Source organism: Anaerophaga thermohalophila str. Valhall, from assembly GCF_000250735.1.
Taxonomy (GTDB): Bacteria; Bacteroidota; Bacteroidia; order Bacteroidales; family Marinilabiliaceae; genus Anaerophaga; species Anaerophaga thermohalophila_A.
On record NZ_AHZV01000100.1, the window covers coordinates 1 to 51,953 of the forward strand.

Sequence of the window (51,953 nt, forward strand, 5' to 3'; positions counted from 1 at the left end):
GCACGGGCCGGAAAAATTTTCTGAAAACGTCCTGCAGGGTTGCACGGTCTCGAAAAATGTTCTGATAAACGTCCTGCATCGTTGTCTGGAATTGAAATGTTATTGCATATTTAGTTAGTAGAATGATTAATTACGAAAAAAGGAAACAATATTTCAGACATATAATAGCAATGTAATCTTATTACTTTCAGAAGAACGATAATAAAAGAACTTGTTTATTATGATTTTTGTCAGTAATTTGCATGGGAATTTATCAAAACCCGATTAAAACCTAATAAATTATGTTTACCAAGTTATCCATCTACGATTTACACAACAGTGAATTTATTCAGTACATCTATTATTTATTAGAAGTTTTAAAGGCCAAAAAACCTGAACAACTTAAGGTAAAAGAGATTTATGACACAATCTCTTCGAAGTACCAGCTTATGTCTTCCATCTTTAAACCAGAACGGGGCAGCGATATAACGCCTCAGATAGAGGAAGCTGACAAGCGCCGCGATACTGCTATCAACGGTATCATCTCTTTACTTGATGCTTATGTTTATCATTACATTCCTGAAAAACGCGATGCTGCACTATGTCTGCTCAATGAAATCAGCAATCACGGCCGAGGCATTTCCCGGTTCAACTATCAGTCGGAAACCAGCACAATAGAAAGCATTGTTACGAGGTGGAAGGGGTCGTCCGAATGCGTCAGTGCTCTTGAAAAACTGATGATAACGGATTGGGTTGAAGAGATGGACAGTGCCAACAAAGATTTCCGAAAGTACTACTTTGAGCGGATGCAGGAGGATGCTGAAAATCCTGAAATCAGACTTAAAGAAGTCAGAAAGGAAGTTACCGAGTTGTACCGTTTCCTGATCAACCAGTTAGAGATATTTGCAACCATCAACAGTAATGAAGTCTATTACGATACGATAAGGTCAATAAACGAACTCAACGAACGTTACAATCAACTTATATTGGCTCGTCAAAGTTCCGGGGGTGCAGATGAAGTGCAAGATGCAAATGACCTTTCTGCTGAAATTAACGAAAATTAATTACTAACCCATCGGGTTTTGATAATGATTAAGCTGAATATCCTTGTGGTGTTCAGCTTTTTTGTGTGTTCTGACAATACTTCTATCAGAGCGTTTATTCCATTTTATGCTGATAATTTATCAAAACTTTTGTTTTTCGGCTGGTTACACAGATGCCATTGAGTGCTTCACAGCGAGCGAGCCACAGAGGAAAACGAACGTTTTTGGACAACCCCCACCGGAAAACCGGCAGGGGTCTGTAAAGGTATCATTAGCAACAAAAGTCTATTCTTCGTAACTCTGAAGTAACAATTTCAGGATATCGATGGCCGCGCGTGAAACCGACGATCCGGGACCAAAAATACCTACCACTCCGCAATCGTAGAGGAACTTATAGTCCTGTTGTGGAATAACACCACCGGCAATGACCATAATATCTTCACGGCCGAGTTTTTTCAGTTCTTCAATTACCTGGGGAACCAGGGTTTTGTGACCGGCTGCCAGTGAAGAAACGCCCAGTACATGAACGTCGTTCTCAACAGCCTGACGGGCAGCTTCGGCCGGTGTCTGGAACAACGGGCCCATATCCACGTCGAAGCCAATGTCGGCATACCCTGTGGCCACTACTTTGGCGCCACGGTCGTGGCCGTCCTGTCCCATTTTGGCAATCATAATACGGGGCTGACGTCCTTCTTTCTCTGCAAATTCTTTGGCCAGAGCGCGGGCTTGTTCAAACTCGCTGTCGTTTCCGGCTTCCGATGAATAAACTCCGTTAATAGATCGTATCACAGCTTTATATCTTCCAACTACTTTTTCACAAGCATAAGAAATTTCTCCCAAAGACGCACGTTTTTTTGCTGCTTCTACGGCCAGTTCCAAAAGGTTACCTTTTCCGGTTTCAACAGCTTTTGTAATGGCTTCGAGAGCGGCCTGAACTTCTTCTTCGTTGCGTTCGGCACGCAGTTTTTTAAGGCGTTCGATCTGAGAATTCCGTACAGCCGTATTGTCAATTTCCAAAATATCGATGGGGTCTTCTTTGTCGAGACGGTAACGATTGGTTCCGACAATTACCTGTTTTCCACTGTCAATTTTTGCCTGGGTGCGAGCAGCAGCCTCTTCGATACGCATTTTGGGAAGACCGGTTTCGATGGCTTTGGCCATTCCGCCCATTTCTTCAATCTCCTGGATGTGGGCCCAGGCCTTTTCGGCCAGTTCTTTGGTAAGAGATTCTACATAGTAGGAACCGGCCCATGGATCGACCTCTTTAGTGATTTGGGTTTCTTCCTGAATGTATATCTGAGTGTTACGTGCAATACGGGCCGAAAAGTCGGTAGGCAAAGCGATGGCCTCGTCCAGTGCGTTGGTATGCAACGACTGGGTATGTCCCAGTGCAGCTGCCATTGCTTCGATACAGGTACGTCCCACATTGTTAAACGGGTCTTGTTCCTGCAGCGACCATCCCGAGGTTTGCGAGTGAGTACGCAGCGCCATCGATTTGGGATTTTGGGGGTTGAACTGCTTCACAATTTTAGCCCAGAGCATACGTGCAGCACGCATTTTGGCAATTTCCATGAAGTGGTTCATCCCAATGGCCCAGAAGAACGACAGCCGTGGGGCAAAAGCATCAATATTCAACCCCGACTGAACCCCTGTACGCAGATATTCAAGTCCGTCGGCAAGAGTGTATCCAAGTTCCAGATCGGCTGTAGCTCCGGCTTCCTGCATGTGGTATCCCGAAATGGAGATGCTGTTAAATTTAGGCATCTTTTGAGAAGTATATTCAAAGATATCAGCAATGATCCGCATTGAGAAGTCGGGGGGGTAGATGTAGGTATTGCGCACCATAAACTCCTTCAGAATATCGTTCTGAATGGTACCGCTCAGCTCTTCGAGCTTTGCACCTTGTTCAAGTCCGGCAACAATGTAAAATGCCATGACGGGTAAAACGGCACCGTTCATGGTCATTGAAACCGACATCTTGTTCAGCGGAATACCATCGAAAAGGACTTTCATGTCGAGGATAGAGTCGATGGCCACACCGGCTTTTCCAACATCACCCACCACACGCTCGTGGTCAGAATCGTATCCGCGGTGCGTAGCCAGGTCAAAGGCCACAGAAAGACCTTTCTGTCCGGCCGCCAGGTTACGGCGATAGAAGGCGTTGGACTCCTCGGCAGTCGAGAATCCGGCATACTGACGGATGGTCCAGGGACGCATGGCATACATAGCCGAATATGGCCCGCGCAGGTAGGGCGGGAGTCCGGCAGCATAATTCAGATGCTCCATGCTTTCCAGGTCTTCTTTCGAATAAACGGGTTTCACCGGAATCTGCTCCGGGGTTATCCAATCCTTTTTAATGGAATGCTGTTGCTCCCAGGCTTTGGCATCGAATGAAAGCCGGTCGCTTTTGTAATCTATGTGTGAAAAATCTGGTCTCATAATAGCTATTTTTTAACGCAGAGGCGCTAAGACGCTGAGTTTATTTCAGAGATTATTGACTTTGCGGTAAATACCTTTGTGCAATAGCGGAACATTGAAATTGATCAGCAATCCAAGTTTTTTGTTGGCAAGTTTCAGGTATGTAACCAATTGTACTTCATGTACAGGGTGTACCTCTTCAACCGCTTTCAGTTCAACAATCACTTCTTTTTCAACCAACAAATCAAGAATGAAATCCTTGTTTAAAGATTCGTTTTTATAGATTAATGGCAAATGTACCTGCTCTTCTACCAGCAAGCCCCTATTTCGAAGTTCGTGAGCAAGACAGGCGCCATAAACAGATTCCAGTAATCCTGGCCCAAGTTCTTTGTGAACTTCGATGGCTCCTCCTATAATCTGCGAAGATATTTTATTTAAGGCATCCCTTGTCATCTCTCATATAAAAACTTTGCGTCATCGCGTCTTTGCGTTTTTATTGGATGTTCAACATTTTATTAAACTCTTGCAACGTTTCCAGCAAGTTGGAACGTATATTGATGAAGTGCTCAATCCCTTGTTTTTTCAGGTCGTCGGCACAGGCGGGGGCACCTGCCACCACAAAGACAGCTTCGCCGTTGAGTGCTTTGAAAGCAGCCGGGGCGGCTTCGGCATATTCATCATCCGAAGAGCAGAGCACTACGATATCGGCTTTGGCTTTCCTGGCAGCTTCCACACCTTCTTCTACCGTATCGAAACCGAGATTATCGATGATTTCGTAGCCGGCACATCCGAAGAAGTTTCCTGAAAACTGGGAGCGGGCCAGTCGCATGGCCAGGTTTCCGTAGGTCAGCATAAATACTTTTGGTCGTTTCGCTGCTTTTTCGGTAGCCAGGCGAAGCGCTTCGAATTCTTCGGCACCACGATACAACTGGATGGGTTCAATTTCCGATCCTTCTTCGGAGTCGGTAAATGTACGTTCTTCACTGATTTCGGAAGAGACCGACTCCAGGTTGTTGGGATACTGGTTGGTGCCCAGCAGAATCTCTTTACGGCGGGCCAGGTCTTTCTTCCTTTTTCCGGAAGCTTCCTTAACATGCGCCTGAATTACACCCCCTTTTAGTGCTTTGGTATAGCCGCCTTTTTCTTCCACCTCGAGGAATAATTTCCAGGCTTCGTTGGCGATACTGTCTGTCAGGTTTTCTATATAGTAGCTTCCGGCAGACGGGTCAACAATCATGCTGAAATAAGCCTCCTCCTTCAACAGCAATTGTTGATTACGTGCAATCCTTTCGCTAAAAGCGTTGGGCTGACGGAATACCTGATCGAACGGTGCTACGGTGAGTGAATCGGTACCGCCAATAGTGGCGCTCATGGCTTCTGTCTGGGTACGAAGCATGTTTACGTAAGGATCGTAAATGGTTTTGTTCCATTCCGATGTTTCGCAGTGGGTATGCATTTTGGTCACCTCTTTATCGGCAGGGTTGTATGCATCTGTGATTTTGGCCCAAAGCAGGCGTCCTGCACGCAGTTTCGCAATCTCCATAAAATAGTTGCCGCCAATACCAAAATTGAATCGTATGCTTCGGGCAGCATCGTCGGCATTGATGCCGCGCTTTGTTAGCTGAGCCATGTACTCGTTGGCCATAGCAAGACCAAAGCCCAGTTCCTGAACAATGGTTGCGCCGGCATTGTTAAAATGTTTGGCATTAACCGTAAGGGGTTGAAACAGCTTCATCTCTCTTCCCTCTTTTACCAGCTCAGCCGAATTGTCCAGTAACTCTTCAACGGGAACACAGGTTTTGCCGGTGATGGTAAGATTTCCGAGCGGATCAAAATTCAGAGACCCTTTTACTTCTTTTAAACCGGCATCTTTTTCATTAAGCCACTCTTTCAGCAGCGAGAGGAGTTTTTGATTGCCATGTGAGGTTGAAAAGTTCAGTTCTGCTGCCTGAGGCACTATCCCTTTCAGGAGGGTATCAATGCTTTCTTTGGTTATCAGCTCTTCATTCACGAAAAAGAAGCCCAGTGAATCAACCCCTTTGTTCAGTACATCCAGTGCCTTCCGGTTGGCTTCCTTTACATCTTTGACAACAATATCCTGGCGAACCAGCCATTTGTTGTGGGTTTTGGTGCCACGAACAAAGGGATATTCTCCCGGAAGACTGTCAAGATATTCAAGTCCCTTCAAATCCTCTTCCCTGTAAAAGGGGCGGACTTTAAATCCTTCATTGGTTTTCCAAACGAGCTTCTTTTCGAAATCGGCTCCTTTGAGGTCCGCTGTTATCTTATCCATCCATTCCTCTGTGGAAACAGGTGGAAACTCATTAAACAACGATTGATTTGATTTATCTGCCATAATGTAACTATTTATTTTGTGCGCGTTAACAGGGCGCAAAATTAACGAAATTATTCTGGATTGGGAATAAAGGCTTTGTGTTTATGGCATGTTGTTGAGCAGTTAGGCATGAGGTATAACCTTTTTTCTCAAAAAAAACATAAAAAAATCCGGTCAGAAAATTTTCCATAACCGGATTAACTTAATAATAAAAAGAAAGAAATCTATTGATTGTAATCGTTAACAATCTTCACCAGTGTTTCTTCTGATATTTCATCAACAGATCCATTTTGCATCAACTTGCCCAATCCTGTAGAAGTTTGCATCAACTTGCCCAATCCCGTAGAAGCTTCTTCCTGAGGGGCATTTTCATACTCTCCGTTTTTTATTTTCTTAGCTACATCCTTATTGTCTTCCAGCATTTTGGCCAGGCGATTATAATTAAGAACCTTTACTGCTTTTCCGTCCTTTGAAATAACAAAGCCCTCTTCAGTTGCTCCCCCTTCAGAGCCTCCAATGACCAAATCGGTACCGACTTTTTCAAACATGCGATAAAGACAGGCCTTCCCTGTAATCATTTCTTCCATAAAAGCCTGATTTCCGCCCAGACTAACCAAAGTGGGATCTTTGTATTCAATATTTTTATACTGAACACCCAATATTGCAAAGCCTTTTATATCATCCTCATCAACAGCATCCTTAGATACTGGTGATCCCATCTCTTCGTTGAAAATGGTTTTCTCATAAATCTTAAAAGAATTACATGCATCCTCAGGATTTTGTCCGAAGATATGAGACAGTTTCAGAACGCCTTTATGTTCTTTTCCCTTCTTATCAGTATAAACCACATTGTAGCAATAGTTACGAAACGGGGATATTGATGCCAGCTCTGAATACGGTCTTCCGGAAGCTTTGAACGACTCCCATCTGGCCTGAGCATCAGCAACTACTTCATTTTTTTGATAGTAAGAACCTAAAAACGGGTTTCTGTAATGCTCGAGATAGCTTTCTTTAATTGCCGGGGGATTAACCAAAAGCAACAGGTTTACAAGATTATTTGAAGCCACCTGCAACTCCTTCTTGTACTCTTTTGGGTCGGCCATTCCCTTTTCTATCTGGCCGTCCCAAAATTCAAAAACACTTTTATACTCATCGTAAAGTTCGGAGGGAAGCATTCCATTGTTTATTTTATTGACAATTTCAATGCCCGAAGTATATGGCTTATCCCAGGCTGTATAATCATGCTTGCTATTAGACTTAAATCCTTCGATTTCTACCTCATAAACCTCTTTTGAATAACTCAGTTGCTTCTGAGCAACATTCCGGACAGCAGCCATCAATTGATTTTCTAATTCCTCAACAACGTAATCATGAACATCATCAAATTTTTCCTCAATCGTCTTCTCGATAATTTTGGGGTCTGTTACTTTCTTCGTAGGTGTTCCGTAGCTGGTATAGATTGGAGGAAAAACCACCTTAACGGAATCAATATAATCAGAGAGAACCAGCTTTTTGGTGAATTTTCCATCGATCTTTATCTCCCAGGTAGGAACAGTTTTATAAATGGCTTTGAAATCAGTATTATACTCATTATCTGCAACATCGACGATTTGGTATTGTGGAAAATCAACAGGTTTTGGAACCAGGGTAATGGAAACATCAGGTGATTCTTCTGTATAAGTATATCCCTGTAAGGCGAGAACCCCCAATGTAAATTTCTTGTCGGGAGCAAACAAAAGCGTTTTATTATTTTTTATCGGTTCAACGTCCCTCAGTTGGATTGAGTAAGTTTCTACTCCTGGCATTGTAATTAAAGGATACTTCAAATACTGAATATCCTTTTTTTCAACAATAACTCTTTGTGAATACGCATTAATACTGGCCAAAACAGCCAGAAATAAAACAAAATAATTTTTCATCGAAAAATAGGTTTAGAAAAGTTAATAATATAAATCGGAGTGTTACGAAGAAGATTGGTAGATATTAGTGAAATCATCTGCAAAGGATTAGGAAATTCAAATCAAATTTAAACAAAAGATTTCAAAATTCAACAATGAGATCCCGGATAATTTCCTAAAAACTCATATAAATTACAGTTATCTATTATAGGCTCTTAAAAGAGAAATAGTCGCAAAATAAAACGTAGAAGGGAATCTAAATCAACCGGTGATAGCGGGCATAATAGATAGCCTCTGAGATATTGGTAACGTCCAGTTTCCGGAAAATATTTCTTTTGTGCTGCTTCACTGTTGAAACAGTAATATTTAATTCATCTCCGATGGTTGAATTTGGCTCACCCTGACCGCTGCGTAAAAGAATTTCTTTTTCTCTGGGGGTAAGTTCATTCTGATAACGAAGGTAAAAACGTCTGGTTTCAGAATTGAAGCGATATTGAAGTGGCTCACTCAGGTTCTGAATAACTGCGTTTCCAGCATGTGGAGAAAGCGATGGAGACACAAAACAAAGGGTTGAAATCAATTTTTGGCAAATTCATTGAACAGCCCTAACATCTCCCTAATCTGGATTTGCCGGCCAACCTTTCTATTCACTAAAAAAGCGGTTTGGACAGTCTGCCACGACCGCTTTTTTAAATTCAATGCCATTGACCCCTCTTACATAGTCACACCAGAAGGCGAACATTGGCTAATCTATGGATCATGGCACTCAGGGATTGCTGCTGTTCAGCTCAATCCACAAACAGGAAAACCGGATAAATGGGAAACTCAGGATGATTATGGAGTCAGGATTGCCGGGCGTGGAAATGTGAACACCAATCGCTGGCAAGCACTTGAAGCCCCAGAGATCGTCTACAATGAGGAAACGGGATATTACTATCTCTTTCTTGCCTATGACGAGCTATCTGTGGCTTACAACACCAGAGTGGCGCGTTCACAAAATATTACCGGTCCATACTATGGCATAGATGATGGCAACGTGACCCGGGGTGATGAGTGTTACCCCATACTTACGCATCCATACAAATTTAATGACCACTACGGATGGGTAGGTATTTCACACTGCGCCGTTTTTAAAGATGAAACTACGGGACAATGGTATTACTCCTCGCAGGGTAGGTTGCCAAGAGACGTTCCCGGCATCAATGTTTCAAATGCAGTGATGATGGGACAGGTTCGCGAAATTGAATGGACCTCTGAAGGATGGCCCGTTGTGATGCCTGAAAGATATGCCGGGGTCCCCGAAGGAGGACTTCAGGAAGCAGATATTCCGGGTATATATGAGTTAATTACCCTGGGTTATGATTATCAAACCATGCAAACCTCGTTGAGACTAACTTTAAATCCCAATGGAACAGCGACCGGAGCCCTCGAGGGGGCATGGAGCTATGATGCCTCATCCAGTACCTTTACCATTGGGAACCAGGAATTGATTATAGAAAAAGGATGGGACTGGGAAGCCAATCCAAGACACACCACCCCAATCTTTTCCGGAATAGACAGTGCCGGCAGATCCTTATGGGGTAAAAAGAATTATTAATCACACTCGTTTTCAGCAAATAGAAATGAAAGATGTCTCAAAAGTATATGATAAAAATTTATGTCATGTTGAAAGTTGGCCCTCCTGCCTGCCTGCAGGCAGGCAGGGGACCTGATATCCTAAGTGACGCCTGGCCCCGGGTTTTTCACCCGGGGTTATCCAAATTTGCCCCTCCGGGGACAAGGCATTCCCCTTGTCATATCCACATTATTCCCTAAGATTATTTTTGGGGTAGGCACTCAGAATGACATCAAAATCGAACTTTTGAGGCAGCCTCTATTCCTTTATAATCACCCGGGTTGTAATAGCACAGTGATCGGAGAGCGGCATCGTCTTTAACCCTGAATATTTTGAAGTTTGATGGGTTATAGATGACCCCTGCAAAACTTCCTGGTTACTGAATATGTAATCCAGTTTACGGTTCCAAAAGCCATTCTTATCAGTAGTGTGTGTGAAATATGAAGCATTATGGGTCCGATACTTTTTTAAAGAAACAGCCGGCTCGAAATACTCATAAAAAGGCGTCATCCAAGCCTGTTCGGCAGAATAGTCGTCCGCCTCAAAGTCCCCGTCATCACAAGCAGAATCCGGAAAACCTTTCACTTTTTCAGTCCCCGGCGGTAAGGCATTAAAATCACCACCAATAATAAACGGAATCCTCGACCTGTCAAGAGAATCCAAATAGTTAAAAACTAGATCGATCTGTTTCTTCTTAGTTCCATCACTGGAATAGGCCGAAAGATGCGTGTTTAGAAGACGGATAGTGTCTTTACCAATTGCTGTGCGAGCTTCCAGTAAATTACGCCTCAGGTAAAAGTAACGTACCAGAAAATTTTGTTCTTCTATCAGGGGTAAGGAAATACGTTTCGCTGCAAACAGCGGTGTAACGGAAAAGATGGCATTTCCCGAGTTCATTTTTCCCAGTCCGTCGGATGGAATATGAGTGGCTCGCCACTGGGGCGAATAAACAGCATGGCTGAAATGTGTATTGTTCAGTATCCGGTTTACCTGGTCGATAAAAGCACTCCGCTTGCTGTTGACATCAATTTCCTGTACGAAAAGAATGTCCGGCTTTGTATGGTTGATGAAGTCCACAATTTGATCAAGATTGGCCAGCACTTCTGTGGAATCCATAATAATCCGGTTGCCGTGGCAGTCAAAGAAGAAATCGATGCGCGCACCTCCGAATTTTATATTCCAGGTCATTACTTTTAATGGATCGCTTTTTGAGAAATGAGATGTAACGGTGTCTTCAGCACTAACGGCATAATAGTAAACATCCTCTTCGTTCAGCTTTGTATTGAACGGGTCGCAGGCTGAGGCCATGAGGAGAATGATCAGGAAAGGAGCAGCTAACTTCATCTTATCGTTGTATTAAGAAGATTCCAAGTAAAAGCATTATAATGCCTGCAATTCTGCTAAGCGAAATAGGATGAACAGTCACGTTAAAGAACCCGTAATGATCGATTATGGAAGCGATGATCAACTGACCGGCAATGGAGGCTGCAAGCATGGTTGTGACCCCAATCCGCGGGATAAGCAGGACTACCGAAGTCACGAACATCGCCCCGATGGCTCCTCCAAGGAACAGGTACCACGGGACCGATTTCATTTCGGCTATGGATGGGAGCGAAGTTCGTAATATAATATTAAGAAGGATTAGAATAACCGTTCCAACCAGAAAATTGGTGAGGGATGCCTGTAATGGATGTTTTAAGAAGGAAGAAAGCTGGGTGTTAATACTTCCCTGAACAGAGAGAAAACCACCAATCAATAATGCAGCTAAGATAAAAATATACCTGGTCATGCGTCCGGTCTTTAATAGTGCGTGCGCAAGTTACAACCAAGACTTCATATCCACAAATATCACTTTTTTAAAAAGTACGACATCCGGTTATCGTAATTGAGATAGTATTCCCCCCTTTCCAGGCCGTCAACGTTTACCGTATCGTTGTATCCTTTGAATACTATTCGGCCGTAGATATCATAGATTTCGTAGAGGGTAGGCTTTGAAAAAACCAGTTGTTTTTCGATCTTTTCGGATACGAGCTCCACTTCGGGAATATCGTTGTTTACCGCCACTTCGGGAGAAAGTTTGCGCTTACTGTCAGAACCCGCCTGGCGTACCCTGAAGCGATTTTCGCCTGAATGGAGTCTTACCGGAAATTCATATTGATGTTTTCCGGGAACGCCTTTGCCCATTACTTCGCCAACCTGTACCCATTTGTTCCACCGGTATTGTTCCACAACATAGGGGAGTGCCCCGATTTCGCCGGTTGTTTCCCATTTGAGATTATTTCCTTCAACAGCAATGTCAATGGTTTCGAATGATGCTTTGGGTGCGACAACTTCAGGATTTAAAACGACAGGTTCGCAATCTTCTTTATATTTGATAACGATGTGAATTGGAGAACCTATGGGCAACTGATATACCGAAAGGTCAACTTCAAAGGAGCTGGAATTAATCTCATCGGTAGTTGTCATTCCGTTTACCATAACCTCAAATACGCAAAACCCCACACCTGATTCGGCGTAAGGATTCCGGACATACAAATTGTCTCCCTGGTAAGTGCCTTGCAATTCTATTTCTCCGGCAAAGCTGAATACAGGAACGAAACAAAAAACAGTAAGTAGTATGTGGAACAATTTCATGGGACCTGGAATGAAAAATTTGATCAACAGAACTGCATATTTGGTGATTGTCTATAAACTCGCAAAAAATTTCATATTCCGTGTGTCTTTTCAAAAGTGCCGGTTGTGAAATTAGTGCAGCAAATGATACTTTATGGTCAGGCACGGTTTAATCAATTAGCCTGTTTTCGAAATCGCCTTTCAGCAGGGGACACGACACCGCAATTTAAACATTATAAAGACCAACTGCAAAGAGAGAACAAATTCAAAGTCCGTATTTTACATGTTTGCATTCTATTTTTTGACAAACAGCTGTTTTTATTCAACGGGCTCATTCCAATCTCCAAACGATTTTATTAAGTCAATAAGGGTTTCAACCGCTTTCTCCTCGGGTACGTTTCTCTTGATCAACTGCCTGTTCCGGAACAGTGATATTTTGCCGGGCCCCGCACCTACATATCCGTAATCGGCATCGGCCATTTCTCCTATGCCGTTCACAATGCATCCCATTACAGCGATCTTGAGTCCTTTCAGATGACCGGTTTCTTTTCTTATTCTTTCGGTTGTTTTTTGTAAATCGAAAAGAGTACGCCCGCAACCCGGACATGAAATAAATTCGGTTTTGGAGAAACGTACTCTTGATGCCTGAAGTATGCCGAAAGAGGTATCCACAACATCACCGATGCGGATAAAGGGTGCACTCAGGCATATTCCGTCGCCATAACCGTCAAGGAAAAGAGCCCCTTTATCGGCGGCAGCCTTAATCTGAAAATCTTCTGGTCTTTTATCATCGTAATGACCATGGATGATGACCGGGTGTTTCAGACCGGTGTTTTGCATGGTCATAAAGAAGGCCCGTTGTTCGGCGGTTGAATTGGCATTCCCGGACTTCAGGATTAGTATAACATCCTTTTTTTCGCGAAGCCGCTTAATATTTCTTTCTGTCAGTTCGGGATAGGTTATCTCAACGAAAGCGATACCGTGAAATAAGTGCCAGTCATCATGGCTCCGGAATAGGGGGAAAACACCGTTTTTCTTTTCTTTGTTGTAGTATTTGTGTTCCACCAATTGCAGAGTGCCTGCAAGGTTTTTATGCTGTAGATTCAATTGTGCAGGCTTGCAAATGATCAGCTCGGGAGGCTCGGAAAAGTTGATTTCCCTGCCGTCAGCATTCCTGATGTCCGCGACAACGGCAACAGGGTTTTCGCCCCCTATGTGCAGCACGGGCTCACTTACGCGTTTCACATACGACAAAGGGCTGTAGTGTTGAGGATTTGTTTCCCGGACAGGCTCGTGACCTGTTTTCTGCACTACGTAACTAACCAGCTTTTGAGCAACCGGAATTTCATTTTCGGGAGGCTCGGTGAGCGACACGCGGATGGTATCACCAATGCCGTCGATTAAGAGGGCGCCGATACCCACGGCCGATTTCAGGCGTCCGTCCTCTCCGCTGCCCGCTTCGGTGACACCCAGGTGCAACGGGAAATACATGTGCTCGTTTTGCATTCGTTGCACCAACAATCTTACGGCATGGACCATTACTCTTGTATTGCTCGCCTTAATACTCAAAACAATATTCTCAAAATTTTCCTCCTGGCATATTCGCAAATATTCCATGCACGATTCCACCATCCCTTCGGGTGTATCTCCGTATTTCGACATGATTCGGTCGGAAAGACTTCCGTGATTGACCCCGATTCGTATCGCTGTATTGTGTTTTTTACAATGATGAAGAAAAGGAACCAGTTTTTCCTTTATCATTTGCATGCCGGCTTTGTCTTCCGCGCTTCCGGTTTCAATCTGGCGGAACTTCTTGGCACCACCTGTGAAATTTCCCGGATTAATGCGTACTTTCTCAATCAGTTCGGCGGCTGTTTCGGCAGCAGACGGATTAAAATGGACATCGGCTACCAGGGGGATATCGTATCCCGCAGCCAGCAGAACTTCTTTTATGTTCTTCAGGTTTAACGCCTCACGGCGACCTTGTGTGGTGATACGAACCAGTTCACCCCCCGCGTCGGCAATTCTTTTTGCCTGCTCTGAAGTTTCCTCTGTATTGAGTGTATTAGTGGTCGTCATCGACTGAATTCGTATCGGCGAATCCCCTCCGATGGTGATATTCCCTGCTTTAACCGGAACAGTTTTATTACGCAGATATTGGAAGTATGAGTTGCAGTAATGGTATTGTTTGTTTTGCATCGGTATAATTTTTTAGTGCTCGTCTATGCATTAGATCGTTAGATTTTTAGATATAAGATGATTCATATAATATTGATATGCTGTATTATAATAAACACATGATAAGTAGGAAACTTTTCCTACTTTTATAGACACACACTAATTAGTGCTCGCCTATAAACTCGCGAAAATCTTCACAAACTGTATTTTTGTTTTATTGATCGGGTAAAACCTGTCTGCCGGCAGGAATAAATCTTATATATAAAAACCTTAAACGACTGCTCAAAATTAATAACTTTGCATAATTGCGTCAGTATTTATCCTGATCTATTCGTTATGAGATGTTCAAATATTAAGAAATAGAAGCAAAAATGTCGATAACCGTTTCAGGAATCACCAGGTATTACGGAACACAGAAAGCGCTGGATAATGTAAGTTTTGAAATACCTTCAGGACAAATTGTCGGCTTTCTGGGACCAAATGGTGCCGGAAAGTCTACCATGATGAAGATCATTACAGGATTTCTTCCCCCAACTGAAGGGAATGTGAATGTATGCGGGTTGCATATTAATGGTAATAACCTGGAGGCACGTCGAAAAATCGGGTACCTTCCGGAGAACAATCCGCTTTACCTGGATATGTATGTTACCGAATATTTGCTGTTCGTAGCTGAAATTTACAAGCTGGACAACAAGAGAAAGCGTGTTGAAGAGATTATCGAAACAACCGGTTTAATTCCTGAACGACACAAAAAAATAGGTGCATTATCGAAGGGATATCGTCAGCGCGTGGGGCTTGCGCAGGCTCTGCTTCCCGACCCGGAGGTTCTGATACTGGATGAACCGACGTCAGGACTCGATCCCAACCAGATTGTGGAAGTACGGAATCTGATTGTCAAACTGGGAGAACAAAAAACGGTTCTTCTTTCTACGCATATTATGCAGGAGGTTCAGGCGATTTGCGAAAGGGTTATCATCATCAACAAGGGTGTTCTTGTGGCCGATGAATCGGCTGAAAATCTGGAAAAGGGCATACAAAGGAGCACCGCCAATATTTTTATTGAATTTGATAAGCCGGCTGCCCCCGAAAAAATTAATGCCATAACCGGTGTCGTCGGGGTTGCTCCTAAAGGGAATGGTTGGCTGGTGACAGCAAAAGCCGGAAAAGATGTACGCCCCGATCTTTTCAGGTTTGCCGTAGAAAATGATCTGATCATCCTTACACTCACAATAGAGCGCGAATCTCTTGAAGAAGTGTTTCAATCATTAACTGTCTGAATTAGTGTCCGTCTATAAATTACGCAAAAGTTGTTTCTGGTCATGTGTCTGTTCAGAAAGTGCCAGTTGCAAGGCTTGCGAAGCCGCCAAAACCGGAGTTTACTAATTGTAAATGAGGATTTTGGCGGCAAGAGTAACACAGTAAATGGCATTTTATGGACAGACACGAATTAAGGAGCCAGTCGTGAGATATCCCAGTCATTATTGCTGTTTAGTAAATATTCAAAACGGTCGTGCATCCGGTTGGGGCGTCCCTGCCAAAACTCAACTCTGTGGGGTACCAGCAGGTATCCTCCCCAGTGTGGAGGACGTGGAACCTTTTTGTTCTTAAACTTGAGTATAAGCTCTTCGAAGAGATTTTCCAGCATTTCCCTGCTGGTCACTCTTTCGCTCTGAGGAGATGCCCAAGCCCCGATCTGACTTTCACGCGGGCGCGAGTTGAAATATTCGTCGGATTCATGCGCTGGAAGCTTTTCTACAAGGCCTTCAAGTCTGACCTGCCGCTCTTGTGACGGCCAGAAGAAAACTGCCGAAGCCCTGGGATTTTCCTGAAAATGCGCGCCTTTCCGGCTGAGATAATTGGTGAAAAAAGTTATACCCCTATCCGTGATGCCTTTCATCAGAACAACCCTTTGCGATGGTTGTCCTGTAACATCCACACTGGCCAGGGACATCGCCGTTGGTTCTGTTTGGCCGGTTTCCATTGCTTCGTCCAGCCATTTTCTTAACTGTAATAATGGCAATGGTTCCAGATGATCTCTGGTAAGTGCGTGACGCTTGTAATCGTTTCGTATGTCAGAGAATTTGCTTTTCAAAACGGACTGTTTTAAGGACTGACACTAATTGGGACCGCTCTCATAAATTGTGAAAATTTTTGCGAGTTTATAGACGAGCACTAATTGGTTTTAAAATCAAATTTTACAGAAGCTAACTCCTGGTTGGCCTTTTCTATTTTTGAGGCAAGACTGTTTTTGTAAGCGGCCACTTTTTTATAGACTTCTTCGTCGCCTGTAGCGAGAATTTGGGCAGCCAGAATGCCTGCATTTTGTGCTCCGTCGAGTCCTACCGTGGCTACAGGAATCCCGGGAGGCATCTGCAAAATTGAAAGAATGGAGTCCCATCCGTCGATAGAAATGGATGCTTTTATGGGAACGCCGATAACAGGCAGCGGCGTGAGTGCAGCAATAACCCCCGGTAAATGGGCTGCTCCCCCCGCACCTGCAATGATGACACGAATGCCGCGGTCATAAGCTTCGCGGGCAAATTTCATTACTCTGTCGGGTGTCCTGTGTGCCGAGAGGGCATTAATCTCAAACGGAATCTGAAAATCATTCAGTACTTTGGCAGCTTTTTCCATGATCGCCAGGTCGGAAGTGCTGCCCATAATGATACTTACTTTCGGTTGCATAATGTATGTTGATTTTTGGTTGATATTTTCAGCATTGCAAAACTACGAACATTAACATTAATTATCCCTGTCTGTTCAAAATTTTATACTTTTGCAAACTTAACCGGCCGGCCAAAGAAATATACCATAAAACATCTCCCGATGAAGCGCATCCGACTTTTAGACAAAGAATTTGCCCTTTCCATTCCCGCCAGCGACATTAAAAAAGCCATTTGGGAAATGGCCATAAAAATTAACAGTGAGCTGCGCGATAAGAATCCTTTGATGATCTGTATCCTGAACGGGTCTTTCATGTTTTCAGCCGATTTGATGAAACTAATCGATTTTCCTTGCGAAATCAGCTTTGTTAAAATTTCATCGTATCAGGGCATGGGAAGTACCGGCGAAGTGAAACAACTCATCGGGCTCAATGAAGAAATTGAAGGACGTACGGTTGTTCTTCTTGAAGATATCGTAGATACAGGGGTGACCATTGAAAAGCTTGTAGAACAACTTGCCGCTCAGAATCCTAAGGAGGTTAAAGTAGCCACCCTTCTGTTCAAACCCGAAGCCTGTAAAAGGGAATTGAATCTTGATTATGTAGGAATGGAGATACCCAATGATTTTATTGTGGGATACGGTCTCGATTATGACGGTTATGGAAGAAACCTTCCGGACATATATACTGTTATTGATTAAAAATCTTTTGTTATGCTGAATATTGTAATTTTCGGACCTCCCGGATCAGGAAAAGGAACGCAAAGCGAAAAAATTATTGAGAAATACGGGTTTGCACATATCTCAACCGGTGATATCCTGCGCAATGAGATAAAAGCTGAAACCGATCTGGGGAAAAAAGCTAAATCGTTTATCGATAAGGGCGAACTGGTTCCTGATGAAACGATTATCGACATGCTCGAGAAAAAATTGGAATCTCTCGAAAATGTTGATGGTGTGATCTTTGATGGGTTCCCTCGTACCGTTGAACAGGCCAAAGCTCTGAAAAAGATGCTTCAGAAAAGAGGCGAGGATGTAAATGTGATGCTCAACCTGGAGGTTAAACGACAGGAGCTTATCGACCGCCTGCTGAAAAGGGGACAGGTGTCCGGCCGATCCGACGATAATCTGGAAACCATAGAAAAGCGCATCAACGTTTATGGAGAGCAAACCGCTCCGGTAATTGATTTCTATAAAGAAGAAGGAACTTACCGTCCCATCACCGGTGAGGGGGAGATAGATGATATTTTTGGACGGATTTGTGAAGCCATTGACTCTGTAAAATAAGCCGCTAATGTCGGGATCAAACTTTGTAGATTACGTTAAAATATTTTGCCGTTCCGGCAGAGGAGGGGCCGGGTCTCGTCATTTGCGGCGCGAAAAGTTTGTAGCCAAAGGTGGTCCCGATGGTGGTGACGGAGGACGCGGCGGACATGTGATAGTGCGTGGCAACCGTAACACCTGGACATTACTTCATCTGAAGTATCAGCGGCATATTTTTGCCGGAAATGGTGCCTCGGGGGGCAAACAAACTTCAACCGGTGCCGACGGAAAAGATGCTTATATTGAAGTACCTCTGGGAACAGTCGCTAAAAATGCCGAAACCGGAGAAGTGTTGTTCGAAATTACCGAACACGATGAGGAGCGCATCCTGGTGCGCGGGGGCAAAGGCGGGCTGGGAAATGTTCATTTTAAATCGGCAACCAACCAGACACCCCGTTATGCTCAACCCGGAGAGGCCGAGTCGGAATTGTCTGTCATACTGGAACTGAAAGTGCTTGCAGATGTAGGCCTGGTTGGATTTCCCAATGCCGGAAAATCTACACTTCTGTCGGTAGTGAGTGCTGCCAGGCCCGAAATAGCCAACTATCCTTTTACAACACTGGTCCCAAACCTGGGAATTGTTAAATACAGGGGACATCGCTCGTTCGTAATGGCTGATATTCCTGGCATTATTGAAGGAGCACATGAGGGGAAAGGCCTCGGCTTGCGGTTCCTGCGTCATATTGAACGTAATTCCATTTTGCTCTTCATGGTTCCGGCCGACAGTAAAGATATCCGGCAGGAATATAAAATTCTTCTGAATGAGCTGAGGCAGTACAACCCCGAATTACTTGATAAAAAGAGATTACTTGCAATCACCAAGTCCGATTTGATTGATGATGAGTTGCAATACGAAATTGAACAGGAACTGCCCGATGTGCCTTGCGTTTTTATCTCTTCAGTGACCCAAAAGGGGCTTTCAGAACTTAAAGATATGCTTTGGAAAGAATTGGCAGGGGTAACACAGTAACTGGTACTTTGTGGACAGACACTAATTGCAATTGAATTCCGGTTTTGACTGGAATCCCGGAAGCGAGGATGTCCAAAAAGGAGCCATCATTGTAAAGTCAGGTCACGGTACAGGATTTCAAAATATTGACTTTGAAATGCTTCACTGCGTTCAGAATGGCAAAGATCTTTCATTCTTTCGGCTTTTAGAACAGTTTCATGTTGTTCAAAAAGAAGGATTGGAATTCAAAGCTCCTGGTTTGCCCTTTGTTGCAAAGTTTATAACAGTTCTCTTTTCCGATTGAATATTTGACCATAAGATTCAATTGCTTAATAAGTCGCTACAACTCTTCCAGCTTTTTGGTGAATCAAATTAAAAAGAGATATCTTTGTCCGCTGAAATAAAAAAACGGAAAATCCGGTTTTGGAGCAGAAAAAGAAAATATACTTTGCTTCCGATGCTCATTTGGGAGCGCCAAACATCAGTGACCATCGCGAACATGAAAAGCGGTTTGTTGCATGGCTCGACAGAATCAAAAACGATGCAGGTGAGGTTTATCTCATGGGTGACATTTTTGATTTCTGGTTCGAGTATCGCCATGTAATCCCCCGCGGCTATACACGTTTTATCGGAAAGCTCTGTGAACTGACAGATGGAGGAATTCCGGTTCATTTCTTTACCGGGAATCACGACATTTGGGTATTTGATTATTTGCCGCAGGAGACGGGCGTAATAGTGCACAAAGAGCCTTACATAACGACCCTCTATGGAAAAAAATTCTTTCTTGCTCATGGCGATGGTCTTACCCCCGATGAGAAAGCTTATAAACGCTTAAAGGCAGTTTTTACAAACAAAACCGCTCAATGGCTGTTTCGTTGGGTACATCCCGACCTCGGCGTCGCTATGGCGCGGTTTTGGTCACGAAAAAGTCGTGAGAATAATCAGGATTCTGAAAAGGCCACCTTCCAGGGGGAAGAAGGGGAGTGGCTGATACAATTTTCCAAAAAGAAACTTCAGCAGGAACATTTCGATTTCTTTATTTACGGACACCGACATGTGGCCATAGACCTCCCTGTCGGCACACACAGCCGGGTTTGTTATCTGGGCGACTGGGTTAAGTTATATACTTATGCAGTTTGGGATGGAGAAACTTTTGAGTTAAAGCGGTTCGGGCATTAACCGGATTATATTTTATCAATTACTATTGCAGGTTCAATAGTCCGTTAAGCTTTTGTAAACATCTTAGATTCAATTGGTTTTATTTATGGGTTTGTTTTGATGAAATGCAGATTTTCAATGGGATACGAATCATCTTGTATCTTAAATTTAATAATCTAACGGTCTATTAAGGTTATGAGTAGTTCAAAGTTATACTCGGTTATTACAGGTTCGGGGAGTTATGTTCCCCCTTTAACCGTACCAAATGAAGCTTTTATCGATCGTCTGTTTCTGGATGAGGACGGTTCAAAGATAGAAACTCCCGGAGAGGAGATTATTACCAAGTTTGAGCAGATCACGGACATCTCTGAGCGCCGCATTGCCGAGCGCAATTTTGTAGCGTCCGATCTTGGCACTTTTGCGGCCGAAGAGGCACTGAAAGATGCCGGATACGACAGGGAGAAGCTCGATTATATCATCGTGGCCCACAATCTTGGCGATATAAAAGCAGGAAGTCTCTTCCCGGATATTATGCCAACACTGGCCTCAAGGGTGAAAAAAAAGCTGGGGATAAAAAATCCGAAAACTGTGGCCTATGATATCACTTTCGGGTGCCCCGGATGGACACAGGCCATGATACAAGCAAATTATTACCTTAAGTCGGGGGATGCCAAAAGTGTTCTGGTAATAGGTGCCGACACCCTCAGTCGTGCCATGGACCCTCACGACCGCGACTCCATGATATTTGCCGATGGTGCCGGAGCGGTGGTGCTTGAGGCTGTGGAAAGCGATAAACCTGTCGGGATGATGAAACATGTGACACGTACCGATACGGAAGACCATCTTGACCTTCTGGCAATGGGCGACTCTTTTAACAAAGAGCTGAATCACGGGCTGAAATATGTTAAAATGCGCGGACGCAAGGTTTACAATTACGGATTGACCTATGTTCCATTGGTGGCTAAGGAGTGCCTGGAGAAAAACGAGCTTCATCTGAAAGATATCAGCAAGGTTCTGATTCATCAGGCCAATGCTAAAATGGATGAGGCCATACTAAAACGAATTTTCAGGCTGTATGGCGAAAAGAATGCAGACTACAATGTTATGCCTATGCTTATAAGGACTTTTGGTAACAGCAGTGTGGCCACCGTTCCTACCTTATACGATCTTGTGGTAAAAGGGCAGATGAAGGATCATTCCCTGAATTCGGGCGATTACGTGTTGATGACGTCCGTGGGTGCAGGGATGAATATTAATGCGTTTATATACCGGATGCCCTGACCAGAGTTTTTTGTCATTCCGGGGTGGAACAAGCTATATTCCCGATCCGGTCTGCAGTTTAATGCGCTTTGTGTTCCTCAGCAATGCCTGATAAAACAGCCTCGGCTATTATCAAATCGAAAGGCGAAGTGATCTTGATATTTTCGGGATTTCCATCTACGAGGGTGATGTTGTGTCCGGCTGCCTCGACCACCGAGGCATCGTCTGTAAATTCGTTGCTAAAGGGTAATTCATAAGCGTTGGTGATGATGGCAGCTCTGAAAACCTGTGGGGTTTGAACTGTCCTGTAATTGCTGCGTAAAACACGACGGCTTTTTGTACCATCTTCATCAATTTCCCGAAGCGACTCCACAACTTCCATAACAGGTATGGCCGCACCATTTTCCAGGGCTGCATGAAAGCAACGCTCGATGGTTTCCCTGCTTGCAAAAGGGCGGACACCGTCATGAACGGCAACCAGATCGGCATTGCCAATGTGCTTCAGGCCATTTTTTACACTGTGATACCTGGTTTCTCCACCGGCTGCCAGTTGGTGTTCAGAAGTGAAATTATGATCCCGGCAAAGTGCTTTCCAATAGTCAAACTGGTCATCAGGCAAAACCACTACAATTCTGATATCCGGGTCCCACCTGGTAAATGATTCGATGGTATGCATTAAGACAGGACGGCCGCCTATTGCAATAAACTGTTTGGGAATGTCTTTCCCCATCCTGAGGCCACGACCTCCGGCAACAATAATAACTGATTTCTTCGGTGACATTTATATTTGGTTAATATCCATCCGGTATCTTAAATCTAAAAATTTAACGATCTGTGAGTGCGGTATAAAAAGCACATCTAATAGTTCGACAGCGCATTTCTCAAATCTTCAAAGCGGGCTTCATAATCCTTGATCGAGAGCCGGATCACTTCCCGGGCCTCTTCGGCATTATATACATGAGTAATCTCCGATTCGCGGTTCATGCCGGGCATATCTTTGTAGGTAAGAAAATAATGCTTCAGGCGGCGGATGACCAGTTCAGGCAGGTTAGAAATATCTGAAAAATCACCGTAAACCACATCGCCTTTCAATACCGAAATAATTTTATCGTCGGCAGCGGTACCGTCAATCATTCTCAGGCCGCCAATGGGAATCACTTCTGCAATAATGTCACCATGGGTAATGTCTTTTTCGGTAAGGACACATATATCCAATGGATCGCCATCACCCTTTATGTTCTTTTTACCGGTTTTTTCGGCACAAAAAGTACCCACGTGATTGCCACAATAGGTCTGAGGAATAAAACCATAAAGTGTAGGGACAACGTTGGAATATTTCTGAGGGCGGTCAATTCGCAGATAGCCGCTCACCTTGTCTATTTCGTATTTAATGGTATCTGTCGGAACCACCTCTATGAAGCAGTTTACAATATCCGGCGCTTTCTCTCCAATATCGATGCCGTGCCAGGGGTGCGATTTATATCTTAGTCCCATAAGTCTTCCGATTGGGTCCATTAAACTGTTTGCCGACATAATGCGATTGTTTTTCTTTTTTGTCATAAAAGTACTGAAAACAGGCTTCTTTTTTCTTTCAGTCAAAACGCACGATACTGCTGTTTGTTCAGCATTGAGCAAAGAAACAAAAAAATCCGTATCATCCGGCCCATCCCGAACGGTCTAAACTGCGGTACTGTACCGCTTCGGCCACATGATGCGCTTCAATGTTTTCGCATTCTTCAAGGTCGGCAATGGTTCGCGATACCTTTAATATTCGGTCGTATGCCCTGGCCGACAGGTCGAGTTTTTCCATGGCATTCTTGAGAATAGCCTGTCCGCTTTCGTCAGGTGTTGCATATTTGGTCAGCAGGCGCGTACTCATTTGCGCGTTGCAATGTACGTCTTTTATTTTTTAAACCGCTCCGACTGAACTGCTCTTGCTTTAATAACGCGCTCCCGCACTGTGTTGCTGGTTTCAGCTGGTTTCTGGGCAGCAAGTTTATCAAAAGGAACAGGGACTACTTCTATGTGAATATCAATCCGGTCGAGCAAAGGGCCGGAAATGCGACTCAGATATTTTTGAACAACCCCCGGACTGCAAACGCAGGCTTTTTCGGGATGGTTGTAGTAGCCACAGGGGCATGGATTCATGCTGGCTACCATCATAAAGCTGGCCGGATAATCGATGGTAAAACGTGCCCTTGAGATGGATATGGTGCGGTCTTCCAGCGGCTGCCGCATCACTTCGAGAACGCTGCGTTTAAATTCGGGAAGTTCGTCGAGAAACAGAACCCCGTTGTGCGCAAGAGAAATCTCTCCGGGTTGGGGATAAGAACCTCCGCCTACCAGGGCTACATCAGAGACCGAATGATGCGGCGACCTGAAAGGCCTTCGTGTAAGCAGAGAAATATGACCATTCAGTTTTCCGGCCACTGAATGGATTTTTGTGGTTTCCAGAGCTTCGTCGAGGGTAAGCGGTGGCAATATGGTGGGAAGACGTTTGGCCAGCATTGACTTTCCCGATCCGGGCGGTCCTATCATTATTACGTTATGGCCGCCTGCTGCCGCTATTTCGAGGGCGCGTTTTACGCTGTCCTGACCTTTCACATCGGCAAAATCAAATTCACTGCGTGCCTGTTCTTTCAGAAACTCTGCATCGGTGTCCACTTCCACCGGTTCAATTTCTTTCCGGCCGGTCAGGAAATCCACCACCTCGCGGAACGACTCCACTCCATACACATTCAGTCCTTTTACTACGGCAGCTTCACGGGCATTGGCTTTGGGAACAATAAATCCTTTGAAACCATCGGCTTTGGCCTGCAACGCAATTGGCAACGCACCTTTGATGGGATGGATTGAACCGTCGAGGGATAGTTCTCCCATCATCATGAAATCGCTGATACGAGATGAAGTGATTTGTTCATCGGCAGCCAAAACACCAACGGCAATGGGCAGGTCGTAGGCAGAACCTTCTTTACGGGTATCGGCGGGAGCCATGTTAACAACAATACGTTTTCCGGGCCATTTATGGCCGGTCTCTTTGAATACCGATTCAATGCGTTGTTGGCTTTCTTTGACAGCATTGTCGGGAAGCCCGACCAGAAAAAATCTTATGCCGCGCGTAACATTTACTTCAATGGTAATGGTAATGGCATCAATACCGGTAACGGCAGCTCCAAAAGTTTTAACAAGCATGGGTTGAGTTTTTTGCAAGGCAAGTTAAACAAAAAATTTAACTAATAAAAATTATTAGTTTGAATAGAAAAAGCATAAGTGCCGAGGGCTAAATATTATTGTCGGACGGCATATAAAAGAAGTGAGGGATTTATTACATTTGTAATTTAAGGTTATAAATATGAGTCTGCTCCTGAAAGTTTCTTGTTGCCGATCTTATTGATGCAGGTAATCTTTTGATGTTCATTAACAATTAGTTAATTGCGATTCGAAAATTACATGTGACCCGGGCCCGGCATGAAAAGGCTGTTTAAGTCGAGACTCATATATTACCTAAAATCTTACATCTATAAATATAACGTTCTGTTGTTATGAGATTTACATTTATTAAAATACCGCGTCACCGACGGTTCCAGTACGATCCGATCTATTATAATCCGGAGAAGGAGAAGCAGAAAGAGCGGGAACGTCGTATCCGTCAGGAGATGGGTATGCCGGTTGAAGAGGAGGAAGATGGCAGGGCGTATGCTGAAAGAATAAGAGGCGGAATGCGACGGCGGATTAAGTCACATTTTGAGGTGACGCGAAGTGAAAGAAAAAAATCTAATTTACGGTTGATTATTATCCTCATTTTATTGATTGCCTTATTCTATTATTTGCTTAATTCTGCTTACGATTGGTATGAGAAGTTTTTAATGTAAATTAATCTTTTGCCTGACCACTTTGTTATTTCCGTGCAGAAACAAAATAAAATAGAGAGAAGCAGTAATATATGTCAGATATTATCCAACTATTACCCGACTCAGTTGCCAATCAGATTGCTGCCGGAGAAGTAATTCAGCGACCCGCCTCGGTTGTTAAGGAGCTGGTTGAAAATGCTGTTGATGCAGGAAGTTCTGAAATTCAGATTATCATAAAGGATGCCGGACGTACGCTGATACAGATCATTGATAATGGCTGCGGGATGTCTGAAACCGATGCCAGGATGGCCTTTGAGCGGCATGCTACTTCGAAAATTCGCAATGCCAATGACTTATTTGCCATTCGAACCATGGGATTCCGGGGTGAAGCATTGGCTTCGATAGCTGCTGTTGCTCATGTGGAGCTCAAAACAAGGTTACATGAGCAACAATTGGGAACCAGAATCGAAATTGCAGGTTCAAAAGTAGAGAATCAGGAGCCTGTTACATGTGCCCCCGGCAGTAACTTTATGGTTAAGAACCTTTTTTTTAATGTGCCGGCCCGCAGGAGATTCCTCAAGACCAATGCCACCGAGTTGCGCCATATTGTTAACGAGTTTCAAAGGATCGCCCTTGCCAATCCTTCCATTATGTTCTCGCTGGAGCACAATAATCAAAAATTGTTCACCCTCCCGTCTTCCAACCTGAGGCAACGCATTTCTGCATTGATAGGGTCGCACACCAACTCTTTGTTGCTACCGGTTGAGACCGATACTTCTATCATTAAAATACACGGTTTCATTGGTAAACCCCAGTCCGCCAGGAAGACAATGGGCGATCAGTATTTTTTTGTCAACCACCGCTACATGCGAAGTCCTTACCTTCATAAAGCGGTAATGGTTGCCTACGAAAATCTTGTTCCCGCAGAGCATTGTCCACCCTATTTTCTTTTTTTCGAAGCCGACCCCGAAATCATCGATGTGAATATTCATCCCACAAAGACGGAGATAAAATTTGAAGACGAGCGGTCTGTGTGGAAAATAGTCAGCGCTGCTGTTCGTGAAGCACTGGGAAAGTTTAATATGGTTCCGTCTATCGATTTTGGAGATGCGGGAGAAGTCCAGATTCCGGCTAAGAAAAGAGATGAACCAATTCCCGAGCCGTCTGTAAAAATTAATCCCGAATATAATCCATTCGATGAGGAAAAGAATTACAGACCTTCCGGGTCGGGAACATCTTCACCTCCGTCCGGTTGGGAGTCGCTTTACGAAGGGTTTCAGTCCGCTTCCCACAAGATTGATCCCGCTGACGGGACCGATATGCTGATTCTTCCTTCGAAAGAAGATGCCTCTGAAAGCGGGAACGATGATGCTGTTAAAACCGGGAATGAATATAAAGAAACAGGCGCCCTCTATTTTCAGATAAAAAGCAAATACATTATTACTTCGGTAAAATCAGGGGTCATGATCATCGACCAGCGCCGTGCGCATGAGCGTATCTTATACGAGGATTTTCTCAGGAATATCAGTGCTGATGCATCGGTTTCGCAGCATTCTCTTTTCCCCGAAGAGATTGGATTTAGTGAAGAGGACGCTATTTTACTGAGGGATATTATGGATGATTTACGTATTTTCGGGTTCGAATTGGAAGAGAGAAGTGACCGTACCTTTTCAGTAATTGGTCAGCCTTCTTTGTTGAAAGGGATCAATACCCGTAAACTTATCGATGCTTTGCTGAATGCATTCAAGAGTGGAGAAGTAGACCCCAGGCACGAAGTTCGGGAACAAATGGCAGGAGTTATGGCCAGAAATGCCTGTATGCGGCCGGGCGAAGTATTAACACAGGATGAAATGGCAGAATTGATCAATAAGTTGTTTCTTTGTAGTGCACCCAATTATACGCCCGGAGGAAAACCCGTATTTACGATTCTCGATAATGAGGAACTCGAAAAACGCTTCCGGTGAGAATGCATGACAGATAAACCCGAAACATGGCACTGAAATTGCAAACCCAATCGACGTTGATTTATTAATTTTTAGTGATATAAAATGAACTTTGGAGCATCCCCTTTTGGCGGTCTGACAACCGCAGTCAAGAATCTGATACTGATTAATGTGATTTTTTATGTGGCCAGCCTGGTGTTTTACGGTACCTTCGGTTTTGCCATTGAGGATTATCTTGGACTTCATTTACCCACTGCCGAAGCGTTTAATCCTTTTCAGCTGGTAACGTATATGTTCCTGCATGCTTATTTTTCGCCAGGCGAGGGAATTATCTTTTTTCACCTCTTCTTCAATATGTTTGCGTTGTTCATGTTTGGGCGCATGCTGGAAGTGGTTTGGGGAACCAGACGGTTTCTCATCTATTATTTTGTGACCGGAATCGGAGCAGCCATTGTGCATATTCTTACTCAATATATAGAGGTAATGCCCATGATGGATGCCATAACGCATTATATGAATAACGCAAGTCCCGAAAACCTGAAGGCTTTCTTAAATGAAGATGTCCAGATCAGGTCGTATGAAATGAAGCAGCAATTTAATGAGTTTGTCCAATCATATAATCAGTTAATTGACAATAACCCGGATAAAGCCATTGCATTATCGAAAGAATACATGGTACAATACCGCAATGGCTATCTCAACAGTTTTGTTACCGTGGGTGCTTCGGGAGCTGTTTTTGGAATATTGCTGGCTTTTGGGATGCTGTTCCCCAACACTCAGCTGATGTTATTATTTCCGCCGATACCGATCAAAGCCAAATATTTTGTGATCATATATGGTTTGGTTGAGCTTTTCCTGGGTATCCGAAATTTCTCAATGGATAATGTAGCTCACTGGGCGCATTTGGGAGGTATGCTGTTTGGGTTTATTCTTATCAAGTACTGGAAAAATAGAGGAATTTATTATTAATTTGCCGGTATGAGTATATGGAATGAGATAAAACAATCTTTTCGTGAGGGAAATGTTCTCACAAAACTCATCTATGTCAATGTTGGGGTATTTGTTGTCGTTAAATTGCTGCAACTGTTGTTGCTGCTCATGGGTGCGGGTGCTGCATCTATTCAATTAATGATCAGTTGGTTGTCGGTACCCTCTGAGCCGGTTCTACTCCTGCTTCGTCCGTGGAGTCTGCTGACATACATGTTTTTGCACTACGATTTTTTTCATATTTTGTTTAATGTTCTTTATCTGTATTGGTTTGGCCGGTTGTTCGTGCATCTTGTGGATGCCGGCAAATTATTAACGGTTTATATCTGGGGTGGTTTGGCCGGTGCCGGAGTTTACCTTCTGGCTTTTAATTTGTTACCGGCTTTTTATCCGGGCAGTGGTGGTTCTGTCTTGCTGGGCGCTTCTGCCTCGGTAATGGCCATTCTTTTTGCTGTGGCACGCATACGGCCGAACTTTTCGGTTTATCTTTTTTTAATTGGCCCTGTTAAGCTTAAATATATTGCGCTTGGAGCTTTTATCATCGATCTGGTAAGTATTCCGGGAATGGCTAACGCCGGCGGTCATCTGGCACATATTGGTGGTGCCCTGGCCGGATTGTACTACGGATGGAAATTATCGGAAGGTAAAATTAAAGGGAATTTTTTCGACACGGCTGCCTCGAGGTTCGGAGGCCTGTTCCGTAAACGTTCCAGGATGAAAGTAACACACAGCCGGCCCATGAGTGACATGGAATATAATGCTCAGAAAGTGCGTCGGCAAAAGGAGTTGGATCGTATTCTTGAGAAAATTAAACAGAGCGGATACGACAGTTTATCGAAGGAAGAGAAAAAGACACTTTTCAATGCCAGTCAGGACAACTGAACAAAAAGTAATGTAGTTAGTGCGTGTCTATAAACTCGCAAAAATTTTCACAATTTGCGTGTCTGTTCAGAAAGTGTCATTTACAAGGCTTGCGAAGTCCCAAAATACGGAGTTTACTCATCGTAAATGAGTAATTTTCGGACGAGTTTAACACAGTAAATGGCACTTTATGGACAGACACTAGTCAGTAGTTTTTAGTGAGCTGTCAGTCGTGCGAATTTGAAAGTACTGGTATACTCGAAAAACTAACAAAAGTATACAAACATAATATTTTAGTTAAAAATTGAAGCGGTTATTTAAGTCCATATCATTCTTTGTCACGCTTGTGCTTGCCTTGCTCCTGCTTATTTCGGTGACACCCGTTTTCATCAGTCCCGAAAAGATTCATGTTTTAGCACTTCTGGGCTTTCTGTTTCCGGTTTTGTGGGTTATCAATTTGTTGGCGCTCATCCTTCATATTCTGAGGAAAAGTATTCATCTGGTAATGCCTCTGGCGGTTTTGCTTTTAACGTGGAATCTTTGGGGAAATATTTTTCAGTTTAAAGGAGAACAACCTCCTGATGACCTGAAGAATCCTGTGAAAATAATGACTTTTAATGCCCGGATGTTCGATTTTTACGAGTGGTCCGAACTACCTGGTATGCCGTATGCCATTTATGATTTTATTGAAAAGGCCGATCCTGATATTCTTTGTGTGCAGGAATACTTTACTTCCAGACGGAAGGAGGGATATTCGCCCAATTTTCTGAGGGCAAGGTTGCGGAAGATGGGGTATAGTCATATAGAATACCGCGATTACTCCGGTCAGAATATTGGATACGGAATTGCCACCTTTTCCCGATTCCCTGTTGTAAATAAGGGGGCACTTGATTTTAGCAACAGTAAAAATATGGCCATTTTTACCGATGTTAATATTAACGGTAAAGTATTCAGGGTATTTAATAATCATCTGGAATCTATAGGTTTCAGATCACAGGATTTTAACGTGATTGACAGCCTTACTTTTGAGTTGGATCAGAAACAGAAAGACGGCATACGGGAAATCGTTCGTAAAATGTCCAGGGCTTTCAGGCAAAGGTCTTCCCAGGCCGAAAGGATTTCAAATCACATTAATAATTCGCCTTATCCTGTGATTGTCTGCGGTGATTTTAATGATATGCCCATCTCTTATGTTTACCGCAGGATGAGAAGCAATCTGAAGGATGCTTTCAGGGAATCGGGGTCAGGATTCGGAGGTACCTATAATGGCCGGCTTCCTTCTTTGAGAATTGATTATATATTTCATGACCCGGACATCAATTCTTATGGTTTCAGACGGCACAAGGTTGATTATTCCGACCACTTTCCCATTTCAACTATTTTGGAAATTCAATAGATCGTTAGATTTTTAGATAATGGAATTGTATGAGACAGTATAAAGAACTTTTGAAACGGGTACTTGATGAGGGTGTACAAAAAGAAGACCGGACAGGTACGGGTACAATCAGTGTTTTCGGGCACCAGATGCGTTTCGATCTTCAGGATGGGTTTCCATTACTGACTACCAAAAAGCTCCATCTTAAGTCTATTATCCATGAACTTTTGTGGTTTATTAAGGGTAGTACAAATGTGAAATATTTACAGGACAATGGTGTGCGGATATGGAACGAATGGGCCCGGGAAGATGGAGAGTTAGGCCCGATTTACGGATATCAATGGCGTTCGTGGCCCGATTACAAAGGAGGTCATATCGATCAGTTGCAACAGGTCATTGATTCTATTCAGTCGAATCCCGACTCACGCCGGCACATTGTTAGTGCCTGGAACGTGGGGCAGCTCGATGATATGGAATTGCCTCCATGCCACATCCTGTTCCAGTTTTATGTGGCCGATGGGAAGTTAAGCTGTCAGCTCTATCAACGAAGTGCAGATATTTTTCTTGGCGTTCCTTTTAATATTGCCTCTTATGCTTTGCTGACAATGATGGTTGCCCAGGTTACCAATCTTGAACCGGGCGATTTTGTTCATACCCTTGGCGATGCGCACATATATCTCAATCACATAGATCAGGTGAAACTGCAGCTGACACGGGCGCCGAGACATCTGCCCACGATGACTGTAAACCCCGATGTGAAAAGAATTGACGACTTTAAATATAACGACTTTGTGCTGAGTAATTACGATCCGCATCCTCACATCAAAGGAAAAATATCTGTTTAAAATGGAAATGATTCCGTAGAATATGAAAGTTATTGATATGCACTATTGTGCTTTATTCTTTGGAAGTGCATGCTCTTCGATAACGGTTCCCTTTGGGTACCTGCCGGCAACCGGAAAATCAATATCTAACCTTGTAATATCTAACATCTAATCATCTAATGACATGCGCTTGTCTCTTATTGTTGCAGTCGACGAAAATAGTGGTATCGGTATTGATGGTAACCAGCCCGCTTTTATCAGTGAAGACCTTAAACGGTTTAAAAAGCTGACAACAGGTAATGCCATCGTGATGGGGAGGAAGACTTTTGAAGCGCTGCCGAAAGGTGCTCTCCCCAATCGTAGAAATATCGTTATTACAAGGCAGAAAGATTTCTCACCTCCCGGCTGTGAAGTTATTCATTCGGGCGATGAGCTTCATGAAGTCTGCAGTCCGGAAGAAAGCGTGTTCGTGATTGGCGGCGGGGAAGTTTATAAGCTCTTTTTCTCAGATGCGATCAGGATTTATCTCACTTTGATCCATTATAAGTTTCCCCGCATCGATACCTGGTTCCCTCCCATAAAAGAAGATGAATGGGTGGTTGAGCGTTCGGAAGGACCATACAACGATGAAAAATCCGGATTCTCTTATTCGTATATCAATTATGTCCGTCGATGAAGGCTTTGTCAATCATAGGGTAGAAAACGTGTTGCTACATGAGCATATCTGACCCTGTCTTTAAATTTTTTTGAGAATTCCATAAATGCAGGAAGTCCGGTGCAATGGCACAGGCCGTATTTTTCAACATCCAGGGCTTCGAAGGCTTTTACCGTTTTTTGTATCCTCCCTTTTGAGGCACCTTTCAGGTGAGTTCCTCCCAAAACCAGCTTTATATGGTTATTGCCAGTCACCTCCATTGCCGTGCGGCAAATGTTGCCAATTCCTCTGTGAGCACAACCTGCGAAGACAGTAAGACCTTTATTGTGTTCGTATACCATGAATAGTTCGTCTTCGAACGGATCGGCACTTTTTGCTCCTGCTTTGTCAACCAGCATGGCGGGAGAGATTTGTTCAAACGCGTAGAAATGTCCTATGTCAGGTATAATTTTTAGTCCTGGTGCTATTTCTGTTGGTTTTTCGATGTATTTGAACCGGGAGGTGTATGTTTGTGCAACCGTCTTATCGATTCCTATAAACCGTGCCTGGCCTGTCGACTGTGAGTATTTATCCTCAAAGGCTTTTGGTTTCAAATAAACCGGAGCATGATCGTTGATCCCGAAAAAGGCTGCCAGTCCACCTGTATGATCATAATGACCATGACTGATAACCACCATATCGATGGCCCGGAGGTCGACGTTCAATCTTTTTGCATTTTCGACCAGCAAATTGCTCTGTCCGGTATCGAAGAGAATTTGTTTCCCTGCTGTTTTTACAACAAACGAGAGACCATGCTCTCCTTTTGTTCCCTGTTGGTATGCCAGGTTTTCTACAAGTGTGATGATTTCCATTGCATTAAATCCTGTTAAAATGAACTATTGTTCTTTTGAAGGATAAAGATAATACTCTTCTTTGTAATGGAAAAGTTAAAAAATGCCGGCGAGACTTGACACCGCCGGCATTTTTTTTACGATTGGTATTTATATCGTTTAATACTTTTCTTTGGTGTTTTTTCAAACTCTTCGGGGAACAGCACTATTCTGGAAATATTCATAAAGGCAGGTAGTTCCTGGTTTACTTCTTTCTTTATTTTTTGAAGAATCTTTTCGATATCCTGATCCCCCAGGTCTTCAGCGTCTACTGCTTCATAATCCGGATAAACAAGAGCTTCAATTTTTCCATTGTCTTCCCGAACCAGGCATTCCTGAACATATTCCTTATTGTTGATTACAGCTTCAATCTCTTCGGGGTAGATATTCTGTCCCGACGGACCAAGAATCATATTTTTACTTCGTCCTTTAATGAAGATGAAGTTGTCCTTATCGATGACTCCAAGATCCCCGGTGTGTAACCATCCTTCAGAATCAAGCATTTCGCTGGTGGCCTGCTTGTTTTTATAATACCCGATCATGTTGTTTTCTCCTCTTACAAGAATTTCTCCAACTTTGTTGTAAGGGTCATCCGAGTCGATTTTTACCTCCATTCTGTGAACGATTCTTCCTGCAGATTGAGGTTTTGTTTCATCCCATGGCGCATAACTGATCAAAGGGCCGCATTCGGTCATGCCATACCCGATTGTTAAGGGAAAACCTATCTTACGCAGGAATATTTCCACGTCTTTGTTCAGTGCAGCTCCGCCAACAATCATTTCACGAAATTCGCCGCCAAATACTTCGGTCAGCTTATCTTTGATTTTCGCGTAAAGAAGTTTGTTGAGAACGGGTAATTTAAGAAGGGCTTTCAGGCTTTTCTTTTCGAGTTTTGGTAATATTTGCTTCTTGAAGATTTTTTCGAGCACCAGCGGAACCGAGAGGATCAGATGAGGTTTTATACTTCGAAAGGCTTCGGTAATAATCTGAGGTGAAGGTGTTCTGGAGAGAAAAGTTACATGACAGCCTTCGGTAAATGGCCATAAAAATTCAAAGAGGCATCCGTATGCGTGTGCCAGAGGTAAGAATGAAACAATACGTTCTCCGGGAATGATGTCAAAGGTATCGCGGGCATATTGCACGTTTGACCAGATGCTTCGGTGAGGCAAAAGCACTCCTTTGGAAAAGCCTGATGTACCCGATGTGTAGGAAAGCACCATTACATCATCTGGTTTGGGACTAAAGAAATCGATCATCCCGACATCGAAGCTGTCGTCGGTTTTGGATATTTCCTTTTGTGCCTTTTCAACAGCTTTCCGCACTTTCCCGTTGTTATCGACAATGACGGAGAGATCATTTACCGAAATGATTCCCTTAAGTGATGGCATTTTTGTTTCATCGACTTTATCAAAAATCTGGTCGGTGGAAAACAGAAGTACAGATTCGGAGTGATTGACAATGTGATTAATATCGGAAGGGCTGAAATCGGGTAGAATGGGGACAATTGTGGCACCGTAAGTAACAGTGCCTAAATAAATCAGGGCCCAATTGGTTGAATTTCTTCCGATGAGAGCAACTTTATCACCGGGCTTAATTCCCAATGCTTTGTAAACCTGATGACAACGATAAATCGATTTTCCAACTTCTTTAAAGGTAATGGTATCTCCTTTGAAGTCACTGAAAGCCGGCATATCCGAGTAATTCTCCAATGCCGATTTTACCAACCCTGTGTAACCGCTTTTTTCCATACATTTTTATTTAGTGTCTGTCCATAAAGTGCCATTTACTGTGTTATGCTCGTCCGAAAATTACTCATTTACGATGAGTAAACTCCGTATTTTCGGACTTCGCAAGCCTTGTAAATGACACTTTCTGAACAGACACACATACTGTAAAAATTCTTTGCGAGTTTATAGACGAGCTCTATTTTATTTAGTGTCTGTCCATAAAGTGCCATTTGCTGTGTTACGCTTGCCGTCAAAATACTCATTTACGAAAAGTAAACTCGGTTTTTGGCGGCTTCGCAAGACTTGCAACCGGCACTTTCTGAACAGACACGCATATTGTGAAAATTTTTGCTGGTTTATAGACACGAACTATTTATACCGCCAGCAAAAGTCAAACATTTTTTTAAAAAGACCAAATACTGATGTAATGGCCTGTGTAAAAATAACATGTAAAGCCCTGTTTGTGTTCACTTTTCTTAAACATTCAACTATCTATGTATATAAACATTTTTTTCTTAAATTGCGACGTTTATGATTGGCTTTTTCTAAACAATTGTCACTGTCTGTCCATAAAGTACCATTTGCTGTGTTACACTCGCCGCCAAAATATTCATTTACGAAAAGTAAACTGCGTTTTTACGGCTTCGCAAGCTTTGCAACTGGCACTTTCTGAACAGACACACTTATTGTGAAAATTTTGCGAGTTAATAGACACCCGTTAAGCCCGGGCTGCTGAGAATCATTTAATGGTTTAGTAGGAAGGAATTGACAGAGATTTCTGAAATTTGAAAGAATTGTTGACAAAATATATAAAGGAATCAGGCCCGTTTTATCTGCTGTTTTCGGGTGGTTTTGACAGTTGTGCCTTATTGGGTTGTGCCATAGAGGCCGGTGTTGATGTCAGACCGGTTTGGATCAATAACGGATTTAACCGTGTGTCTGAAGAGCAGATAAGAGAACAGGCCGGCAACCTGGGTTGTAGCCGTATTGAAGTAATCGATTTAAAGCCCGCCCGGAAAATTCTTGAGAATCCTGTTGATCGTTGTTATCATTGTAAAGGTCAGCTTATCCGACCGGTAATTTCACGTGGCGATGCTCCTGTATTTGACGGTACCAATGCCAGCGATTCCGGGAGTTACAGACCCGGAGTGAAAGCTTTGCGCAGAGGAGGTGTTCGTTCGCCGCTTGCCCAATTGGGCATTTCCAAAGAACAAGCGAGGGAGATCGCTGTCGGGATGGGAGCCGATCCTGTAATAGCCAACATGGAGAGTTGTCTGGCTACACGCTTTAATTATCGTACCCGTATTACAAAGGAACGTCTTGAAATTATCCGTAATATTGAACAGCAAATTCTGATCGAGACCGGTGATCATCATCTTCGTTGCCGCATGGATGATGATGACCATTTACGAATTGAATGCCGTGAAATGGCCACGTTTAGCAAGTTAATCGAACCCGGCTTCCGGCAGCAGATTGTTGAAAAAGGGAAACAAATTGCTATCTTCGTAACCCTTGACCTGGAAGGTGCCAGAAAAAATGCATTTGATAAAAAATTAGGGCTATGACTTTTGATGAATTATATGAGCAGATTGCCGGGGGAAAGATGAGCAAAGATGAGGCCAGAAGACATTTCTCTCTCGAATGGATGGAAACGGCACGTAACTATATAGCCGATGTTAATCGCGGAGCCCGTATTAACATTCCTGAAATAATTTATGGTGAATACAAAACAGCCGATCAGACCGTTGAGCTCGCCGATGCCTGGCTAACCAGGCACTCAGGCGTTCTGGTGTCCAGAAGTCCCCATCAGGCGACGTTGGTGGATTATTTCAACGACCGGTATTCAGTGAGGGAAACCCCACTTCTTCTGGCCATCGGAGATTTTCCGGAGCCCAAAGGACATGTGCTTGTGATCAGTGCCGGTGCTGCCGACCATCCGGTAGCCTCGGAGTGTTCTCTGGCACTGGAGGCTTTGGGGGTTAATCCTGTTGTTTTTGAAGACCGTGGAATTGCTCATCCCACAAGAGTTTTGGATGCTGTTATGGAAGGGATGAATAAAAAAGTGGCTGCTGTTATTGTTGTTGCCGGAATGGAAGGAGCTTTGGCCCCTTTTGTTTCAAGTCTGGTTCCGCTGCCGGTTGTGGGTGTTCCAACCTCGGTGGGTTACGGGTTCAGAGCCAATGAAGCTGCGCTTACATCTATGCTTGCCTCCTGCGCACCCAATCTTACTGTTGTCAATATTGACGGGGGGATACGAGCGGCTGTTGTCGCAGGTTTGATTGCAAAAAACAGTTCATTATGAAGTTATATATAGAACCCAAAGGTGGAATAGCAGGCGATATGTTCTCTGCTGCTTTGATCGATGCCGGTGCGGATGCCCGGACTGTAACAGGTGCTATGAAAGCTGCTGCCGAAATGCTTGGCCGGGCTGTGGTCAGTCACAGAAAAACTGCCGATGGCTGTAGTCGTCTTCACATCGAGGTGGAACATCATCATGGTCATTTATCGTCAACAAAAGCACAACATTTGTTGGAACATCTTTTTGAGGATTTTTCTATTCGGAATGAATACAGGGCTTTTGGAATGCGCATGCTGCAACATTTGATTGCTGCTGAAAAGGAAGCTCATGCTACTTATGAGTTTGATATGCAACATCATCATCACCACGACGCACATCATCACAAGCATGAGGATGGTACAACCGCTTCCGGCCATCATCATCACCATCATCACGAGGATGAGCCGGAGGCCTGGTTGCATGAGGCCCAGGATATTCTTATCGACGTGATGGGAGCTGTTACCGGACTCCAGGAATTGTCGGCACCAACAGAGGCTGTTCTCACTTGTCCGGTGTGTTGGGGTGGCGGATCTGTCAGTTTTTCTCACGGCACGCTCAAAGTACCGGCTCCTGCTACCGAAGTAATGATCAGGAACAATAACATTCCTGCTGAAGCCGGGCCCATCGAAACCGAGTTGTTTACGCCAACCGGTGCCGCTTTGTTAAGCGCTTTAAATGCAAACAAAGTTGCTGCGCTACCTGATAATGACAAGGATATGGCAGCCCGTGGTTGTTCCAGAGGTACAAAAGACCTGCCGATACCTCCGCTGAGCGTATATCTTTACCGGTAAATATTATTATTCAACTATTGATGATATCCCCGGATAAAGCTAAACATAAACGTTCCCGATTTTGATGAGCCTGGGAATATTAAGCAGCTTTATTTTGCGTCCGTTCAGCTCAATCAGCTTATCCGATTTAAATTCCGACAGAAGCCTTATTACAGATTCTGTAGCAGTACCGACCATGTTGGCCAGTTCTTCACGAGTGAGCGATATTTGAAGCGTGTGATCTTCATCCAGATCAAAGGTATCCATTAAGAGTAACAGCACTTCGGCCAATCTTTCACGAACCGTCTTTTGTGCAATGTCTGTAAGGAATTTATTGGATTCGCCCAACTCCCTGCAGGTTAGCCGCATAAGAGACATGGCAAATTCCGGATTGCCTTTGATGAAATTTGTCATCACATCTCCGGGGAGGTAGCAGAGTACCGCATCCTGAATCACTCTGGCTGTGGTGCAGGCCAGTTCTTCGCTTACAATTGAGCGAAAGCCAATTAAATCTCCTTCCTTTGCAAATCTGATGATTTGTTCTTTGCCGTCGAATCCTGTTTTGTATATCTTCAGGATGCCTTTTACAACCACATAGGAGCCGTTAATGCGGCTTCCTTCATTATAAATAATTGAACCTCTTTTGTAACTATTACAGACCAGGTTCTGATTGAGTGATTCAAGTTCTGCGTCGGTAAGACCTTTAAATATCTCAAACGAACGCAAATCAATTGTTTCAGGGCTTACAATTTCCTGGGACTTTCTCATAACACGTACTTAAAGTAAGTAATATAATAACATGATTTCTGTCATAAAAGCAGCTATACAAATATAAAAAGAAAGATTATATTTGCACTGACATCCGACGAATATATATATGTGAATATTTGAACATTTTTGCTATGGCTTTTGTTTGTTCTGTTGTTCGGGTAAAAATTAGAATCGGTTGTCATTAATTGATAAAAACGATTGATAAAGCAATATATTTGTTCTAAAATACAATTTCTTAAGAAAAACTAAAAGAACTTTGATATGAAATCAACGTTAGACCTTAATTGGACAGGAAAAATGTCGTTTGAGACAGAGATGAACGGTCATAAAGTGATACTTGATGCGGACCCTTCGGTAGGTGGTGAGGATAAAGGGGTCAGGCCTAAACCGTTGATGCTCCTTTCACTGGCCGGATGTACTGCTATGGATGTTATATCTATACTGAGAAAAATGCGCGTGGACGTGGATGACTTTAATGTGAGAGTAGAAGCAGACATGACCGAAGAGCATCCGAAGCATTATACCAAAATGCATGTGATTTACACATTCAAAGGGAAAGATTTGCCCAAGGATAAGATTGAAAAGGCCGTGTCTTTGTCGGATGAAAAATATTGCGGTGTTTCAGCAGTGTATCGAAAAGCTCTGGAACTGACACATGAAATCAGACTTGAGGATTAATTTGTTGTCCTTCCAGAATAGTAACTGGCCGATAAAAATGCTCTAACGCAAAGACACAAAGGCGCAAATTTTTTTATGAGATAAATATTTTTTTAGACCGGACTTATGAATATTATCTTTGAAAGTTTGGCAATAAAAAATTAATAGTAATCATTTTGATGCATGAAACAAGCCCCTATTACTCTTCGATAAATCGGAGCAAGCTGTCAGACCTCTGTTTTACCCGGTGATAGTCTGTGTAATTTATTGTTTCACAGAGTAACACGACGTTTACACTATGTCTCACAGAGTAAAAAATAGTCTTTTTAAACACCTTCAACAAAAAACATATCAGGCGCTTAAACGCTTAACGCAATAAACTAAACACCATGTTTTTAAGCTGACAAAATCCCATACAGGGGCTTTTTTCAGACTTAACCTGAAAAAACGTAATGTCTTACTCCTGATATTCGTGTTTTTTGGGGAAGATATTTTCCAGCGTCTTATTAAATGGCTGCGCCATTAGTTGTTTGGCAACCACGAATTCTTGCAAGCAAGCGGCAGAGCCGAGCGTTACGAATTTCGCGAATTATTATCGCACTTTGTGCGATTTCAAACGACTATGCCGTTTAACAAAAAGCTGTTGCATTTTTTAACTCAGGATTTGTCGCTTATATCAGATTTAACTTAACTTTTTCTAAAGTCTATCTTCTATCTCTGTGTCCTTCAGTGTTCTCTGTGGTGAGTTTTCAACCTCAGCCTTAACCTTAACCTCAAACCTTCTGACTTCTGCCTGTCGGACAGGATACCTTCCTTTAACTCACAAGAATTAAAACACTCAATGTTTTCTCAGCTTGCTTTAAGACGTCCCAAATGGGTACGTTCAATTTTGTCCATAGCAAAGTCGAGTGTGATATGGAGTTTTTTCGACTTTTTTGAGGGGGTATGAAACATGTGGTCGATCATGATGGTTTCGCATATCGACCTTAATCCCCTGGCCCCCAGTTTGAATTCAACGGCTTTGTCAACAATATAATCCAGAACTTCATCGGCAAATTCCAGTTCAATACCGTCGATTTCAAATAGTTTTTTGTATTGTTTTATTATTGAATTTTTGGGCTCTACGAGAATTCTTCGTAAAGTACCCCGGTCGAGCGGATTCAAATAAGTAAGTACCGGCAGCCGGCCTATAATTTCGGGGATCAGTCCGTAGGCTTTCAGGTCCTGGGGGGCTATATACTGGAGCAGGTTGTTTTCATCAATGTGCTCTTTGTCTTTGCTCGCTGAGTACCCCACCACTTTGGTGTTAAGCCGGTTGGCAATTTTCCGTTCGATACCGTCGAAAGCACCGCCACAGATGAAAAGAATATTTTTGGTATCAACCGGAATCATTTTCTGGTCGGGATGTTTTCGGCCTCCCTGAGGCGGTACATTAACCACAGAACCTTCCAGAAGCTTGAGGAGTCCCTGCTGAACGCCTTCGCCGGATACATCCCGGGTAATAGACGGATTATCGCTTTTTCGGGCAATCTTGTCAATTTCATCGATGAAAACGATGCCTTTTTCAGCAGCTTCTGTATTATAGTCGGCTGCCTGAAGCAGGCGGCTCAGGATGCTTTCAATGTCTTCGCCCACATAGCCTGCCTCGGTAAGTACTGTTGCATCGACAATGGTGAAGGGGACATGCAACATTCTGGCAATGGTGCGGGCCAGGAGGGTTTTTCCCGTACCTGTTTCTCCAACCAGAATAATGTTTGACTTTTCTATCTCTACTTCATCCCCTCCGTCCTTTTGCATCAGGCGTTTGTAGTGGTTATATACGGCAACGGACAGATATTTTTTTGCCTCTTCCTGTCCGATAACATACTGATCCAGGAATGCTTTTATTTCGGCAGGTTTTAGCAATCTGAGCTCATCCACGTTGAAGGAATTTCGTTTTTTCATTTCCTCTTCTAGGATGGAGTGAGCCTGCTCAATACAACTGTCACAAATATGGCCGGAAATTCCCGCCACAAGTAGGTTGGTATCTTTTCGCGGACGACCGCAAAATGAACATTTATCCATAAAATCTATCTTTCTCTCTTCTCTGGTTATGCGCCTATTGTTATTTTTCTTCTTTGTCCTTTTTGGTGCGGGCAAGAACTTCGTCTATCATCCCGTATTTTTTTGCTTCTTCGGCAGTCATCCAGTAATCACGGTCAGAGTCTTTCTCAACTTTTTTATATGAATTACCGGTATGTTCAGCGATTATTTCGTAAAGTTCCTTTTTAAGTTTCAGAATCTCACGGGCAGTAATTTCAATGTCGGCTGCCTGCCCCTGAGCACCGCCCATGGGTTGGTGGATCATTACCCTGGAATGTTTCAGAGCAGAGCGTTTCCCCCTGGTACCTGCTGTCAGCAAAACAGCACCCATCGAAGCAGCCATGCCGGTGCAAATGGTTTGAATGTCTGACGAGATGAATTGCATGGTATCGTAAATTCCAAGTCCCGAATGTACCGACCCGCCAGGGGTATTAAAATAGATGCTGATGTCTTTGGTTGAGTCAACCGAATCGAGATAGAGCAACTGTGCCTGAATGATGTTTGCTACGTAATCGTCAATTGGAACGCCAAGAAAGATGATTCGGTCCATCATGAGGCGCGAAAATACGTCCATGCTGGCCACATTAAGCTGTCTTTCTTCAATAATGGTCGGGGAAATATAACTGCTGGTTACGGCAGTATATTTGTCAAGCACCAAACTGTTAATGCCCATGTGCCTGGTCGCGTATTTCTGAAAATCTTTCGGATCGATCATAGTTAATGCTATTTGATTTTTACAACCTGCTAAGTTAGAAATATTTTGTCTGATTTGGCTTATTGCCACAAAACATTTTAACCTGAAAACATAACCACCGGAGTAATGAAAAGTTTTCTCCGGTGGTGAATATTTTCAGGCTAAAAAGATAATCAGTTAAACCGGCCGCCTATTTTTTCTTCTTTTTCTCTTCGAAGAGTTTATTGAATTCATCACGCGACACTTCTTTTGTGTCTATTTTTACAGCTTCTTTGATGAAGTTCATTACTTTGTCGTTGATTGCTCCCTCGGCCATGCTGCGCTGTTGTTCTTCATTTTTAAGCATGTCCATGGCATAACTTTCAATGTGTTCGTCGGGTATATTGTTTAGCCCGTACTGCATGAACTGCAGTTTGGCCGACTTTTTGGCAAAATCAAGAACGTCCTGCTGTTCTACTTTAAGATCGTTTTCTTTGATCAGTTGGTTACGAATGATCTGCCATTTCAGGTCTTCAAAGAAACGGGGCATTTCGTTTTCAATCTGTTCGTCGGTAAGCTGTTGTTCTTCTTTGTTTTGATTGGTTGCTTTTAGCCAGCGTTTCAGAAACTCTTCGGGCAGCTTCATATCAAACTTGCCCATCATTTTTTCTTTGGCATCAATGGAGAATTTGTACTCCGACTCCATTGAAAGAGTATTCTCAAGGTCTTTCTTTACCTGGGTGGTAAACTCTTCTTCGTTGGTTACTTTGCCGGGGCCGAAAATTTTATCGAACAGTTCCTGGTTGAGCTCAGGATCAACGTATTCGGTGATTTCCTTGACCTTGAATTTGAATTTCCCTTTTACCTCAGCAGCTTCTTCTTTAGATATCTTCAGCAGGTAAGAAATTTCGGTATCATTCGGGAAAGCTTTTTTGGGCTCAAAAACGATTTCATCACCAACTTTGGCGCCAACTATTTTTTTCTTCTCTTTATCGTTTTTGATAATGCTGGTCGACATTACGGCATCTTCAGCTTTGATGCCGTCTTGCATCTCTTCATCGTTTTGGTCCAGCTGAACAAAATCGCCTTTGAGGAGGCTTTCTTCTCCTGCTTCATCACGTTTTTCAGTAGTTCCGAACCGGCTGGTCACATTTTTTTTCTGCCCTTCTACCATGTCATCGGTGATTTCTATCTGATAGTAGGGCAATTTTTCTCTTTTGCTGAGTTTTACCTCAACTTCAGGAGTAAGCCCCAGGTCAAAAGAGAACTTAAATTGCTCATCCTGATCGAAATCTATGGTTTGCTGTTTTTCGGAAGGGAGTGGCTCTCCCAGTATGTTGAGTTCATTCTCACTAATGTATTTCGACAGGTTTTCGGAAACCAGCTTATTAATTTCGTCTACCAGAATGGCTTTGCCATACATTTTTTTTACAAGGCTTGCCGGCACTTTTCCGGGGCGGAATCCAGGCATGTTGATTTTTTTACGGTTAGTCCTTCAGGACTTTTTCAACGCGTGGTTCATAATCATCTTTTTCGATGGTGATGTGTACCACTGCATTTAAATCATCAATTTGCTCTTTTTCAATGTTCATGTGAAAGCTATTTGTTTGTTAATGCCACATTTGCCATGTTCGTTTCAAAATTTGTTTTTGCAAGTTGCTGAAAACACGTTTATCCAAACCTTCTGACAAAAACGAGTGCAAAGATAATGAAGCATTTACAAGTTGCAAAATAGTTGGTTGTTGCAAAGAGTAATTTTTGGAAAATTAACGTCTTTTTTGTGACTAATTTTGATGTACTATCACACAATACTCCGTTAAACTTTTACAAACATCTGATAATTAGTGTCTGTCCATAAAGTGCCATTTACTGTGTTACGCTCGTCCGAAAATTACTCATTTACGGATGAGTAAACTCCGTATTTTCGGACTTCGCAAGCCTTGTAAATGACACTTTCTGAACAGACACATGATAAGTAGGAAACTTTTCCCACTTTATAGACAGGCACTAATTAATTGTTTGCATAATTAATAACATAAACCAAACTATCTCATAATAAAGGCTTTGCGTCTCTGCGTTTAGGCTTTTTTTACTGACTATTAATCACAAAAAAACCGCCAAAAGGGGGATTAATCCCCATGGCGGTTTTTGTGCGGACGGAGGGACTCGAACCCACACGCCTTTCGGCACTAGATCCTAAATCTAGCGCGGCTACCAATTACGCCACGTCCGCATAAAATTTGCGGTTGCAAATAACGGTAATTTTTGCACTTTTTCCAAAAAAATGTCTCGAAATTTTACTGGTTTTTGGCATGTTCAAATTTTCTTCTTCTCAGTTCGAAGTCATCTCCCAGATACACTCTTCTCACGTCAGGGTCTGCAGCCAGTTCTTCTGCGCTCCCGGCTTTCAGGATATCGCCCTCGAAAAGCAAATAGGCACGATCGGTGATTGAAAGGGTTTCGTGTACATTGTGGTCGGTAATAAGGATACCGATGTTTTTGTATTTCAATTTTGCCACAATTTCCTGGATGTCTCTGACTGCAATGGGATCAACACCTGCAAAGGGTTCGTCAAGCAGAATGAATTTGGGATTGATAGCAAGTGCCCTGGCTATTTCCGTCCGCCTTCTTTCTCCTCCCGATAGTTGAATTCCAAGGCTTTTTCGGATGTGACCAAGACCAAATTCGTTGATAAGCTCCTCAAGGCGCTGTATCTGATACTCTTTTGGATATTTGGTCATTTCCAGCACTGCCCTGATGTTGTCTTCAACACTGAGTTTCCTGAATACACTGGCTTCCTGGGCAAGATATCCGATGCCTTTTTGGGCTCTCCGGTATACCGGTTCATTGGTAATTCTTTCGTGGTCGAGGTAAATTTCTCCGTCATTTGGTTTTATCAATCCGACAATCATATAAAAGGTAGTGGTTTTTCCGGCACCGTTTGGCCCTAACAATCCCACTATTTCTCCCTGGCTCACTTCAACGGAAACTCCTTTTACCACGGTGCGGTTGCGGTATTTTTTTACAAGGTTGTCGGTATATAATCGCATCTTATGTTCTTCCATGGTCATGTTGCATTTTTTGATGTGGTCATTGCTTAGCCACCTCTTTTGATCGTCTGTATTCAACTCCTCTTGCAATAATGATGCCTGCTTCGTAAAGCAGAATGAGTGGCAGACATACTAATATCTGGCTGATAACGTCGGGAGGGGTTATGATGGCTGCCAGCGCCAGTGTTACAACAATCGAATGCCGACGGTATTTTTTTAAGGTATCTGCCGTTACCAACCCCACTTTGCTCATAAAATATATGAACATTGGTAATTCAAACAGAATTCCGCTTGCCAGAATGATTGATGATACTGTTCCTATGTATGAACCAAGGTTAACTATGTTGTCTACCTGTTCACTTACCTGGTAATTGCCCAGAAAATGAACCGACAGCGGGCTGATGATATAATAAGCAAACAGAATGCCTATGGTAAAAAGGATTGATGCAAAAAATATTGCTCCGCGGCTGCTCTCAATCTCCTCCTTGTAAAGTGCAGGTTTAATAAAACGCCAGAATTCCCAAAAAATAAGTGGAAATGCTACAATAATGCCAGCCAGGAAGGAAATCCATAAATGTGTCGTAAACTGACCGGTCATATTGATGTTTTGTAGTGAAAGTGGTTCCCGGTTGATACATAAAACAGGCATTCTCAGGTCTTCAGCCAGACGGCATAACAAACTGTTGGTAAAAAAGTCGGGTTTGCTTGGTCCCAACAGGATAACATCGAATACGATATTTTTGAAAATGAAGGCCAGAACTGCAAACACAAAAATGTAAAGGAAGGATCTGACCAAATGCCAACGTAATTCTTCAAGATGTTCTAAAAAGGACATTTCGGTCTGGCTCTTGTTCTTCATGCGTATCAAATTGATTTTTTATCTGTCAATCTTCAGCCTCTCGGGTAACTTGTATCCAATCCAATAACTAAAAATCAAACAGCTTACGTTCTGTTGCATATTATCCTGCGAAGATAAAAACACTTTCTTAATTATTTGTTTTTACCCATTCTATTTTATACCTTCAATATGTTTTACCCGGAATAATTTTGCGTCGTCGCAGTTTGTTTCCGATTTATTATTTTTTAAGAGTGTGTTTCACTCATAAAACGTGAAAATTTTGTCCGGTATTCATAAATATCTATTAAATTTGTTTGCTTTTCGGGGGTCAAGAAAGGAAAGAGCAATAACAATCTGATATTGTGAAGGATACAGCGAAATAGTTTGATTTTGTTATGACTAAGCAGATTGACCTGAACGGTTATTTGAAAAAGCATTTTGGGTTCGATACTTTCAAGGGAAACCAGGAAGATATCATTAAAAACGTTCTTGACGGGAATGATACTTTCGTACTGATGCCAACAGGGGGAGGGAAATCGCTCTGTTATCAGCTTCCGGCGTTAATTCTCGACGGTACGGCCATTGTTATTTCCCCGCTTATAGCCCTGATGAAGAATCAGGTAGATGCGATGCGAAATTTCAGTGAAGATGACGGTATCGCCCACTTCTTAAATTCATCTTTGACAAAATCTGCCATCCAACAGGTTAAAGAAGATGTTATTTCCGGGAAGACAAGATTGTTGTATGTTGCGCCCGAATCTCTTACCAAGGATGAAAACATCCAGTTTCTTAAGCAGGTCAAAATATCATTTTATGCTGTAGACGAGGCTCACTGTATTTCGGAGTGGGGACATGACTTCCGCCCCGAGTACAGGCGTATCCGACCTATTATTAACGAGATAGGCGAAGCACCGTTAATTGCTCTGACTGCTACTGCAACCCCTAAAGTTCAGCATGATATTCAGAAAAATCTTGGCATGCTGAATGCGAATGTTTTCAAATCTTCTTTTAATCGTCCTAATCTTTTTTATGAAATTCGGCCAAAGGTTAATGCTACAAGAGACATTATTAAAGTGTTGAAGGAGAATCCGGGGAAATCAGTGATTATTTATTGCCTGAGCCGGAAGAAAGTGGAAGAGCTGGCTGAAACGCTTGTTGTTAACGGCATAAAAGCCCTGCCTTATCACGCGGGGATGGATGCGGCAACCCGTAGTGGTAATCAGGATAAATTTCTGATGGAAGAGATTGATGTAATTGTGGCTACCATTGCTTTTGGAATGGGAATAGACAAACCCGATGTTCGGATGGTTATTCATTACGATATTCCAAAGAGTCTCGAGGGCTATTATCAGGAAACCGGCAGGGCCGGGCGCGACGGGGGCGAAGGCAGATGCATTGCGTTTTACAGCTATAAAGACATCCAAAAGCTGGAAAAATTTATGCAAGGGAAGCCTCTTGCAGAACAGGAGATCGGGAAGCAGCTTTTGCTTGAAACCGTGGCTTATGCTGAGTCTTCGTTGTGCCGAAGGAAAACTTTGCTGCATTACTTTGGCGAAACTTACACAGAGGAAAATTGCGGTTCGTGCGACAATTGCATCAACCCCAAAGAGCAGTTTGAGGGAAAAGATTCCATCGTTAAGTTGCTCAAAGTTGTTAACGAACTTAAAGAGCGCTTTAAAACCGAGCATGTTGTTAATGTACTGACGGGTAAGATCACCAGTGTGGTTAAATCATACCACCATCACGAACTCGGTATTTTTGGGTGTGGCAGCGAGGAAGATGAAAAATTCTGGCATGCAGTAACAAGACAATCATTGGTTGCCGGATTATTATCCAAGGATATTGAAAATTATGGTCTTCTTAAAGTAACTGCAAAGGGGCATGAATACATTAAAAAACCTTACAGCATTAGCCTGACCCGTGATCACGATTATGATGAACTGGAACAGGAATCACGATCGGCCGGCGGAACTGCTGCCGTGGATACAGGCTTGTTTTCGATGTTGAAAGACCTGAGAAAACAAATTTCGAAGAAGAAAAATCTTCCGCCTTTCGTAATCTTCCAGGATCCTTCGTTGGAAGCGATGGCGACTTATTATCCGGTGACACTTGAAGAGTTGCAGAATATGCCGGGTGTTGGTGCCGGAAAAGCCAGGCGATACGGGAAAGAGTTTGTTGAGCTTATTCAGCGGCACGTTGAAGAGAATGAAATTGAACGTCCGATGGACATGGTCGTTAAGACAGTGGCCAATAAAAGTAAACTTAAGGTTTCGATTATTCAGAGTATAGACCGGCAGGTGTCACTTGACGATATTGCCGATTCTAAAGGAATTGATTTGCTCGAACTTCTGAAAGAAATAGAGTCGATTGTTTACTCCGGAACACGTGTCAATATTGATTATTACATCAATCAGGTAATGGACGAGGAACATCGCGACGACATATTTTATTATTTTAAGGAAGATGCTGAAACCGACGATATAGCAGCTGCATTGGAAGAACTTGGTGAAGACGAGTATTCCGAGGAGGATGTCAGAATGGTGCGGATCAAGTTTATCTCCGAAGTAGGCAATTAGAATTTCACCCGTATCTGAGCCGTTAAAGTGGTTTTTTTATCGGACCGAACCAGTTGATAACCTGTACCGGTTTCGTCTCTGTCATCATATTTCCATCGCGCACAGCGGAGCCATAAATGAAGGTTATTCATGATTTTGTAGTTGATAAGAAGGAGATAACGACTGCCTCTTCCCGAGTAAGCGGGTACCGAAAACATGTACAGCACATCCGGCTCGTAGGCATACATTCGTGCCGAATAATCCGAAGAATTAAAAAGAGCATATCTGAGTGTTGCGGTGAAGTTTTCTTTGGTGTTTTTCCATTTGATATCCTGTGAAAGCATATTTCCCGTTTCTCTGTTATTATCGATATTCACAAAATGCCATTGGAGCAAAGTGGTGAATTGCCATCCTCCTGTTAGTTTTTGCCGGAATTGACCCTTAATCTGGTCAGACTTAATATCGACAACAGAGTTTTCTGCACTGTTGTAAGCAATATTCGTTGGTTTTTCTCTGTGTCGGTATCTGATATACAATGTTGCGTCATTGTCAAAGTCCTTCTCTATGACCCCCATCCAGTCGAACCCGGAGGATGGAGCATCTGCATTAAATTTCAACCATTTGAACCGATAATAATCGAAATAAGAGGAAATTGTGATTCTTAACGGGAGTTCCCACTTTATTCCCGAATAGAGACCACTTTCGCCTGCAAAGCTGCTGCTTTCTGTCATAGGAGCAGCCAATGGGGCATGATATTTAACAGGGATTGTCCGGTGACCGAGAACTAACGAAAAACCGGGAGCCGCCCCCCATATTATTCCATGATAGAAGGCAGGATGAGTGAATTGGTCAAAAGCTATCTCTCCAAACAATAACCAGCGTCTTTGGCTGATCACATACGAGAGCCAGCTGTTCCGGTTCTCTTTACCATTGAAATAGAATTGGTTGTATGGCTTAACTTCCGGGCAGAGGGGTTTGTCAAGCCGATAATAGAGGTGCCCGGCTTCAACATCAATCCATTTGCCTGTGTAGGAGATTCTGCCTCCTGCCGCCAGCTCTGTTGTGTTGTGGCGTTGTTCGAGTTCCGCAGATGTCCTGTGTAAGCCGTCTTCCCGAAGACTTGATATGCAACTGCTGTCGGCCGCCAGTCTCCCGTCTCTTTTTTTCAGGGAAAAGAATGGGGAAAAGGTAAATCTCTCAAACCCAATAGTAAAATAACCGCCATTCATGCCAGAATATTCAGAAGCGGAAAGAGACGGACGAAAAGGCGACCGTCGGTTGCGTATCGAGGTGGTCATCGAACTCTTTCTTTGAGGCATTCCCGACTGAACAACCAACCCTTGCGCGGCACTGATCTGGTAGTTACCAACACCGGCTTCTTTAATCCACCCTTTTTTGTTTTGATAATGGAGATAACCTGTTAACAGATCGAATGTTTTTATTTCGTTCGCAAACATCGGTTCCCCCGGGTCTTTTTCCGCAATCAGTCCGGCACTCAGACCACGATTGGTCGTTATCTCGATTCTGTTGTACAGCTTAACCGGATCGCCTGCAAATGGCCTGATTCCTTCGCTGTTTTTGCGGAACCCTTCGGCTTTTTCGAGCTGATACATACTTCTGAGAAATGCATCTCCCCAAATTCTGATTTTTCCGGGACTTGTCTCAACAGGTCCGAAACGGATAAGCGGTTGCAGGAGTTTTATTGTTTTTACATCGAGCCCTTCAACAGCCTGCAACTCATAAATGGTTAAAAAAGGACCGTTGATGTATCTTTTATACAGAATGTTTTCTATTTCGAGGTCTGTAAGAAAAAAGATGCGCTCCAAATCTTCACGGGATGCATTGTTGATATTGAGGGGATGTTTTGTAAGACTGAGAAGGTCTTCGATCAGCAGGGCAATGTCTTCCTGCTCTGTTTCTTGAGCATATTCGGCGGCAATGTTTTCAGCCCAATGCTCAAGATTATCGTAATCCTGGGCAATTGTGACAAGATTGATAGAGCAAACACAAAAACTGAAAACAAGGCAGGATTTTTTTAGCAGAGTTATCACCGTTCACCTCCTTTCTTTCTGCTAAAAGAATAAATGATGCCCGCAGTTGAACTCATTCCAAGATGATCGTGATGATTGGCTGCAAGCTTGATCTCCAGATTTTTCCAGTTAATATTGGCTCCAACAGCCAGCCTGACGGGTTTTGCAGAAACAGCACCACAAAACTCAGCCATTTTGTGCAGCCTTGCTTCCAGACCGACCGAGTATACCTGCCTGGAATAGTCTGTACGGTGCATAACATCGGCAGTTAGCCGAAAAGAAGGAGAAAGTCCGGCTATAAAGGCTGCTGACAGAAATGATGGGAGTGGTTGGTCATTGTATTCGTCCGGTATTTTCTGACGAGCCGGGTTTTTAGCCGAAACAGCGAAAGAAGCTGTCTCAGATAAACGAAAGCGGAAACCTGCATCCAAAAGGAAAGCGCCTGGTGTTTTGGCATTTTTAATGTATCTCCAAAGGTATACCATCCGACAGCCTAAACTCAAACGGTTGGATAAAGCTCTGGCGGCTGTAATCCCTGCTTGTTGTATATTGAAAAGTTGATTCCCGTACCTGGAGTAAGATAGTCCGGTATTAATTAAAGAAGAGGGGATAATGACAAAAGCGGTTTGCGTGCTCAATGCCTCAATTTGGAAAGCATTGTGATAGCCTGTGCCTGCAATGGGTTGGCGGATGTTAGAAATGCCTGAAGGATTAGCAAATACAGCCCATGCCGTTGAGTCGCTTGCTCCGGAGAGGCCTAATGCTATTGTTGAGGGCGATGGGAAATTGTAATCCTGACCTTTGGAATGGGTTGATGCTATGGTCAGAAGGATTGCAAAAAAAAGTTTTTTGATCATTTCGGGTCGGTACTGGTTTGGTTAATATCTTCTGCAATATAAGAAGATTGTATAAAACAAACAAATCCAGCACGTTGATGCTGTCAGATAAGCATAATGCCGGAACCGATAATGATCAAACCTAAAAAGTATCCTGCATATATCTGAAAAGGAGAATGGGCGTTCAGATAAAGTCTGGCCATTGCCACAAGCCCCGAGATAACAACTATTACCGAGAACAGGGGAAGAAGATCAATGCCATATTCAAACATCAATGCAACCAGGAGACCAGAAACACCCCCAACAGCAAGCGCGTGCAGACTAATTTTCCAAAAAAAAGAAATGGCAACAGAGATAAGTATTGCGATAAGCGAGGAAAGCAAAAATGCTTCAATGAGGACAGAAACATTCAGACGGGTCAGAAGAAAATAACCGAGAAGAAAGAAAGCAGCGGAGGTGAGTGCCGGGTAAACTCGCTCGCGGGCGGTCTCCATTTCAAAACTTTTTATCAGCTTGATTTGAAGAAACAGCGGAAGTAATGAAACCGGCAGCAGGCAGGTGGAAGTGAATACAATAATATATACCAGACGCTTTATTTCAAATGGGAGAAATGCATGGTGGTTTCCTGAATTCAGAATAAAAAAAATCCCAAGAGTTGGCATTAGCATGGGATGGAAAAGAAAGGACAGTATTTTACTGAAAAGCTTCATCCGTATAAATTTTGTTTTAACAGGCTTAATGGAACTCGCATGCAAGCATTTATACATATTTTTATTGAGGGAATCCCTGTCATATTTGTTTCATCTTAACCTGCTTTATTCATAAGTTTTC

At 43.2% G+C, this 51,953-nt stretch carries 47 protein-coding genes and 1 tRNA gene; 21 read left to right on the forward strand and 27 right to left on the reverse strand.

Annotation, left to right across the window (positions count from 1 at the left end):
- Positions 1–281 precede the first annotated feature (281 nt).
- Positions 282–1,043: a DUF6261 family protein gene (locus OQ5_RS0104715; protein WP_016776374.1), complete on the forward strand. Its 762-nt coding sequence runs from the start codon at positions 282–284 to the stop codon at positions 1,041–1,043.
- Positions 1,044–1,307: 264 nt separating this feature from the next.
- On the opposite strand, the gene scpA is transcribed toward OQ5_RS0104715, so the two are convergent.
- The 5 genes from scpA to OQ5_RS21900 all read right to left on the reverse strand — a co-directional run bounded on the left by scpA (position 1,308) and on the right by OQ5_RS21900 (position 8,232).
- Positions 1,308–3,461, reverse strand: a complete 2,154-nt coding sequence (gene scpA, locus OQ5_RS0104720; protein ID WP_016776375.1) for a methylmalonyl-CoA mutase — start codon at positions 3,459–3,461, stop codon at positions 1,308–1,310.
- Positions 3,462–3,506: 45 nt separating this feature from the next.
- Positions 3,507–3,893, reverse strand: coding sequence for a GxxExxY protein (locus tag OQ5_RS0104725; protein WP_016776376.1), 387 nt, complete (start codon positions 3,891–3,893; stop codon positions 3,507–3,509).
- Between the two features lie 40 nt (positions 3,894–3,933).
- The gene (mutA, locus tag OQ5_RS0104730; RefSeq protein WP_016776377.1) at positions 3,934–5,796 is read right to left on the reverse strand and encodes a methylmalonyl-CoA mutase small subunit; all 1,863 of its coding nucleotides are present in this window, start codon (positions 5,794–5,796) and stop codon (positions 3,934–3,936) included.
- 203 nt (positions 5,797–5,999) lie between these two features.
- The gene (locus tag OQ5_RS0104735; protein WP_016776378.1) at positions 6,000–7,694 is read right to left on the reverse strand and encodes a hypothetical protein; all 1,695 of its coding nucleotides are present in this window, start codon (positions 7,692–7,694) and stop codon (positions 6,000–6,002) included.
- A 235-nt stretch (positions 7,695–7,929) separates the two neighbouring features.
- Positions 7,930–8,232: a response regulator transcription factor gene (locus OQ5_RS21900; RefSeq protein ID WP_016776379.1), complete on the reverse strand. Its 303-nt coding sequence runs from the start codon at positions 8,230–8,232 to the stop codon at positions 7,930–7,932.
- 24 nt (positions 8,233–8,256) lie between these two features.
- Here OQ5_RS21900 and OQ5_RS20305 point away from each other — a divergent pair, with 24 nt between their 5' ends.
- Positions 8,257–9,270, forward strand: coding sequence for a glycoside hydrolase family 43 protein (locus tag OQ5_RS20305; RefSeq protein WP_016776380.1), 1,014 nt, complete (start codon positions 8,257–8,259; stop codon positions 9,268–9,270).
- 276 nt (positions 9,271–9,546) lie between these two features.
- Here OQ5_RS20305 and OQ5_RS0104755 read toward each other — a convergent pair whose 3' ends face one another.
- The 4 genes from OQ5_RS0104755 to ispG all read right to left on the reverse strand — a co-directional run bounded on the left by OQ5_RS0104755 (position 9,547) and on the right by ispG (position 14,100).
- Positions 9,547–10,632: an endonuclease/exonuclease/phosphatase family protein gene (locus OQ5_RS0104755; RefSeq protein WP_016776382.1), complete on the reverse strand. Its 1,086-nt coding sequence runs from the start codon at positions 10,630–10,632 to the stop codon at positions 9,547–9,549.
- 1 nt (position 10,633) lies between these two features.
- Positions 10,634–11,077, reverse strand: a complete 444-nt coding sequence (locus OQ5_RS0104760; protein ID WP_016776383.1) for a DMT family transporter — start codon at positions 11,075–11,077, stop codon at positions 10,634–10,636.
- A 59-nt stretch (positions 11,078–11,136) separates the two neighbouring features.
- Positions 11,137–11,922, reverse strand: a complete 786-nt coding sequence (locus OQ5_RS0104765) for a hypothetical protein (RefSeq protein WP_016776384.1) — start codon at positions 11,920–11,922, stop codon at positions 11,137–11,139.
- A 297-nt stretch (positions 11,923–12,219) separates the two neighbouring features.
- On the reverse strand, positions 12,220–14,100 hold the full coding sequence (gene ispG / locus OQ5_RS0104775; protein WP_016776386.1) for a (E)-4-hydroxy-3-methylbut-2-enyl-diphosphate synthase: 1,881 nt from the start codon (positions 14,098–14,100) through the stop codon (positions 12,220–12,222).
- Positions 14,101–14,450: 350 nt separating this feature from the next.
- Between ispG and gldA the strand changes: the two genes are divergently transcribed.
- Entirely contained in the window at positions 14,451–15,356 is a 906-nt protein-coding gene (gldA, locus tag OQ5_RS0104780; RefSeq protein ID WP_016776387.1) for a gliding motility-associated ABC transporter ATP-binding subunit GldA, read from the forward strand.
- A 170-nt stretch (positions 15,357–15,526) separates the two neighbouring features.
- On the opposite strand, the gene pdxH is transcribed toward gldA, so the two are convergent.
- Together pdxH and purE are read right to left on the reverse strand one after the other, a co-directional pair.
- The gene (gene pdxH / locus OQ5_RS0104785; RefSeq protein ID WP_016776388.1) at positions 15,527–16,171 is read right to left on the reverse strand and encodes a pyridoxamine 5'-phosphate oxidase; all 645 of its coding nucleotides are present in this window, start codon (positions 16,169–16,171) and stop codon (positions 15,527–15,529) included.
- A gap of 80 nt (positions 16,172–16,251) precedes the next feature.
- Complete coding sequence (gene purE / locus OQ5_RS0104790) at positions 16,252–16,764, reverse strand: 5-(carboxyamino)imidazole ribonucleotide mutase (RefSeq protein WP_016776389.1); 513 nt, start codon at positions 16,762–16,764, stop codon at positions 16,252–16,254.
- A 141-nt stretch (positions 16,765–16,905) separates the two neighbouring features.
- Here purE and hpt point away from each other — a divergent pair, with 141 nt between their 5' ends.
- The 6 genes from hpt to OQ5_RS0104820 all read left to right on the forward strand — a co-directional run bounded on the left by hpt (position 16,906) and on the right by OQ5_RS0104820 (position 21,451).
- Positions 16,906–17,442 carry a hypoxanthine phosphoribosyltransferase gene (hpt, locus tag OQ5_RS0104795; protein ID WP_016776390.1) on the forward strand — a complete coding sequence of 179 codons (537 nt, stop codon included), beginning with the start codon at positions 16,906–16,908 and terminating at the stop codon, positions 17,440–17,442.
- A gap of 12 nt (positions 17,443–17,454) precedes the next feature.
- Entirely contained in the window at positions 17,455–18,027 is a 573-nt protein-coding gene (locus tag OQ5_RS0104800) for an adenylate kinase (protein ID WP_016776391.1), read from the forward strand.
- Between the two features lie 7 nt (positions 18,028–18,034).
- Positions 18,035–19,033: a GTPase ObgE gene (obgE, locus tag OQ5_RS0104805; RefSeq protein WP_016776392.1), complete on the forward strand. Its 999-nt coding sequence runs from the start codon at positions 18,035–18,037 to the stop codon at positions 19,031–19,033.
- Between the two features lie 31 nt (positions 19,034–19,064).
- Positions 19,065–19,316 carry a hypothetical protein gene (locus OQ5_RS0104810; RefSeq protein ID WP_016776393.1) on the forward strand — a complete coding sequence of 84 codons (252 nt, stop codon included), beginning with the start codon at positions 19,065–19,067 and terminating at the stop codon, positions 19,314–19,316.
- Positions 19,317–19,435: 119 nt separating this feature from the next.
- Complete coding sequence (locus OQ5_RS0104815; protein ID WP_016776394.1) at positions 19,436–20,191, forward strand: UDP-2,3-diacylglucosamine diphosphatase; 756 nt, start codon at positions 19,436–19,438, stop codon at positions 20,189–20,191.
- A 174-nt stretch (positions 20,192–20,365) separates the two neighbouring features.
- Positions 20,366–21,451 carry a 3-oxoacyl-ACP synthase III family protein gene (locus OQ5_RS0104820; RefSeq protein WP_016776395.1) on the forward strand — a complete coding sequence of 362 codons (1,086 nt, stop codon included), beginning with the start codon at positions 20,366–20,368 and terminating at the stop codon, positions 21,449–21,451.
- A gap of 58 nt (positions 21,452–21,509) precedes the next feature.
- On the opposite strand, the gene OQ5_RS0104825 is transcribed toward OQ5_RS0104820, so the two are convergent.
- The 4 genes from OQ5_RS0104825 to OQ5_RS20310 form a co-directional block, all read right to left on the reverse strand.
- Positions 21,510–22,211 (reverse strand): 2-C-methyl-D-erythritol 4-phosphate cytidylyltransferase, encoded by a 702-nt coding sequence (locus tag OQ5_RS0104825; protein WP_016776396.1) that lies wholly within the window; start codon positions 22,209–22,211, stop codon positions 21,510–21,512.
- 77 nt (positions 22,212–22,288) lie between these two features.
- On the reverse strand, positions 22,289–22,963 hold the full coding sequence (locus OQ5_RS0104830; protein ID WP_026055118.1) for an inorganic pyrophosphatase: 675 nt from the start codon (positions 22,961–22,963) through the stop codon (positions 22,289–22,291).
- Positions 22,964–23,084: 121 nt separating this feature from the next.
- Positions 23,085–23,309 carry a hypothetical protein gene (locus OQ5_RS24260; RefSeq protein WP_016776398.1) on the reverse strand — a complete coding sequence of 75 codons (225 nt, stop codon included), beginning with the start codon at positions 23,307–23,309 and terminating at the stop codon, positions 23,085–23,087.
- Between the two features lie 23 nt (positions 23,310–23,332).
- The gene (locus tag OQ5_RS20310; RefSeq protein WP_016776399.1) at positions 23,333–24,622 is read right to left on the reverse strand and encodes a YifB family Mg chelatase-like AAA ATPase; all 1,290 of its coding nucleotides are present in this window, start codon (positions 24,620–24,622) and stop codon (positions 23,333–23,335) included.
- A gap of 350 nt (positions 24,623–24,972) precedes the next feature.
- Here OQ5_RS20310 and OQ5_RS0104840 point away from each other — a divergent pair, with 350 nt between their 5' ends.
- From OQ5_RS0104840 to OQ5_RS0104875, 7 genes are all read left to right on the forward strand, one after another.
- Positions 24,973–25,302: a hypothetical protein gene (locus OQ5_RS0104840; protein WP_016776400.1), complete on the forward strand. Its 330-nt coding sequence runs from the start codon at positions 24,973–24,975 to the stop codon at positions 25,300–25,302.
- Positions 25,303–25,373: 71 nt separating this feature from the next.
- Entirely contained in the window at positions 25,374–27,245 is a 1,872-nt protein-coding gene (gene mutL, locus OQ5_RS0104845; protein ID WP_016776401.1) for a DNA mismatch repair endonuclease MutL, read from the forward strand.
- Positions 27,246–27,329: 84 nt separating this feature from the next.
- Positions 27,330–28,193, forward strand: coding sequence for a rhomboid family intramembrane serine protease (locus OQ5_RS0104850; protein WP_016776402.1), 864 nt, complete (start codon positions 27,330–27,332; stop codon positions 28,191–28,193).
- 9 nt (positions 28,194–28,202) lie between these two features.
- A complete protein-coding gene (locus OQ5_RS0104855) occupies positions 28,203–29,093 on the forward strand; it encodes a rhomboid family intramembrane serine protease (RefSeq protein WP_016776403.1) in 891 nt (296 codons plus the stop codon).
- A gap of 283 nt (positions 29,094–29,376) precedes the next feature.
- Positions 29,377–30,468 (forward strand): endonuclease/exonuclease/phosphatase family protein, encoded by a 1,092-nt coding sequence (locus OQ5_RS0104860; protein WP_016776404.1) that lies wholly within the window; start codon positions 29,377–29,379, stop codon positions 30,466–30,468.
- Positions 30,469–30,497: 29 nt separating this feature from the next.
- Complete coding sequence (locus OQ5_RS0104865; protein ID WP_016776405.1) at positions 30,498–31,292, forward strand: thymidylate synthase; 795 nt, start codon at positions 30,498–30,500, stop codon at positions 31,290–31,292.
- 163 nt (positions 31,293–31,455) lie between these two features.
- A complete protein-coding gene (locus OQ5_RS0104875) occupies positions 31,456–31,947 on the forward strand; it encodes a dihydrofolate reductase (protein ID WP_016776407.1) in 492 nt (163 codons plus the stop codon).
- A gap of 8 nt (positions 31,948–31,955) precedes the next feature.
- Here the strand turns inward: OQ5_RS0104875 and OQ5_RS0104880 are convergent, their stop codons facing one another.
- A complete protein-coding gene (locus OQ5_RS0104880) occupies positions 31,956–32,777 on the reverse strand; it encodes an MBL fold metallo-hydrolase (RefSeq protein ID WP_016776408.1) in 822 nt (273 codons plus the stop codon).
- A 116-nt stretch (positions 32,778–32,893) separates the two neighbouring features.
- Positions 32,894–34,543: an AMP-binding protein gene (locus OQ5_RS0104885; protein ID WP_016776409.1), complete on the reverse strand. Its 1,650-nt coding sequence runs from the start codon at positions 34,541–34,543 to the stop codon at positions 32,894–32,896.
- A gap of 773 nt (positions 34,544–35,316) precedes the next feature.
- On the opposite strand from OQ5_RS0104885, the gene OQ5_RS0104890 reads away from it, so the two are divergent.
- From OQ5_RS0104890 to larC, 3 genes are read left to right on the forward strand one after another with little or no spacing between them, the layout of a single operon-like run.
- Positions 35,317–36,087 carry an exoenzyme S synthesis protein B gene (locus OQ5_RS0104890; RefSeq protein WP_255297391.1) on the forward strand — a complete coding sequence of 257 codons (771 nt, stop codon included), beginning with the start codon at positions 35,317–35,319 and terminating at the stop codon, positions 36,085–36,087.
- Positions 36,084–36,824, forward strand: a complete 741-nt coding sequence (gene larB, locus OQ5_RS0104895) for a nickel pincer cofactor biosynthesis protein LarB (protein ID WP_016776411.1) — start codon at positions 36,084–36,086, stop codon at positions 36,822–36,824. The genes OQ5_RS0104890 and larB overlap by 4 nt, the downstream gene beginning before the upstream one ends.
- The gene (gene larC / locus OQ5_RS0104900) at positions 36,821–37,651 is read left to right on the forward strand and encodes a nickel insertion protein (protein ID WP_016776412.1); all 831 of its coding nucleotides are present in this window, start codon (positions 36,821–36,823) and stop codon (positions 37,649–37,651) included. Before larB ends, larC begins: the two co-directional genes overlap by 4 nt.
- Positions 37,652–37,690: 39 nt before the next feature.
- On the opposite strand, the gene OQ5_RS0104905 is transcribed toward larC, so the two are convergent.
- Entirely contained in the window at positions 37,691–38,398 is a 708-nt protein-coding gene (locus OQ5_RS0104905) for a Crp/Fnr family transcriptional regulator (RefSeq protein WP_016776413.1), read from the reverse strand.
- 264 nt (positions 38,399–38,662) lie between these two features.
- Here OQ5_RS0104905 and OQ5_RS0104910 point away from each other — a divergent pair, with 264 nt between their 5' ends.
- Positions 38,663–39,079, forward strand: a complete 417-nt coding sequence (locus OQ5_RS0104910; protein ID WP_016776414.1) for an OsmC family protein — start codon at positions 38,663–38,665, stop codon at positions 39,077–39,079.
- Between the two features lie 828 nt (positions 39,080–39,907).
- On the opposite strand, the gene clpX is transcribed toward OQ5_RS0104910, so the two are convergent.
- The 6 genes from clpX to tatC all read right to left on the reverse strand — a co-directional run bounded on the left by clpX (position 39,908) and on the right by tatC (position 45,722).
- Positions 39,908–41,122, reverse strand: a complete 1,215-nt coding sequence (gene clpX, locus OQ5_RS0104915; RefSeq protein ID WP_016776415.1) for an ATP-dependent Clp protease ATP-binding subunit ClpX — start codon at positions 41,120–41,122, stop codon at positions 39,908–39,910.
- Positions 41,123–41,162: 40 nt separating this feature from the next.
- The gene (gene clpP / locus OQ5_RS0104920) at positions 41,163–41,855 is read right to left on the reverse strand and encodes an ATP-dependent Clp endopeptidase proteolytic subunit ClpP (RefSeq protein ID WP_016776416.1); all 693 of its coding nucleotides are present in this window, start codon (positions 41,853–41,855) and stop codon (positions 41,163–41,165) included.
- A gap of 169 nt (positions 41,856–42,024) precedes the next feature.
- Positions 42,025–43,284, reverse strand: coding sequence for a trigger factor (gene tig / locus OQ5_RS20315; protein ID WP_016776417.1), 1,260 nt, complete (start codon positions 43,282–43,284; stop codon positions 42,025–42,027).
- 680 nt (positions 43,285–43,964) lie between these two features.
- Positions 43,965–44,046, reverse strand: a tRNA-Leu gene (locus tag OQ5_RS0104930).
- Between the two features lie 64 nt (positions 44,047–44,110).
- On the reverse strand, positions 44,111–44,878 hold the full coding sequence (gene lptB / locus OQ5_RS0104935) for an LPS export ABC transporter ATP-binding protein (RefSeq protein ID WP_218054499.1): 768 nt from the start codon (positions 44,876–44,878) through the stop codon (positions 44,111–44,113).
- A 25-nt stretch (positions 44,879–44,903) separates the two neighbouring features.
- Positions 44,904–45,722 carry a twin-arginine translocase subunit TatC gene (gene tatC / locus OQ5_RS0104940; RefSeq protein ID WP_016776420.1) on the reverse strand — a complete coding sequence of 273 codons (819 nt, stop codon included), beginning with the start codon at positions 45,720–45,722 and terminating at the stop codon, positions 44,904–44,906.
- Positions 45,723–46,096: 374 nt separating this feature from the next.
- On the opposite strand from tatC, the gene recQ reads away from it, so the two are divergent.
- Positions 46,097–48,277: a DNA helicase RecQ gene (recQ, locus tag OQ5_RS0104945; protein ID WP_016776421.1), complete on the forward strand. Its 2,181-nt coding sequence runs from the start codon at positions 46,097–46,099 to the stop codon at positions 48,275–48,277.
- Here recQ and OQ5_RS0104950 read toward each other — a convergent pair.
- The 3 genes from OQ5_RS0104950 to OQ5_RS0104960 form a co-directional block, all read right to left on the reverse strand.
- A complete protein-coding gene (locus OQ5_RS0104950; protein WP_016776422.1) occupies positions 48,274–50,307 on the reverse strand; it encodes a helix-hairpin-helix domain-containing protein in 2,034 nt (677 codons plus the stop codon). The genes recQ and OQ5_RS0104950 overlap by 4 nt on opposite strands.
- Positions 50,304–51,143, reverse strand: coding sequence for a hypothetical protein (locus tag OQ5_RS0104955; protein ID WP_016776425.1), 840 nt, complete (start codon positions 51,141–51,143; stop codon positions 50,304–50,306). Before OQ5_RS0104955 ends, OQ5_RS0104950 begins: the two co-directional genes overlap by 4 nt.
- Positions 51,144–51,226: 83 nt before the next feature.
- Positions 51,227–51,832: a hypothetical protein gene (locus OQ5_RS0104960; protein WP_026055120.1), complete on the reverse strand. Its 606-nt coding sequence runs from the start codon at positions 51,830–51,832 to the stop codon at positions 51,227–51,229.
- Positions 51,833–51,953: the final 121 nt, after the last annotated feature.

Excerpts from the sequence above, each read along its gene's own strand:
- OQ5_RS0104715 (WP_016776374.1), top strand. The coding sequence starts at position 282 with ATGTTTACCAAGTTATCCATCTACGATTTACACAACAGTGAATTTATT.
- scpA (WP_016776375.1), bottom strand. The coding sequence starts at position 3,461 with ATGAGACCAGATTTTTCACACATAGATTACAAAAGCGACCGGCTTTCA.
- OQ5_RS0104725 (WP_016776376.1), bottom strand. The coding sequence starts at position 3,893 with ATGACAAGGGATGCCTTAAATAAAATATCTTCGCAGATTATAGGAGGA.
- mutA (WP_016776377.1), bottom strand. The coding sequence starts at position 5,796 with ATGGCAGATAAATCAAATCAATCGTTGTTTAATGAGTTTCCACCTGTT.
- OQ5_RS0104735 (WP_016776378.1), bottom strand. The coding sequence starts at position 7,694 with ATGAAAAATTATTTTGTTTTATTTCTGGCTGTTTTGGCCAGTATTAAT.
- OQ5_RS0104755 (WP_016776382.1), bottom strand. The coding sequence starts at position 10,632 with ATGAAGTTAGCTGCTCCTTTCCTGATCATTCTCCTCATGGCCTCAGCC.
- OQ5_RS0104760 (WP_016776383.1), bottom strand. The coding sequence starts at position 11,077 with ATGACCAGGTATATTTTTATCTTAGCTGCATTATTGATTGGTGGTTTT.
- OQ5_RS0104765 (WP_016776384.1), bottom strand. The coding sequence starts at position 11,922 with ATGAAATTGTTCCACATACTACTTACTGTTTTTTGTTTCGTTCCTGTA.
- ispG (WP_016776386.1), bottom strand. The coding sequence starts at position 14,100 with ATGCAAAACAAACAATACCATTACTGCAACTCATACTTCCAATATCTG.
- gldA (WP_016776387.1), top strand. The coding sequence starts at position 14,451 with ATGTCGATAACCGTTTCAGGAATCACCAGGTATTACGGAACACAGAAA.
- purE (WP_016776389.1), bottom strand. The coding sequence starts at position 16,764 with ATGCAACCGAAAGTAAGTATCATTATGGGCAGCACTTCCGACCTGGCG.
- hpt (WP_016776390.1), top strand. The coding sequence starts at position 16,906 with ATGAAGCGCATCCGACTTTTAGACAAAGAATTTGCCCTTTCCATTCCC.
- OQ5_RS0104800 (WP_016776391.1), top strand. The coding sequence starts at position 17,455 with ATGCTGAATATTGTAATTTTCGGACCTCCCGGATCAGGAAAAGGAACG.
- obgE (WP_016776392.1), top strand. The coding sequence starts at position 18,035 with ATGTCGGGATCAAACTTTGTAGATTACGTTAAAATATTTTGCCGTTCC.
- OQ5_RS0104820 (WP_016776395.1), top strand. The coding sequence starts at position 20,366 with ATGAGTAGTTCAAAGTTATACTCGGTTATTACAGGTTCGGGGAGTTAT.
- OQ5_RS0104825 (WP_016776396.1), bottom strand. The coding sequence starts at position 22,211 with ATGTCACCGAAGAAATCAGTTATTATTGTTGCCGGAGGTCGTGGCCTC.
- OQ5_RS0104830 (WP_026055118.1), bottom strand. The coding sequence starts at position 22,963 with ATGTCGGCAAACAGTTTAATGGACCCAATCGGAAGACTTATGGGACTA.
- OQ5_RS24260 (WP_016776398.1), bottom strand. The coding sequence starts at position 23,309 with ATGAGTACGCGCCTGCTGACCAAATATGCAACACCTGACGAAAGCGGA.
- OQ5_RS20310 (WP_016776399.1), bottom strand. The coding sequence starts at position 24,622 with ATGCTTGTTAAAACTTTTGGAGCTGCCGTTACCGGTATTGATGCCATT.
- OQ5_RS0104840 (WP_016776400.1), top strand. The coding sequence starts at position 24,973 with ATGAGATTTACATTTATTAAAATACCGCGTCACCGACGGTTCCAGTAC.
- mutL (WP_016776401.1), top strand. The coding sequence starts at position 25,374 with ATGTCAGATATTATCCAACTATTACCCGACTCAGTTGCCAATCAGATT.
- OQ5_RS0104850 (WP_016776402.1), top strand. The coding sequence starts at position 27,330 with ATGAACTTTGGAGCATCCCCTTTTGGCGGTCTGACAACCGCAGTCAAG.
- OQ5_RS0104855 (WP_016776403.1), top strand. The coding sequence starts at position 28,203 with ATGAGTATATGGAATGAGATAAAACAATCTTTTCGTGAGGGAAATGTT.
- OQ5_RS0104865 (WP_016776405.1), top strand. The coding sequence starts at position 30,498 with ATGAGACAGTATAAAGAACTTTTGAAACGGGTACTTGATGAGGGTGTA.
- OQ5_RS0104875 (WP_016776407.1), top strand. The coding sequence starts at position 31,456 with ATGCGCTTGTCTCTTATTGTTGCAGTCGACGAAAATAGTGGTATCGGT.
- OQ5_RS0104880 (WP_016776408.1), bottom strand. The coding sequence starts at position 32,777 with ATGGAAATCATCACACTTGTAGAAAACCTGGCATACCAACAGGGAACA.
- OQ5_RS0104885 (WP_016776409.1), bottom strand. The coding sequence starts at position 34,543 with ATGGAAAAAAGCGGTTACACAGGGTTGGTAAAATCGGCATTGGAGAAT.
- larB (WP_016776411.1), top strand. The coding sequence starts at position 36,084 with ATGACTTTTGATGAATTATATGAGCAGATTGCCGGGGGAAAGATGAGC.
- larC (WP_016776412.1), top strand. The coding sequence starts at position 36,821 with ATGAAGTTATATATAGAACCCAAAGGTGGAATAGCAGGCGATATGTTC.
- OQ5_RS0104905 (WP_016776413.1), bottom strand. The coding sequence starts at position 38,398 with ATGAGAAAGTCCCAGGAAATTGTAAGCCCTGAAACAATTGATTTGCGT.
- OQ5_RS0104910 (WP_016776414.1), top strand. The coding sequence starts at position 38,663 with ATGAAATCAACGTTAGACCTTAATTGGACAGGAAAAATGTCGTTTGAG.
- clpX (WP_016776415.1), bottom strand. The coding sequence starts at position 41,122 with ATGGATAAATGTTCATTTTGCGGTCGTCCGCGAAAAGATACCAACCTA.
- clpP (WP_016776416.1), bottom strand. The coding sequence starts at position 41,855 with ATGATCGATCCGAAAGATTTTCAGAAATACGCGACCAGGCACATGGGC.
- tig (WP_016776417.1), bottom strand. The coding sequence starts at position 43,284 with ATGCCTGGATTCCGCCCCGGAAAAGTGCCGGCAAGCCTTGTAAAAAAA.
- lptB (WP_218054499.1), bottom strand. The coding sequence starts at position 44,878 with ATGGAAGAACATAAGATGCGATTATATACCGACAACCTTGTAAAAAAA.
- tatC (WP_016776420.1), bottom strand. The coding sequence starts at position 45,722 with ATGAAGAACAAGAGCCAGACCGAAATGTCCTTTTTAGAACATCTTGAA.
- recQ (WP_016776421.1), top strand. The coding sequence starts at position 46,097 with ATGACTAAGCAGATTGACCTGAACGGTTATTTGAAAAAGCATTTTGGG.
- OQ5_RS0104955 (WP_016776425.1), bottom strand. The coding sequence starts at position 51,143 with ATGATCAAAAAACTTTTTTTTGCAATCCTTCTGACCATAGCATCAACC.
- OQ5_RS0104960 (WP_026055120.1), bottom strand. The coding sequence starts at position 51,832 with ATGAAGCTTTTCAGTAAAATACTGTCCTTTCTTTTCCATCCCATGCTA.